The following is a 57,671-nucleotide window of genomic DNA, read 5'->3' as shown; positions in this document are numbered from 1 at the left end:
GGCCAAGGAGTTAAATAAGGTGATCGAAGAAACAGGATTGCTATTTTGCCTGACCCATACTTATACGGGATACCCCATGGTAAAAGAAGCCCGACAATTAGTAGCTAATGGCACCTTGGGAAATATCAGAAAGGTGTATGTAGAATACCCTCAGGGCTGGTTATGGAAAGACTTCTCGGAAGAAGAAAACAAACAGGCTGGCTGGAGAACTGACCCCAAGAGAAGTGGAGTAGCAGGATGTATGGGAGACATTGGTACCCATGCCATGAACTTAGCGGAATATGTAAGTGGACTTAAACTGGACAAGCTTTGTGCAGATTTAAACACCACCCTTCCGGGACGGGTCTTGGATGATGATGGAATAGTATTACTCAAATTTGACAATGGCGCTTCTGGCGTACTAATGGCAAGCCAGATCGCAACAGGAGCAGAAAACAACCTCAAAATCAGAATATACGGTGACAAGGCAGGTCTGGAATGGCAGCAAGAGGATGCCAATAGCCTCATCATTAGACACCCCGAGCAGCCTGACCAAATATATCGCGCAGGAGCCAATAATAGCTATCTTTCCTCCTATGCTTTGGCCAATAGCAGAACTCCTGCAGGACACCCAGAAGGATACCTTGAAGCATTTGCCAACCATTACAGAAATTTCGCTAGGACGCTTCTGGCCCAATCCAATGGACAGATACCTGAAAAAGAATGGCTTGACTTTCCTGGAACCGAAGATGGTCTAAGAGGAATGGCTTTTATAGAGCATGTAGTCAAAAGTGGACAATCCGAGCAAAAATGGACTAAATTTGAATTATAATGTTTTGGACAAAATCCTGTGATGAAGCATTTAGTCTTTTGAAGACAAAATGCTTCAGAAATGCTAAAAAATACTTCTAAAGAACTTAATTTGCAGGAACGACATTTGCTAAAACGATTAATGATATAAACTTATAAATACCTACCGTATGAAAACCATCAAAGGCCCTGCCTTATTTATAGCACAGTTTGCAGATGATAACGCCCCATTTAACAGCCTAAAAAGTATCAGCGAGTGGGCCAGCAGTATTGGATACAAAGCCATACAAATCCCTAGTTGGGATAGCAGGTTTATTGATCTGCAAAAGGCTGCTGAGGACCAGGCCTACGCTGATGAGATCAAGAGTACTGTTGAAAATGCGGGACTAGAGATTTCAGAACTGAGTACACACTTACAGGGACAACTGGTAGCAGTCAACCCCGCTTATAATGAATTATTTGATGCTTTTGCTCCTGAAGAACTAAAGGGAGACCTAGCCGGTAAATCTGCCTGGGCAAGTCAGCAACTAATGTATGCTGCCAGAGCATCCAAAAACCTTGGACTCACAGCCCATGCCACTTTTAGCGGTGCACTTATGTGGCACACCGTTTACCCTTGGCCGCAACGACCTGCAGGACTGGTAGAGGCTGGTTTTGAAGAACTGGCAAAAAGGTGGTTACCAATATTGGATGAATTTGATAAAAATGGTGTAGATTTATGCTATGAATTGCATCCCGGAGAAGATTTGCATGATGGAGTGACTTTCGAAATGTTCCTTGAAAAAGTAAATCACCATCCAAGAGCAAATATCCTTTACGATCCAAGTCACTTCCTTTTGCAATGCTTGGATTATGTGGAATTCATTGACTTCTATCATGACAGAATCAAAATGTTCCATGTCAAGGATGCTGAATTCAACCCAACCGGAAAACAAGGCGTCTACGGAGGTTATCAAAGTTGGATCAATAGGGCAGGCAGATTCCGTTCCCTTGGAGATGGGCAAGTCGACTTTAATGCCATTTTCAGTAAATTGTCCCAGTACGACTTTGACGGATGGGCAGTACTTGAGTGGGAATGCGCCATCAAGCACCCTGAAGCCGGTGCCATCGAAGGCGCTAAATTTATCAGTGAAAAGATCATCAGAGTAACAGAAAAAACCTTTGATGATTTTGCATCTGCCGGCACAGATGAAGCGCTGAACAAAAAAATATTAGGAATTTAATTACATACCAAATCAAACCTATAGAATCAATGAATATCAGCAAATTAGCTAGCGCAGGCGCAATAGCTCTTGCAGGATTTGCCTACGCATGTGGAGGTGGATCAGACACAAAAACAGAAACTACTTCCACTCCAGCTGCTACTGCACCTGAAAAGGAAATGAGTTTTGACGAAATGTACAAGGACAATCCTGCCTACCTTGAAGGACAGACGCTTGTTAAAGGATCTGATTGTATGAGCTGTCATATGGTTGAGCGAAAAATTGTAGGCCCTTCTTATAAGGATGTAGCAGCCAAGTATGAAAACACTGAAGAAAATATTGCTACCCTGGCCGAACACGTAGTCAAAGGAAACTCTGGCGTTTGGGGTGAGGTACCAATGCCTGCTCACCCCGGCCTGTCCGAAGATGATGCAAAAAAAATGGTGAAATACATTTTATTATTAAAAAAATAAACCCAATGAAGAGGGCTTAGTGCCCTCTTTTTTATCATTATCCCTATGAAAAAAACCTTATTATCCCTATCAGCCCTTGTTATGCTGGCCACTACCGCATGTGGATCTGGTCAGCATAACGAAAACACTTCCACCTCAGAAGAGGAAGTTAAAGCAGAAAGTACATCAGATAAAAGAGAAGGTGACTGGATCGTTCTCTTTGATGGCTCCAATACGGACAGCTGGAAAACTTATAATAAAGAAACCCTAGGTTCAGCCTGGAAAACAAAAGATGGTGTCTTATACCTAGACTCTTCTGAAAAGGAAGGCAGAGGAGACCTTGTAACCAAAGACGAATACAGCAATTTCCATCTTAAACTGGAATGGAAAATTTCTGATAATGGCAACTCCGGAATCATGTTTATGGTCCATGAAGAGGAGCAATTCAGACATCCTTATGTAACAGGACCTGAATACCAGTTATTGGATGATGAAGGCCACCCTGACGGCAAAAACCTAAAACACCGCACAGGAGATCTATACGACATGATCCAGGCAACTGAAGAAGCTTCCAATCCAGTAGGCGACTGGAATACCACTGAAATTATTGTCAATGACGGCAAACTGACCTTCAAACTGAATGGTGTAACTACCGTAGAAACCACCATGTGGGATGACAGCTGGAAAGCGCTTATCGCGGGAAGCAAATTCAAAAACGCAGAACATTTTGGTATTTACAAAAAAGGCAAAATCGCCCTCCAAGATCACGGGAACAATGTTTTCTTTAAAAACATCATGATCAAAGAGTTGTAATAATTAAGATCGATAAACTATGAAAAACTGGCATTTGCCGGCTTTTTTTATTTCCCTTGTCTATTTTCTGATCATTTAAAAAGAGGCTGTCTCAAAAGTAGATAGTTTAAAAGGCTAGTCGATTTCTCGGCTAGCCTTTCTTGTTTAACTCAAAAATGTTATTTTGAGGTGTGCAAAAACAAGACTTAAATGTAGCTTTTAAAGACTACAATCCCAACCAACTGATGTTTCTTCCTCCCAGTTTGGAGGAATTGATTCCCGTCCATCATCCAGGCCGTGTAGTTCACCAGATCATTGAGCGGATAGATCTGAGCGAGGTGTATGGTCGATACTCAGAGAACGGATCTAGCAGTTATCATCCCAAGCTGTTGTTAAAGGTGCTGGTTTATGGATATTTAGAGAACTGTTATTCTTCCCGCAAGCTTGAAAAAGCGGTCCGGGAGAATATTGTGTTCATGTGGCTTGCCGGAATGCAGCGTCCCGATCACCATACAATCAATCGGTTCCGTTCAGAACGTCTCCGAGATGTGATTGGTGATATTTTTGCCCAAGTGGTGCTGTTGCTGCATGAAGAAGGACTTTTGGACATCAAAGAAGTGTACACCGATGGGACCAAGATAGAAGCCAATGCCAACCGCTACACCTTTGTCTGGGGCAAGGCGATTAAAAAGAGCAAGGAACGGATCAGCTCCCAGCTTCAGGAACTTTGGAACTATGCCGGTTCGGTAGCCTCCGCTGAGTTGGGGACAGAAGAACCCGACTTTGTGAATCCGAGTGCAGAGAAAGTTTCCCGAACCATCGAAAAGATCAATCAGGCGCTGGAAGGGAAAGCCGTTGACAAGAAGGTGAAACAGAAGTTGGGTTATGCCCAAAAGAACTGGCCTGCCAAACTGGAAGAATATGCCCAGAAAGAGGAAGTACTGGCTGGACGGAACAGTTATTCCAAAACCGATCCGGATGCCACGTTCATGCGGATGAAGGAAGACCATATGAGAAATGGCCAGCTCAAACCTGCCTACAACCTTCAACTCAGCACCCATGGACGGTTCGTGGTCAACTATTCCCTGCATCCCAATCCCAATGATACCTTAACCCTGAAGCCTCATCTACAGCAGTACCATCAGCATTACGGATTCTACCCTTCCTGTTGTACAGCAGATGCTGGATACGGAAGTGAAGAGAACTATTGCTTTCTGGAGCAGAACCGGATCGAAGCTTACGTCAAGTACAACACCTTCCACAAAGAACTCCGTCAGGAATCCAAATCAAAGAAAGTCCATGGCTTGCTGGAAAACCTGTATTACGATCCACAGAAAGATCACTACATCTGTCCGATGGGACAGGCGATGAAACCCAGTGGGGAAAGTACCGGAAAAACCTCGACCGGTTTTGTCCAGCATTACCGGCACTATGCAGCCAAAAATTGCCAGGGGTGCCCACTGGCTGCTAGTTGTAGACCAGGGGCCGGTAACAAAACCCTCAGGGTAAACACCAGGTTACAGCAACAGAAGACAAGGGCAAAACAACGACTCACCTCTGAGCAGGGAGTCCAGAAACGAAGGCAACGGGCCACCGATGTGGAACCGGTATTTGCAGACTTCAAACACAACAAAGGGAGGGCAAGGTTTATGTTAAGAGGAGCCGAAAAAGTAGCAATTGAAACCGGATTGATTGCCATCGCCCACAACCTGGCAAAAATGGCCGGGTAAGAAGGAGCTGACGCCGTTTTTAAGTTCAAAAACCCTCTGATCCCCCAAGTTTAAACTGTCGCTTCAGAACAAAGAACCTAGAGCTGAATTGACCGTAAGTCAAAAAAAATAGAGGCCGATTAATGAAAATCGGCCTCTATTGGCTAAAATCGACTGTCCCACTTTTTTAACTCTTGTTTTGAGACAGCTCCTTTTACTATTTATGACTCGTCAACTAGTCATATCTTAAACACTTGCTGCTACCAGCTCCAAGATACCATTTAAGGTTTTACTTGGTCTCATAGCACTTGAAGTCTTTTCTTCATTTGGCTTATAATAACCTCCGATATCAACAGGACTTCCTTGTGCACCATTTAGCTCTGCAATGATCACTTCTTCTTTCTCCTCCATAGCTTTAGCTATCTTAGCGAAAACCTCTTTCAAGGCAGCATCTTGGTCCTGTGCAGCCAATGCTTCTGCCCAGTATAAAGCCAAATAGAAATGACTACCTCGATTGTCTAACTCATTCACCTTACGAGAAGGAGATTTACCATTTAACAAGAACTTAGTGGTGGCTTCATCCAAAGTCTTTCCAAGAACAATGGCCCTATCATTATTGAAGGTATTTCCAAGATGCTCCAAGGAAACAGCCAATGCCAAGAACTCACCCAAAGAATCCCATCTCAAGTGACCTTCCTCCACAAACTGCTGAACATGCTTAGGAGCAGAACCTCCAGCACCGGTCTCAAACAAACCTCCACCATTCATCAAAGGAACGATAGAAAGCATTTTGGCACTGGTACCCAATTCCAAAATAGGGAACAAATCAGTCAAATAATCCCTAAGAACATTTCCGGTTACAGAAATGGTATCTTTTCCTTCTTTGATTCTTTCCAAAGAGAAACGAGTCGCCTCCACAGGAGAGAGAATTTTGATTTCCAGTCCCTCAGTATTGTGCTCAGGAAGGTATTTATTTACTTTTTTGATCAACTCAGCATCATGCGCCCTATTGCTGTCCAACCAGAAAATAGCAGGTACACCTGTAGCTCTTGCGCGATTCACTGCCAATTTCACCCAGTCCTGGATTGGGGCATCTTTGGTCTGGCACATTCTCCAGATATCACCTTTTTCTACAGCATGCTCCATCAAGGTCTCCCCAGCAGCATTAAGTACTTTTACAGTACCTTCCGCAGGAATTTCAAAAGTCTTATCATGAGAGCCATATTCCTCAGCTTTCTGGGCCATCAAACCTACATTAGGCACACTTCCCATAGTAGTTGGATCAAAAGCACCATTTTTCTTACAAAAGTCAATGGTCTCATGATAAACACCTGCATAAGAACGGTCTGGAATAATTGCTTTTGTATCCTGCAAAGCATCATTTTTATTCCACATTTGACCAGAAGTCCTGATCATAGCTGGCATAGAAGCATCGATGATCACATCACTTGGCACATGAAGGTTGGTGATACCTTTATGAGAATTCACCATGGCTAAATCAGGTCCCTCGGCATAACAAGCCTCAATATCCGATTCGATTTCTTGACGTTTTTCGGCAGGAAGTTTATCCAAGGCACTGATCAAGTCTCCAAAACCATTGTTCACATCTACACCAACCTCTTCGATGGTTTCAGCATGCTTTTCAAATACTGGAGCGAAGAACACCTTAACAGCATGACCAAAGATGATAGGATCAGAAACCTTCATCATAGTTGCCTTCATGTGAAGTGAAAACAAAACCCCTTGCTTTTTCGCATCTTCTTTCTGTTCTGCAAGGAATTCAGCCAATTTCTTCACGCTCATTACAGAAGCGTCTATTACCTCACCTTCCTGAAGTTTCAACGCTTCCTTCAATACGGTTACTTCTCCATCTTTTCCTTCCAACTGGATTTTAATGGTGCCTTCGGCTGGCATGGTCAAGGACAGCTCACTACCATAAAAATCCCCCTCGGTCATACTGGCCACATGTGACTTAGAGTCTGCACTCCATGTACCCATACTATGAGGATTGTTTCTGGCGTATTGCTTCACTGCTTGAGGAGCTCTTCGATCAGAGTTCCCTTCTCTCAATACTGGGTTTACAGCACTCCCTTTAATTTTATCGTATTTGGCTTTGATACCTTTTTCTTCTTCGGTTTTTGGCTCATCAGGATAGTCAGGTAATGCATACCCTTGTGCCTGAAGTTCCTTGATCGCAGCCTTTAGCTGAGGAATGGAGGCACTGATGTTGGGAAGTTTTACAATATTAGCTTCTGGAGTCTTGGCAATTTCTCCCAATTCAGCCAAAGCATCACCTATACGCTGCTCTTCCTTCAAAAACTCCGGAAAATTAGCAATGATTCTTCCCGACAATGATATATCCCTTGTTTCCACTGCCACACCAGCTGAATCGGTAAAAGATTTGATAATCGGCAACAAAGAATAGGTTGCCAAAGCTGGCGCCTCATCGGTCAGCGTATAAAGGATCTTCGGTGTTTTTGTAGTGGTCATTTTATTAAAATTTGACACAGCAATGCGCAGTCCGAAACTGGCTTTGATGTATTGTAATGATTTATTAAATAATTTGGTTAAATGCCTGAGCACTCGAATTTGCCGCTAAATTACGCAAAATATCGCGTTTTCAAAGGTTTGACAGCGAATATGAACCCGCTTAAGACTATCCCATAGAAGCTGCCTGAAAGTATTAACAAAACTTCATTTCGATTTATTGGATATTCCACTTCTATTCCTCAATAATCCTCTTCCAACTAAAGATAAATAATATTTTAAACTATTAAATATTTAGTTATATTACGATAAACATTTTAATTATGAGACATTTACTTTTAGCTCTGTTAATCTGTCACTTACTATCCTGCGAGTCACATGTCACTCACAAAAGCATACCTATACAGCAAACAGATGTCAGCTATCCATTTAGTAAAATATTTAACGATATCAGACCTATAAAACTTGATGACCGTTCTATTCTGGGTAACATCGACAGACTTATCGTCACAGAGAAATCAATCATTATATTGGATTTTGACATGACGAAAACAATTAAAATTTTCGATATAACAACTGGCAAACTCATCGCCACTAAAAGTGATTTTGGAGAAGGAATTTTAGAAGGTAGCTATATAAATGATTTAGCCTTCCATAAAGACACCATCTATGCCTTAGACACTTACCAGAAAAAGCTTTTTCTGTTTGATCCATTCTTGAAAGACATTGGTGCTATCTCAATCTCACAACCATTTGAGGGCATAAGTATTCAAGGCAAAAGGATCATTGCTTATCTTAATAATTCCAATGGAGAAACAATCTATATATTAAATAAAAATGGAAAAACACTGTCCAAATGGATAACTAACGGCTCGGTGAGACCACACCTATCTGATGAAGATTATTTCATAAAAAATGACAGAAAATTGATCCACTACCATCCATTTATTGACACCCTATATTTGATTGAGAAAAATAAAATAAAAACTAGACACCTAGATTTTCATGGTCAATTTTATCCAATTGAAAAATATGGAAAATTGGATAATCCTTTGGAAAGGTTAAACTCCTTTAATTCATTCCAAGGGTACTCCAACTTGAGAAACGGCATTGAACTACCCTCTAATGAACTACTCTTTAATATAAGGTACCGCTTCGCCCAGCGATTTCTATTAATCGACTGGAAACACCAAAAGGGTTATCTACTTAAAGAATTACAGAACGATTTATTCCCTTCCCCATCAACGGTCAATTTTGCAGGAGCAAATGAAAATTTTGCATGGTATTACCATACTGCAGACGAACTTCAAAGATTCTATCAACTTAATCGAAATAAAATACCAGAGAAAGAACGATTATTTAATTCCAAGGACGAAATAAACCCAGTGGTATTTATAGCAACATTTAAAAAGTAAGCATAAAAAAATGGTCCAAAAACAAATTCCTGGACCATTCATATATTACAATATCAATAACTTTCCTTCTCATTCGGAAAATCATTGGATTTGACATCTTTAATATAGCCCTCAACAGCCTCAGTCATGATTCCTCGCAAATCGGCATACTGCCTAAGAAAACGCGGCTTAAACTCTTGGGTGATCCCCAACATATCATGCACGACCAATACCTGCCCATCCACATGTGGACCAGCTCCTATACCGATCACAGGAATGGAAACGGTCTCCGCTACTCGCTTGGCCAAAGCCGCAGGAATTTTCTCCAATACTATGGCAAAGCAACCGCATTCCTCTAAAACCTTGGCATCAGAAATCAGCTTTTCGGCTTCCTCCTCCTCTTTAGCACGCACCGTATAAGTCCCAAATTTATAAATAGACTGTGGGGTAAGTCCCAGATGCCCCATCACAGGTACTCCAGCACTTAAAATCCTCACCACCGACTCTTTTATTTCAGCCCCTCCCTCTACCTTTATAGCATGGGCTCCAGACTCCTTCATGATGCGAATGGTCGACCTAAGGGCCTCAGAAGAATTGCCCTGGTAGGAGCCAAAAGGAATGTCCACCACCACAAATGAGCGCTTAACAGCCCTTACCACCGAAGAAGCATGGTAAATCATCTGATCAAGTGTGATCGGAAGGGTAGTTTCATGCCCCGCCATTACATTGGAGGCGGAATCGCCCACTAAAATAATATCTATTCCCGCAGCATCTAAAATTCCTGCCATGGAAAAATCATATGCTGTCAACATGGAAATTTTCTCTCCACGATTTTTCATTTCCTGCAGCACATGAGTAGTTATTCTCTTAATATTCGAAGATTGATGGACAGACATAGCAGTGGGTTATTGTAAATAAACAGTCGAGCCTTCCTCGGAAAGGTTCACAACAATATTTTCGCTAAGCGTGGTAGCTAACTCATAACCAGTATAATCAGCAGCAATAGGAAAAAGCTTGTGACTTCTATTCACCAAAACCGCCACTTCTATTTTCTTGACCTCATATTTCAAAAACGGATCAATGGCATAGGTCAAAGTTCTCGCTGAATTAAGCACATCATCTACTACAATCAGGCACTTGTTTTTAAAATCAAGTTCTTCTGACAGCTGCACTGGAGGCTGCACTTTGGTAAATTTATCAATGGTAATCATCATCTTCTTCACCTCAATAGAAGAAATCTCTTTCACCTTATCAGCTAATACCCCTGCAAATACATAGCCCATTCCGGATATACCTGCAAAAATAATCTCTTCTTCCCCTACATTTCTCTCATATATCTCAAAAGCAATCCTGGTGATTTTCTGCTGGATCTGCTTGTGGTTCAATACCAATGTCTTGATTTCGCTCATGTTTGTTCCTTCAAACTGTTTGAAAGCTGAAAATTAGCTCAAATGCCAATGGATTCAAAGATTTGAATATGATAAAATCTCTGCCGATCACATCAATCCAAATTAAACGTATTTTACCACTGAACTAAATTTTATATTTATCAGCGATGAGAATCTTCCTCATGCATGATTTTCACGTAACTATCATAACGGTATGGATGGATATACCCTTCTTCCAATACTTCCAACACCTTACAGCCTGGTTCAGTAAGGTGCTTGCAGTTGTTATACTTGCATTGTCCAAGGTATTTTCTCATTTCCACAAAATAATGGGAGAGCTCCACTTCATCTATGTCCAATATCCCAAATTCCTTGATACCCGGAGTATCAATGAGATACCCGCCCCCTTTTACCGGAAACATTTCAGCAAAGGTGGTGGTATGAACACCTTTTGAGGTAAAATTAGAAATTTCCTTTGTAGACTGCTGTGCATCCGGAATCAATCTGTTCAATAAGGTGGATTTACCTACCCCGGAGTGACCGGAAAGCAAGGTGGTTTTCCCCTGAAGTTTGTCAAAAAAATCCCTTTGCAGTTCCTCATCTTTTAAAGCGGAAATCTCCAACACAGGGTATCCTAATGGCTCATATATTTCATGGATATCTTGTAAAAAAGCTTGATCCTTTGACTTAGAAACCAAATCCATTTTATTGACCACAATGGTCGTAGGAATCCTGAAACTTTCTGTACTGACAATAAACCGGTCAATAAACCCCAAAGAAGTCCGGGGCTGCCTCAATGTTACCACTAAAAACGCTTGATCGATATTGGAAGCCAGAATATGGGAGAAATTGGTCTTTCTGGTAGATTTCCTGATGATATAATTTTCACGCGGCAGTATTTCAGAAATTATTGCCGTTTCCTGATTTTCTTCCCTAGTCAAAGAAACATAATCCCCCACAGCTATTGGATTGGTCAACTTCAAATCATTTTGTTTGAATTTCCCCCTTAACCTGGCCTGAATATATTCACCATCCAGCGCCACGGTATACCAACTTCCCGTAGACCGAATTACCCTTCCTTTATTGTTCATTGTATGATTCTTTTCACACCATCGATGATTTTCTGGGCACTTCCCAGATTTTTCCTCACCAAAATATCTGCTGACTCTGCAGTTTTCTTATACACATTAGGCACTTCCAAAGCTACTATTATTTTCTCAAAAGCAGCCGCATCCTCCACTTCAAAACCACAGCCTGCTCCCTGACTGATTACTGCTTCAGGAAACTTGCTAACCCTTTTCAACTTCCCAAAAAGTACTGGAACCCTGAAAGCCAAAGGTTCCAAAATATTGTGCAAGCCCCTACCAAAAGCACCTCCCACATAAGCAATATGTGCAAATTGATACAGAGAAGACAGCATCCCCACATTGTCTATAAACAATACTTCTTGTTTATCATGGCGAACAGCTTCTTTAAGCGCTGAATACTTAATGCTTGATTTATTTATCGCCTTAGACCATGCTTGAATCATCGATTCATCTATATCATGTGGGGCAATGATATATTTATACTGATCATGCTTATTGATAAATGGGATAATCAAATCCATATCTTCTTGCCAAGCACTTCCCACTACAATAACCGGTGCTCCATCAACAAAACTTTCCACTTCCGGAAAAACTTTTGGATGTTCACAGATCGCCTGAACATTATCATAGCGTGTATCCCCGGCAATGGAAACCTGCTCTACACCAAACTTTCTCAGCAAATCTACAGTTTGCTGATTTTGGGTAAAAATATGGTCAAAAGACTTTAAAACCTTCCTAAAAAAACCACCATAAGATTGAAAATAAATTTGCTCCTTCCTCATGGAAGCCGAAAATAAAATCAGTGGAATCCCGCGCTTTTTAGCCGCTAAAATATAATTCGCCCATAAATCGTATTTCACAAAGAAAATCAACTCAGGTGCTACAATGTCCAAAAACTGTTGGACATTGGAATGAGTATCAAAGGGTAAATAGGTAATCAAATCTACATTGGGCTGAACTTTTTTTATCACATTATCATAGCCACTTGGACTAAAAAAAGTCACCAAGATGGCCTTATCCGCACATGCCTCTTTGAAAGCGGCTATGACAGGCTTAGCTTGCTCATACTCACCCAAAGATGCTACATGAAACCATACTAACTTACCTGAAAACCCAGCCCTAAAAGATTTGAGTTGATTGAAAACGCCTTCCCTTCCTTTTACTAATCTGGCCAACTTGGAATCTCCACTTTTAGTCAGTTGTAACATTCCCGACATCGCCCAAACAGAAAAATCATATAACACCTTCATGCCCAAAATTAACAAGATCAGAACAAACCACCTCTATTTTTCACCAAGAAAAAAGCCTCACAGTATTCCTGTAAGGCCCCATCATTATAATTATTGCTAATTCCTAATTCAATCCATCCATTCGATAATTTCCAGATTGAAACCAAAAAAACAATCATCGACACAGTTATCAGGCACATACCCACAGCTCTGCACAAGTCCATTGTCAAAGGCCGTAAAATAGATGGTATTTGTTTTAGGATCAACGGACAAATATTCTTCCTTACAAATATCATAAAGTTTATCCAAGGTAAGAGGGGCAGTTCCTTCCTCATTTACCCCTATTTCTTCTCCCTCCTCCACATAAAAGTCCACCAGTTCCTTTCCTCCTTCATTATCCACATTATAACTTTCAAACTCTCTTTTGGTGACGAAACCATCTTGGACAGTAATGGTGGTCAGTGAACTATAGCCTGTCCACGAGGAAGTACTTACCGTATAGCGGTATGACTCATTATTCTCGGACTTAAGGAGTCCCCATTTTTTCTCACTTCTCTCTAATTGGTTTTGGGTATCTTTTTGATCATCATTACAAGAAGAAAAGAATAGAGTAAGCAAGATTACGGCAGTATATTTAAAAGCATTCATATTGAAATAGTTTAGTTAAAAATAATATTCTCTGCCAAGACGGGACAAACTCAAAAATTGCGACAAAAAAAGCCCCGGAAATCTTACCGGGGCTTTCAATATTTCATTGAAGCTTCAATGATTAGTTTTTAGAAAGGTATTCAGATACACCTTCTTTAGTCGCTTTCATTGCTTCTTTTCCTTCTTCCCAGTTAGCAGGACAAACTTCTCCATACTTTTCTACGTGCTGAAGCGCATCCACCAATCTGATCATCTCATCGATGTTTCTTCCCAGAGGAAGATCGTTGATAGTTTCGTGTCTTACTACGCCTTCTTTGTCGATCAAGAAAGAACCTCTGAATGCTACTGGAGCACCTTCATAAGTAAGTTCACCTTCTTCGTTGTAATTCCACTCACCGGCCAAAACACCAAAGTTATGGGCAATGGTTTTAGCTGGATCAGCAACCAATGGATAAGTCACACCTTCAATACCACCGTTAGCTTTAGGAGTAGCTAACCATGCAAGGTGAGTTTCTTCTGTGTCGCAAGAAGCTCCTACAACCGCTACACCTCTTTTCTCGAACTCGGCCAATTTCTCTTGGAAAGCCAAGATCTCAGTAGGGCAAACAAAAGTGAAATCTTTTGGGTAAAAATAGAAGATAACTTCCTGCTTACCGATAAACTGCTCCAAAGAGAAGTTTTCAACGATTTCCTCTCCGTTAATCACTGCTGGTGCGCTAAATAAAGGGGCTTTTTTTCCTACTAATGACATACTTTTTAATTTTAATTGATTAGTTATGTTTAATTTATTTTCTATTTGTTGTGGCCTTTTAGAACCACTTCTATGTCTTCTACCTCAAAATCCTTGATTTTATTTTTCTCAAGAAACGCTTTAATCATCGCTTCTAATTCATGATTATAATAATCCCTGATTTCATTCGTCTCCTTATCATATAAATGACTATGTGCTTCCAATACTGCATCAAATCGCATGACACCATTGGTATCCATAAACTTCTGAATGATATTAGCATTGACAAAAGTCTCCAAAGTCTTATAGACCGTACCAAGCGAAATACTAGGATTATTTTCCTTGACCTGCTCATAAACCCATTCGGCAGTAGGATGATTATGTGCTTGCGAAACAGCTTCATATATCACCATGCGCTGATGGGTAAACTTCAGTCCACCACTTGAGATCTTATTTTTTACCGTTTCAATATTCATTCGGTATTAAGAATGATTCTTATCTAGTAATAGTTCCGCAAAACTATAAAAGATCTTTAATTTTTCAAAAATTATTTTTTTCAGGTACTTTTTACCCTAAAAGATTACTCTAAATTTCCTTACCTTTATCTTTTAAAACCACCATTATCAATGAAGAAAACATTACATTTTTGTTTAGTAGGCCTCATATTAGTGAGTTCCAAAGCTTTTGGACAGGGTGATGTAGATGTTGAGCAAATTCTCCGTGCAGGGGCGAAAGATCTGAATACCTATATGGGCTATTATGTAGAACCTGCCGCAAAAGGTTTTATATACAGCATGGGAAGTGGCTGGGCTCAAACTGCCAAACCTCATAGTACATTAGGCTTTGACATTAAATTTGGAGCAGGAGTAGCAGCCGTACCCAGCAAACACGAATCTTTCACCTTCGACCCCAACGAATACGATAAGCTTAGGATAGTCGGAGCCAGCGGCCCAGAAGAACTTCCAACCCTCTTTGGAGAAACCGAAACGGATGCCACTTTGGGAATCTATGAGGAAGGTGAATTAATTGCAGAAGTAGAAGTTCCTCCTGGATTAGATATCCCAGTAAAGTACGTACCTGCACCAACCATTCAGGCAGCATTGGGGCTTCCTGCAGGCTTTGAAATAATAGGAAGATTTATTCCTGAAATAAAAATAGATGATGCCAAAGTTTCACAATGGGGACTGGGCGTAAAACACGACATCAAACAACACATCCCTGGCTTCAACCTATTGCCTTTTGACCTATCCGGCTTGGTTGCCTACAATAATCTAAAAGCAAGCTATATCATTGATGAGACAGAAAATCAACATGGCAAAATGGATGTCGAATCTTGGACCTTCCAAGGCATCATCAGTAAAAAGCTATCCATTATTACCTTCTATGGCGCTTTTGGCTATAACACTGGCAAGTCTGCTTACAGCGTACTGGGAGACTATTATGTCGAAGGTGTATCTGAACCATTGACTGACCCTGTGGACCTGAAATATGAAGTAGCGGGAGCAATGGGCACCTTGGGAGCAAGATTTAAGTTTGGCCCAATATTCCTCAGTGGGGACTATACCTTCCAGGAATACAACACTATTAATGTAGGATTAGGAGTATCAATCAGATAATAATGATCAAAGTTTTATTCGTTTGCTTAGGAAATATTTGTAGGTCTCCTCTAGCGGAAGCCATCTTTAATCATCAAATCCAAAAATTGAATTTGCCACACAAATTCAAAAGTGACAGCTGCGGTACTTCTGATTACCATATTGGCGAGCTCCCTGATGAGCGAAGCCTTAAATGCGCCAACGATCATGGTATAAAAATTTCCCACAGAGGAAGGCAACTTTCCCATGTAGATATCCGTGATTTTGATTATATCATAGCCATGGACAAATCCAATAGGTCCAATATTTATAAATTAATGGACACTTACAGCCAAACTCACGACCAAATTCATCTCATGCGGGATTTCCAGCCCAATGCTGAATCCGACGAGGTTCCCGATCCTTACTATGGTGGTGAAGATGGATTTGAAAAAGTCTACCAAATCTTGGACGAATCCATCAAAGAATTAATTTCCCAACTACAAAAAGAACATCAAGTATATGCTTAGTAGGCAAAATTCTTTTTACAAAGAAGTCTTATATAATGCTATACATGAATCTACAAAAATAAACTCTGTCAGACTCATATCTGCAGGAACAATGAATCAAAGCGTACTTTTGGATACTGACAAGGGTGCGCTTTTTTTGAAATCAAACTATTTTGAATCTGCAAACATTTTTCACCAAGAACTGAAAGGACTTACCTTATTACACAAACACACTCCACTCCAAATCCCAAAGACTATAGGAGCAGGAAGAATAGACAACCAAAACTACCTGCTCATAGAATGGATCCCAGGAGGCTACCCTAATCCTCAATATTGGGAAACTTTGGGCCATGGACTAGCAGAACTGCACATGGCTACCTTCCCAAAATTTGGGTTTGATGAGGACAACTATATCGCCATACTCCCCCAAAACAATAAATACAGCAATAACTGGGCTCAGTTCTACGCCGAACAAAGACTGGAACCTATGCTGGGCAAAGCCTTCTATGACGGTTTGATCACTAAAGACTTTTACAAAAAGTCCCAAAAACTCTACCCAAAACTACCAGATCTGATCCCCAACGAAAAACCAGCATTACTTCATGGTGACTTATGGTCTGGGAACATCATTGTCAACCAACAAGGAGCCCCCTGCTTGATAGATCCTGCCGTTTATTATGGACACAGGGAAATCGACCTGGCTTTTTCAAAACTTTTCGGTGGATTCCAAAGCCGCTTTTATGAAGCCTACAATGACATCTTCCCCTTAGAACCCGACTTTGAAACCAGGGCCGACATCCATAATCTATATCCACTTTTAGTCCACCTCAACCTATTTGGTCAAAGCTACCTGCCTGGCATTAAAAAGGTACTCAAAAAATTCCTTTAACCCGGATTATGCATTAGCAATCGTAGTGAGGGCTGAAAATGCAAGAAAATCAGGCTGTTTGGAGACTGAGGCATAGCACCGCTATGGTGACGTCGAAAACAGCAGCAAAGCGACTGATTTTAAAGCATTTTCAGTCCGTAATAGATAAGCTAATGCATATTTCGGGTTTAAACATCGGGCTTGCACACCAGCTGTATAGTACTTCGTGTGGTCTGCTCTACCAATATCCCCTCTCGACCCAAAAACTGTTCTTTAGAAGCTTCATCGTAATTTTTAACCGTCAGCAATTGCAACCCCTCATTATACCTAATCTTAAAAGAATCTCCCATTTCCTCTAAAAGCTGTTCTACCTTAAATAACTCTTCATTGACACAAATAGAAATAGATATAGCAGAGGTCTGCAGCATATTTACCCCCAAACGTAACCTTTCCAGCTCCGCATAAACATGATGAATATGGGATTCATTAATAAAGGTATAATCAGTCACCTCAAAGGTCACTAACACCTGCCTGTCTTTCACCACAATAGTAGGAATAGTATGCCTTTCTTCAGGAAAATCCCCAATGATTGTCCCATTCCCTTCTGGATCAAGAAATGAGCGGACATTTAAAGGAATTTTTAAATTGGCCAATGGTTTAATGGTCTTTGGATGGATCACTGATGCCCCATAATAAGTCATTTCAGCAGCTTCCTTATAATCTATTCGGTCAAACTTGACCGTATCTGCGAAGCGCTTGGGATCCGCATTTAGAACCCCGGGGACATCCTTCCAAATAGTGACTGATTTGGCCTGTATACTATGAGCAATAATAGCAGCGGAAAAATCCGATCCTTCCCTACCCAATGTGGTCCACTTACCCGCAGGACTTGCTCCCAAGAACCCTTGAGTAATCACAGGAAATTTTTTCAACTTTTCCCCTAATTGCTTTGCACATTGCTTCGCCGTGAGTGACCAATCTATTTTGGCAGATCGAAAACTTTCATCTGTCGCGATTATTTCTTTGGCATCCTGCCAAACACAATACAAACCCATTGTACAGAGATATGCATGAATAATCTTACTGGACAAGATTTCTCCGTAACTCACTATACGATCATAATATTGGTCATAATTCTCCCTATTCAGTGGATGTTCCAAATCCCGCTCCAATTGCAAAAAAAGATTTTCCACAATAGAAAACACAGGGTTTTGTTCTTCAAAAAGCGCTGAGCATACTGCTAAATGGTTTTTTCTTAAAATTGCACAATTCGAATAATAATCATTTCCAGAAAATTTACACTTCAAAATCTCTTCCAAAGAATTTGTAGTCTTGCCCATCGCTGAAACAACTATCACCATTTTATTCTGCAATCGATTTAACAAAACAGTATGAAGGTTTTTAATCGCAGAAGCATCTTTAACAGAGGCTCCACCAAATTTATATACAATTGCTTTTGTCATAAAAATTTAAGTTGTATTTTTCAGTGGGTTATTCAATAAATTGTACTTTTCCAATAAACATGAAGACAAAACCATATCAACCAGACCACTCAGCATTGGGTTATTCAGTAGGGGTAACATTGGACCGTTTTATCAAAATCAAACAAGACGACTTCCCTTTTGCTTCAGGTGAACTATCTCAAATCCTCAGGGATATCGCCTTGGCTTCAAAGATAGTAAATCGTGAGATTAACAGGGCTGGACTCTCCAAAATAGGCGGAGCCTTTGGCAGCACCAATGTACAAGGCGAGGAACAGCAGAAACTAGATGTAATTGCCAATATCCGATTCACTAGGGCATTGACCAAAGGAGGTGAAGTATGTGCCATAGTTTCAGAAGAAGATGATGAGGTCATTGACCTACAAAACAGCCGAGGAAAATATGTGGTAGCCATGGATCCATTGGATGGCAGCTCGAATATAGACGTCAATATATCCATCGGAACCATCTTCTCTATTTACAGACGTGTCACGCCCATTGGCAGTCCGATTCAACCTGAGGACATCATGCAGCCCGGAAACAAACAAGTAGCAGCAGGCTATGTCCTTTACGGATCCTCCACCATGCTCGTCTACACCACTGGTAAGGGCGTAAATGGCTTCACTTACGAACAATCCTTGGGAGAATTTTTCTTGTCTCACCCCAATATGAAGGCTCCGGAAGACGGGAAAATTTACAGTATCAATGAAGGCCTTACCTCACAAATAAGCGAAGGTGACAAAAACTATATTGAATCGTGTAAAGTGAGAAATTTCAGTGCAAGGTATATAGGCAGTTTAGTCGCTGATTTTCACAGAAATCTACTGAAAGGAGGCATCTATATCTACCCTAAAACCAATAAAGCGCCTAAAGGCAAGCTAAGATTGCTGTATGAGGCCAATTCCCTGGCTTATATTGCCGAACAAGCTGGAGCTGCTGCCAGCAACGGCGAAAAAAGGATCTTGGATATATTGCCAACTGCCCTCCACGAAAGAACCCCTCTTTATATAGGCTCCAAAGCCATGGTAGAGGAAGCGCAGTTTTACCTCAATGAAAAACAACCTTCTCCTGTTCACAAATATTAAAACATTAAAAAACAATAGGTTTATTGATATCTCTTTCTGATTTCGATCTTCTGAATTTGGCGATTGACCAAAGCTTCACTCAGCTCTCTGCTCATTTGCTCTGGATTGGATTCATGGAGAATTTGTTTTAGACGTACTTCTCCCAAATCCACCCTGTAACAAATCTGAAGCAGTCGCTCAAAATCCCGATCCAATAACTGACGGACAACTGGCTCTAGCAACGCTATAAGCTCTTCTCTACTGATGGATTCATGAGGACTTGGTAGATCAAAATCCTTTTGCAGCAACTGAACACTTTCTAAGATATATTGATACTCCATAATAAAAAAGCTACCTAACGAGATAAGCAATCAACTCATTAGGTAGCTACATTTTTTCAATAAATTTTCTTATTAAGCTTCTTTTTTAGCTTCTTCACTTTCAGAGGCTTTTTCTTCTAATACCTCTGGAGCATGCTCACGAATAATCTTATACCAAGAAATCAATTTCTTGATATCAGAAGGGTAAACTCTTTCTTCATCAAATTCAGGAAGAATATGCTTCATAAAAGCCATGTACTCATCATTATCAGCTCCCTTGGCCAAGCCTGTGTCTCCAGCAAACTCCTTCTCAATAATCATCATTACATCTTGCAAAGGCTCAGATCCCTCCTCTGTCAGTGTGTAAATGGATATTTCACTAAGGATGGACACTCTATGGTTTGCTCCAACCACTAATTTAGATTTCTTGGCATCCATAGATTCCAAAATCACTCCACTTCTGCTCGGTTTAAGTACTTTATATAAGCCTGGTTTTCCGGCTACGGTAGCTATTTCATTAAATTCCATATCTCTTCTTTTTAATCAAGTTGCAAATATAGGATTTCACCTCAAAAGCTCAAGATGAATCATTGTTGTGCGTAAAATTCTTCACTTAACTCATCCATAAAATCGGAGAGTTCTTCCCTACCCACAGCTGTAGAAGAAGAAGTCACGAAATACAGAGGAGCCTCTTCAAATATAGCACTGGATGCTTTTAGGAATTTATTCACATTGCCTTTCACTTTGCTGACAGACAGTTTATCCGCTTTGGTGAATACCAAGACGATAGGCACATTATTCTGGGCACACCAAAGAATAAAGTCAAGATCTTTCTTCTGTGGATCAAGACGACTATCAATCAAAACAAAAGTGGCTTCCAGGTTTTCCCTGTTTGTAAGATAGCCTTTGATCATTTTTTCCCAGTCAGACTTAAGCGTTTTACTCACCTGGGCAAATCCATATCCTGGCAAATCCACTATATACCATTTATCATTGATCTCAAAATGATTGATCAGCTGGGTTTTACCAGGCTTTCCTGAAATCTTGGCCAGTCCCTTATTATTGGTCAACATATTAATTAAGGAGCTTTTGCCCACATTGGACCTCCCAATAAAAGCAAATTCAGGTTTATGATTAGATGGACACTTCCTATAGTCCGAATTACTGGTCAAAAATGTAGCCTTTTTAATCATTTTTCTTTCATTTTTTACAAAGGTAAGCCTTTCCTCTCAAAACCCTTGCACCAATTAATCTTTAACATTTTTCCATTGCTCATGTTTCCTTAGTAATATTGCGCATCTAAACAGTGAAACTCCATGTCAGTAGTACCCTACAAAAATCAAAATGATGGTAAAAAGGCTCAAGTAGCTAATATGTTCAATAATATCAGTAAGCGATATGATCTACTAAACCACGTTCTAAGCTTAGGAATTGATATTATTTGGCGAAAAACAGCCATTAAAATGCTCCAAAAAGACCAGCCTAAAATGATTTTGGACATTGCCACAGGTACTGGAGATTTTGCCATTGAGGCTTTGGCATTGAATCCTGACAAAGTCATCGGTGTAGATATTTCTGAAGGAATGCTTGCTGAGGGCAAGAAGAAAATCAAGAACAAGAAGCTGGACCACCTTATCGAATTACAAATGGGCGACTCTGAAAAGTTGCTTTTTGAAGATAATAAATTCGATGCTGTCATCGTTTCATTTGGCGTAAGGAACTTTGAAAACCTGGAAAAAGGTCTTGCTGATATGTACCGGGTGCTAAAACCTGGAGGAAAAACCGTCATTGTAGAATTTTCCAAACCAAAAAAGTTTCCTTTTAAACAAGCATATAATTTTTATTTCAAGTATATTCTACCGCAGATCGGCAAAGTGATTTCCAAAGACCAATCGGCTTATACCTATCTCCCTGAATCCGTTCAGGCTTTCCCAGATGGTGAAGACTTTCTGGCTGTATTAAAAAAAGTAGGCTTTACCCAGACAAAATGCAAACCGCTTACATTCGGCATCAGCTCAATTTACATTGGAGAAAAATAGGGTTTTCCCTATTTTTCATCATATTTTTGGCAGTTCAGGTTTTTGGACAACGTGCCACATATAGGCCTTTAAACAAATCTGGACAGGATGACCAATTTATGACCTACGGTTTTTTTCTAGCAGGTCACACTACTTCTCTTCGTCTTAAATACAGCGATGCCTATATGGATCCTAACCAAGGTCAATTTGGGCAAATCCAAAGTATAATGCCGGTTTTCTCTCCAGGGTTTTCTCTGGGCTTTTTATTGAAACTGAGACTTCATGATCAATTAAATTTCTTGGCCACTCCCAAAGTAGGTTTTTACGAATACCGCACAGATATCAACTACCTTGAAGATGATGAATTTGAGGAAACTGGTTTGGGGGTCAGAACAGAATCCTTGGTCACTGAAGCCACCATGATTGAGCTTCCACTTTTATTGAAATACAAATCCCAAAGGTTCAATAATACCAGAATGTTCTTTACAGGAGGTATCAACCCTATGTTCAGGACAAAATCACAAGATGAGGCCAACGCCGATCCACTGGTCATCAGCGGCAAGGATGTTGCCTTGGAAATGGGTATGGGCTTTGATTTTTATTTCAAATTTTTCAAATTTTCTCCTGAAATCAGGTTCTCTCATGGCTTGACAAATATTTATGAAGAAGCTGAAACCAATCCCGAGTTTGCAGGAGCCATCAAGGAGCTAAAGAGAAAATCCATCACCGTCTACCTTAACTTCCAATAGACCAACTCACTAGATCAAAATAAACTTGATTTCTTATCAGAAATTCAGGCTTGCTTTGTATATTGATAAAGTTCACTATTTCATTTAAACCTACTTTATCATGGCTACGAAAGAAAAATCCTCCTTTGAGGAAGTCGAAAATCTATTACAGGAAATTGGTCTCAAAATCGAGGAACTCATCAGCAAAGGCGCTGAAGTGAGCGGAGAAGCAAAGGTAGAAGTAGAAAAGAAAGTAAAAGAACTCAAAGAAGACAAAGCTTCCTTGGAAAAGGAATTCAATAAACGAAGACAGGAATTTGAAGAAAAATACGCTTCCCAGAAAAAGACCATTCAGCCAATGTTGGAAAAATCAAAAGAACATTTCAAAGCAGGCCTGAAGGAACTTTCCGCAGCCATTAAAACCCTATTCGATTGATAAGCGGCATCAAAATTGCCATAAGACAAGCTATCTTATTAGTAGCAATTTATTGTACAGGTGGAAATACCATTAGTGGCTATTTTTTATTTAATTTTGGACATGAATTACTTGTCAGTAGAAAATCTCTCCAAGGCTTATGGTGATAAGCCCCTTTTCAATAATATCTCATTCGGAATAGATCAAGGTCAAAAAGTCGCGCTTGTTGGGATCAATGGTGCCGGAAAATCCACCTTGATGAAAATAATCATGGGCCTTGAAGTAGCAGACGCGGGTGATATAGCTATCAATCAACAGGTCAAGCTAGCCTATGTTCATCAAAACCCCGTATTTGACGCAAACCTCAGTATTTACCAAACTGTTTTTTCTGATTCTTCCAACGAAACACTTCAGGTAATGGAAGCTTATCAAAAAGCCATGGTCAATGCCCAAGCCGGTAAAGACAATGTTGATGAACTCAACAATTTGATGGAAAAAATGGACGCTTTGCAGGCATGGGATTACGAATACCAAGTCAAAGAAGTACTGGGAAAATTAGGCCTTAATGACACCGACCTACCAGTAGGCAACCTTTCAGGTGGTCAAAGAAAAAGAGTAGCCCTGGCCAAAGCAATTTTGGAGAAGCCAGATTTACTCCTTTTGGATGAACCTACCAACCACTTGGATTTGGCCACCATAGAATGGTTGGAAGATTATCTTGCCAAAGCCAACCTTTCCATTTTCATGGTGACCCACGACAGGTATTTTCTGGAAAAAGTCACCAATGAAATCCTTGAATTGGACGCTGGTAAAATATTTCGCTACACAGGAAACTACAGCTATTTCCTGAACAAAAAGGCAGAAAGGAGGGAAATAGAAGCCACAGAACAAGAAAAAGCCAAAAGCCTCTATAAAAAGGAACTTGACTGGATCCGCAGGCAACCCAAAGCCAGGGGCACCAAAGCCAAATACCGTATCGATGCTTTTGAAGAAACCAAAGAAAAGGCCTTCCAGAAAAAAGAAGAACGGGAAATCGACCTACAGGTATCTTCCCAAAGACTAGGAAGCAAAATCATAGAAATCGAAAAACTTTCTAAAAGTTACGATGGACAAAAATTCATTGACAACTTCTCTTATACCTTCAAAAAAGGCGATAAAATAGGCATTGTCGGACCAAATGGTGCCGGAAAAACCACTTTCCTAAACTTGATTACGGGAATGCTTCAGCCGGACTCAGGGGAAATTGAAATTGGACAAACCACTGCTTTTGGCTATTATAGACAGGAGGAAGGTGCTTTTGACGAAGAAAAAAGACTTTTGGACATCGTCAAGGAGGTGGCTGAAGTAGTTACATTGGCAGGAGGCAGCACTATCACTGCTTCTCAATTTTTAAACAAATTCGGCTTTCCGCCAAAACAGCAACACACACCAATCGCTAAACTCAGTGGTGGGGAAAGACGTCGCCTGCAATTGCTGATGGTACTGATCAAAAACCCTAACTTCCTGATTCTCGATGAACCTACCAATGACCTGGATATCATGACATTGAATACTTTGGAAGAATTTTTAGATGGTTTTCCTGGCTGCCTGATCATTGTCTCCCATGATAGGTATTTTATGGACAGATTGGTAGACCATTTATTTGTATTCCAAGGAAAGGGACAGATCAAAGATTTCCCTGGTAATTACACTGATCTTAGAGAATGGGAAAAAGAACAAGAAGCCCTCGCTACTAGCCAAAAACAGCAAGAGAAAGAAAAGGCCATTCAAAAGCCAAAAGAGAGCAATAGTTCCAACCAAAAGGCTTCTTATAAACAAAAACAGGAATTCAAGCAGGTGCAAAAACAAATCGCAGAACTTGAAACACAAAAGTCTACCTTGGTGGAGAAGATCAACCAAGGCACTGAGGACCATGCAGCACTTTTGGAATGGTCCAATTCCATTCAGAACATCACCGAGGAATTGGAAGAATTGGAATTTAGATGGCTGGAATTGAGTGAACTTGATGACATTATGGACTAATATGAAAGAAACTGATTTTCTAATCATTGGGGCTGGGCAAAGTGGACTATCTGCTGCCCGCCACTTACAAAAAGCTGGCAAAGATTTCATTATCCTGGAAAAAGAGCAGGAAGTTGGAGATAACTGGAGAAATAGCTTCGAAACCATGAAGCTATTTACCCCAGCGGTTTTCTGTAGTCTCCCAGAACTACCTATGGCCTTATCGCCGACCAGTTTGCCCAATAAAAATCAGATTGCAGATTATTTTTCCAGATACGCTGCACACTTTGATTTCCCTTTGCATCCCAAAAATGAAGTTACTGAAATCACACAGGAGGGCAAGCGATTCCTCGTAGAATCTACCTTTGAGAAAATTACCACCAAAAATATCATCATTAGTCATGGATGTCTGCAAACCAAGTCCGTACCACAATGGGCAAAGAGCTTAAGCATTCCCTATATTCACAGTAATCAATATAGAAGTCCTGTATCTATAAAAGGCAAAAAAGTACTGGTAATTGGCTCGGGCAATACAGCTGCTCAGATTATAGCTGAACTAACCGCCTATTTTGAAGTCCATTGGTCCACTAATGAAAAACCTAAATTCAAGTCCTTGGACTCATTTGGTAAAAACAAATTCTTCTGGGACAAAAAATTCAATCGCTTAGAAAAACCACTCAGCGAGAAAAAAAGAAACAAAACAGCTCCAATTTATAATTTCAACGGTATTAAGAAAAAAGCTAAAAAAGCAATACTTCATCCAGAAATAATCGCAGCAGATGGGAACATAGTAACTTTTAAAAACCAACATAGCCAGGAGATTGACTTTGTGTTATTTGCAACGGGCAATGAAATCAATTTTGACTTCATCAATATTGATGGTTTCGAATATGACCTTGAAAAGCTAAAGGAAAACCAAGGGCTATCTATCATTGAAGGCATTTATTTCCTAGGCCTACCACATCAAAGATCAAGAAGCTCACACTTAATTTATGGATCGGCCAAAGATGCCGCTTTCATCATCTCCAGAGCAATTACCAAACAAAAAAATTAAAATTCCCCATCTTCATCTCCGCCTCCACTTTGACGGTCTCTTTCATTTCTTCTTTCCTTAAATCCACCAAACTTATAATTCAGAGAGAGCGTAACTATCCTAGTTTCTCTATTATAAACCCGGTCCTGAGAAAATCCTGGACCTTTGGTTTCAATTTTAAAGATCCTAGTATTAAAAACATCACTAAAGTTTAAACTTATAGTACCTTTCTTTTTCAACACGTCTCGACGAAAGCCAATGTTCATCCCCCAATAAGGTAGCAATTTACCTTGCAGCAAAACAATTGGACCTCGGTAATTACCTTGAACTTGCACATTGGCAACCTTGGGAATGATAATATTTGACAACAAACTGACGGTCCAGCTAAAATTGGAATTATTTGCTCCATCTTCCAAGTTATCTCCATTGATCTTGCTATGGAATAGATTACCTGTAAGGGTGGCATCTACCCAGTTCCCAAACTGAAACTGGTTGATCAACTCTAGCCCTGTACTACTTCGGTCATTTATATTTTCCCGGGTCTGGACAGTAACATTATTATCGTTTATTCGTGTGATCCTACTAATAATATCCGTCGAATAACGGTGATAAATGGTCGCATTCAGCAACCACCTTTCCCAAGCTTTCATATAGCCAAATTCATAGCTATTGGTATACTCTGGTTTCAGATAGGGATTCCCAGTTCGCACATTTAAAGGATCAGACACATAATATAAAGGCGCCAAATCCCAAATCCCTGGCCGAGATATCCTACGACTAAAGTTAATGGTCAATTCCTCCTCTTCCTGTAAAGAATAACTCAGGTAAACACTGGGAAAAAGATTGAAATAATCATTTACCACCTCTAAATCTTCTCTCTCCTGTACACCAAGGGTTCTGGTTGCCTCCCCTCTTAAACCAAGCTGATAACCAAAGTCCCCCATTTTATTTCTATAAATAAAATAAGCCGCATAGACATCCTCATTAAAAGTAAATTCATCACTTACGGTATCGTTCCTTACCAATTCAAATTCAGTATTTATATCACCCTGAAAAAATTCCTGTCCTCTATCCCAAGAGCCAAAAGTTCCTTTCAATCCCCCTTCAATTTTTGAAGTTTTACCTAGGGGCTTTTCATAGTCCATTTGGACAATATAGAGTTCGCTGGCCCTAGTCCTACCATTCAGTTGCTTTATCCATTTATGGGGCACCTCTTGCACTGCCTCATCATAAAATGTCTGTTCATAAGTATCCGTTTGATCCCTACTATCCTGTGCATAAGAGAAGCTCCCATAAAGCTTTTGGCCCAGTGTATCTATTTGCCAATTATAAGTGAATCCTGTTTCAAAATTATCTCCTTCTTCATCCTCAATGGCATCTCTAACCGACAAACTATCCAAGTCCCCCGCAGAATTGATACTCCTTTGGTTAAGGGTTTCTTCCTCCACTTCTTCATTGACATTAAACTGTGCATAAAAGCCCAGTACCTGTGTAGGGACAAGGTTCCAATCAAAGCCTCCCCTCATCAAATGGGATTTCTCCACCTCTTCATTATAGGAATCCTGGTCCAGTAAAGGGGAAGCATTGGACAGCTCATTATACCTTTTTTCATCACTTTTTCGGAATCTCCTCCTGTTTTGATAATTATAGGATGTAAAGAAGTTGATCTTTTCGGCACCATAATTTAATGTTAAGCCACCGGCATATTTATCCCTGGTTCCTACTGAGGTATTAACCTGCCCGTTTAATCCCTGAAAACTGTTTTTCTTCAAGACAATATTGATTATTCCTCCCACTCCTGCGGCATCATATCTAGAGGAGGGATTGGTGATCAATTCAACTTCTTTGATGCTATTGGCGGGAAATTGCGACAGGATGGCTTCTGTATTTTCCCCAGACAGGTTGGAGGGCCTGCCATTGATATAAATCAATACATTTCCACTGCCACGCATGCTTATACTTCCTTCTTCATCCACTTGAATAGAAGGCAAAGTTTCCAATAGCTCTGAGGCAGTGGCTCCCTCAGCTACAATGCTGTTTTCAACATTATATCTCCGCTTATCAATATCAGATTCAAACATGGATGTCACTCCCTCCACCAAAACCTCATCCAAATCGGATGTCTCAGACGCCAGTTTGATCAAGCCAAAATTCAGGTTTTTCTTATCACCAACACTAATGTTTTCATGATAACTTTTATAACCTATAAACCCCACACGAAAAATATAATCCCCTGAGGAAGCCTCAAATTCGAAATGCCCAGTCAAATCCGTCATTCCTCCGGTAACTACAGCGGAATCTACAGGATGAAGCAATGCGATATTCGCAAATTCCAATGCTTTTCCACTTTGTTCATCTTGCACCTTTCCCCTGAGTAGGCTGGACTGACCTAATGAAGGAAAGCCAATAAATAAAAATGCACAAATGAATAAAAAGAAATAAAGGCCTTTCATGAGACGAATATGCTGATTGTTAAAAACAAGCTTGTGCTATTCATTCTTCGGGTTAAAGCAAAGTTCCCGAGATGCTCCTAAAACAACTCCTATTTTACTTTAACTCAATAACTTAAACACTTGTTTCACCACTCATCAAAAAGGCTATGTATGATGGGATAATTCAGTAAACTCAATTATACATTTTCCAAGGTATGCAAAATCAGCTTTTCCATCACTTTGTCTGCATCTTCTACAAATTCCCGAGTGATCCTATTGGCAACAATGGCATTCAGGCTAAGTACTTCATGGCCCAGCATTTTCCCCATGGCATAATAACCAGCAGTTTCCATTTCAAAATTGGTCAATTGGACGCCTCCAGCAACTACTTTTGAGAGCCTCTCAATGATATCTGGAATAGCTGGCTTCAACCGAACTTCCCGCCCTTGAGGCCCAAAGAAACCTGGACAGGTTACTGTATTGCCCTCTATTACCTCTCCTTTGCACAATTTCCCCATCAAGGCACCTGAGCCTTTGAAACAGTATGGCCTAAATTGAAGACCAAGGGCCTTTTGAACTGCTTCAGCTATGGCCAACTCTTTGGAACTATAGGCGGCATTGTAATACTGCATCAAGGTATCCAGGCCTATCCCATAATCAGTAGCCAAAAGTGCCCCCGCAGGAATATCCTTTCTCATGCTTCCCGATGTACCTACCCTGATAATTTCCAAAGAACTGTGCTTGGGTTTTAATTTTCGAGTTTGCAGATCAATATTGACCAGAGCATCCAACTCTGTCATAAAGATTTCAATATTGTCCGTCCCCATGCCAGTGCTCATCACTGTCAGCCTCTTCCCTTTATAAGTACCTGTATGAGTGACAAATTCTCTTTTGGAAACTTTCAGCTCTACTTCATCAAAGTATTGGGTGATTTTAGACACACGCTCTGGATCTCCTACTGTAATAACAGTTGAAGCCAGAAATTCTGGCTTCAAGTTGAGATGGTAGATGCTACCATCTGGATTAATGATAAGTTCTGATGAAGGGATAACCTTAGTCATGGAGAATAGATTTTATTTTATCCTTATTCGGCTTTCTTTGCAATCCTTTATAAGGGTTATAGCCATTGGTATTTTTCTGGTAATATCCCGTCCCATTATATTCTCTCTTTTCGGGATGTGCTTTACACTCATCGGAGCAAGCCCCTTCATACTTCCACCCACATTCCTCACAGATCGGCACATGGATATTACATTCAGGATTGGCACAATTGACCATTCTGTCAGAAGGTGTTCCACAACAATGGCATTTTGAGATCACCGTTGGATTCACCTTGTTGACATCTACTGCTAGTCGGTTATCGAACACATAACATTTCCCTTCAAAATCCTCTCCGCCAGCTTCCATACCATATTTGATAATTCCACCGTGTAACTGGTAAACATCCTCAAAACCTTGATCCAACAAATAAGCGCTGGCTTTTTCACATTTGATGCCGCCAGTACAATAGGTCAATACTTTTTTGCCTTTTAAATGCTCAAGCTCCTTCACCTTTTCTGGAAAATCCCTGAAATTATCAATATCAAGGGTCAATGCATTCTTGAAGTGCCCTAATTCATGTTCATAGTTGGAACGCACATCCAAGATCACTACATCTTCCTGATCTTTTAATTTCTTAAACTCTTCCGGCTCCAGGTGCTTACCTGTTTTCTCCAGTGGATTAATATGCCTTAGGCTAGAGTGAACAATTTCAGGTTTCACACGGACATGGATCTTTGCGAAGGCATGACGGTCAAAATCATCAACTTTAAAGTCTGTCTTAGCAAACCTAGGATCAGACTTTACATAGGCCATGTATTTCTCACAGTCCTCCTTAAGGCCAGAAACCGTTCCATTCAGACCTTCTGACGAAATAATGATTCTCCCCCTGATATTGTTTTCAATACAGAATAGGTGATGCTCTTCCCTGTATGCCTCAGCATCTTTGATCTCTGCATAGCAATAATACAGAAGTACACTGTAATTTGAATTTTCCATAACTTTTGCCCTGATTCCAGCAGGGTGTTCTGGTTTTTTTATGATAATTAAATATAATAATCTAAGCCTTAATAGGAGCTGCAGGATTCCCAAAAACTGTACTTTCTTCTTCTACATCTGCCACCACAACCGATCCAGCGCCAATTCTGGCATTTCCACCAATTTTCACCCCAGATACTACAGTTACTCCAGAACCAATAAAAGCACCTTTTCCAATACTCACACCTGAATTAATTACTGCACCAGCGCCTATTTGGACAAAGTCTTCTGCTGTCACCTTATGATCTATAATAGCCCCAGAATGAATGATACAGTGGCTACCGAGTTTAGCCCCTGCTCCGATATTTACCTTTGCATTGATGAAATTCCCGTGGCCAATGCTAGCATCAGTAGAAATATAGGATGTTTTATGGATCGCATTGATAGGCTGAACCTTTCTGCGCTCATTCAATAACTTCACCAAAAACTGACGGTATTTATTATCATCCACAGCCACAAAAGCCTCACATTTCTTACCTACCAACTTTAAGTAACCATCGTCCTCAGGATCTCCCAATACCGGCACTACATTTATTTCTGTGCCATGCATTTCTTTATCCTCATCTAGGAAGCCATACACAACCACCTCATTGCTATTAAAGATTTCCAATGCGGGATGTGCGATTCCCTTTGCACCTAAAATGATTACCGGTTTTTCCATATCTATTTTTGGTTTAGTGCGCAAAATTACGCCAAAATCCCAAGCTAACCAAAATTCATTAATCACTTGCACTGAGCAAGTTTTGCCCCACCTTACAATTCAGGCACTTCTTTTGACTACAGTAAGCATGATGCAAACCTATCATGCCCTGGCTATCAAATGCATTCAAAGGCCTCCATCCCTCTACTATAAAGTCGGAAATAATATGGTTTTCTTCTGGCGGGATCTCTTGTAAAAGATCGAAACAACGCGCCCTCCACCTTTCATCATCCAAATATTTACCATAAGAAAACCAAAGTGGTACCAGATAGTTAATCGCCAATAAATGAATTGTCCTTTTGCTCAAAACCCTATTTTGGTGTTTTTTGCATTCCTTTCCAGGGAAATAGTGATATTCCCAATACGTAGAGGTGCCTCCAGAGAAGATTCCCTGCAAGGCCGAAACGCTATCAACTTCCTGAGTAATCAGGGAAAATAAATTCGGGCTTTGGGATAAAACGGTGGCCAACTGAGCTATTCTAACTGGAGGGTAGTTACTGGGACGAACCCGCATGAATTTCCATTCAGTAGGATAAACTGGTTCGGGCAATGAATATTTTCTATGATAAAAACCATGTTCTTTTTGGGCAAAGGCCGAATACTCATCCAGCTGATCTCCCGTTAGAAACCCTGCCTGTCCCATCAAAACAGCTTCTAAAACACCTCTTTTTCCTGAATGCTTTTTCAATACTTTATAAGGTACTGAATGGGCCAGTTTAAGCATTGGGACATTGTTCACCTTGAAGCCAAAACAATAAAACAGCCAGCGATAGGCCACTTCCTCCCAATCTCCCGCTGTGGAAATTATTTCTTGGTCCACCAACTTGCTTTTTTCTTCCAGTCTTTCCACCAAGGCTTTTTCTAAAGCGGAAAACTTGATAATCTCATTAATGCCTGGTAAAAATTCATGACACAGAATAGGATTCCTTGCTGACACCAGTCGCTCATAATTCCTTAAAACACTTAAAAACACCTTACCCTTTAGTTCCAAAGTAGGAATCAGTGTTCCGTCTGCTCTTTTTACCTCTGTATCATGTTCCCATACTACATGCAATATCACGGAATCGTAATGATGATCCCTGTCATGTGCATGCTGGTACCAATCTGAAGATTTTAAATGAACCTCCACATTGCCATGATGCTCCAACTGACCAATGCTCAAATGTGATTCCCTGAAATCAGGCCCCTCATGAAAATTATAATAGCCAATTTTCTTGACCTCCAAGCTCACGCCATGGCAGGTCCTCAAATCACGTTTATCAAAATACTGGTACTTCCATATTGCATGGATAAAATTCTCTTTAAAATTCATCTGCATAAAAAATTAAAGCCAAAAAAAACACAACCAACTGTACAACAGCAGGAAACATAATTTAAAAGTATTTATTGAAAACTAAAAATCAAGATGGCTTCACTAAAAAATAAAAGCCTGTCTTCTAATTAGAAACAGGCCATTAGGTTCTTTCTATGGTCAATTATTCGATCGCCCCAGATTATTTACAATACTGGTCCAATAATTGGGACATTTCTACTTGTAGTGCTCTTGCTGCTGTCCCAGCTTTCGCACCAAAATCCTCACCACCTGAAGCATAAATAATTCCTCGAGATGAATTAACCAACAAGCCACATTCTTTGTTCATCCCATATTGGGCCACTTCCTGAAGGCTTCCGCCTTGGGCACCTACACCTGGCACCAAGAAAAAATGATCAGGGGCATATTTTCTCACTTCTGCTATTTTCTCACCTCTAGTTGCTCCCACCACATACATTAAATTTTCATCACTACCCCATTCCTGGCTTTTTTCCAAAACCTGTTGAAATAACGGCTTTCCCCCTTCCGTCTCCAAAACTTGAAAATCCTTGCTTCCTTCATTTGAAGTCAGTGCCAAGAGAATCACCCACTTTCCTCCGAACTCCAAAAAAGGACTTACACTATCTTTTCCCATATATGGAGCGACAGTAACAGCATCAAAATTCATCTGTTCAAAAAAAGCCTTGGCGTACAATTTAGAGGTATTGCCTATATCTCCACGCTTGGCGTCAGAAATAGTAAAAATATCCTTAGGAATATATTCCAAGGTTCTCTGGAGGCTTTCCCAGCCCTTTGGCCCCAATGCCTCATAAAAAGCGATATTAGGTTTATAAGCCACTGCATAATCCGCTGTATGATCAATGATCTGTTTGTTGAACTCGAATATCGGATCTTTTTCCTTTAGTAAGTGTGAAGGGATTTTGGCAAGATCTGTATCTAACCCTACACACAGAAAAGAAGATTTACCTTGAATTTGCTTAAAGAGGCTTTGTTTGTCCATTTTTCAATTGTTTTGGCAAAAATAAAAAAAATAGCACGCACTAAACTTAAATTCGTTTAGTATCTGTGCTATTCTTATTTTTTCGTTCTAAAAAAGGGAACTTAACGCAGATCTATTACCTCTACATCAACATGAGCAGAAACATCAAAGGCAAAAAACGAATTCTTCAAATCCACATTCGTTTTCACATTTTTGAATTGATATTTGAAGCTTCCCCCATCTGCATCAGAAACTTCCCAGCCCATCAAATCCTTGTTCGCTTTGTCCACATACAAGATAATGGTACTAAACTGGGCATTTTGATTCTCAGCAGTAAGTTTGATTCTCTGAACCAATTTACCGCTTAGCTTTTCATCGCCGATAAGGACATAATCATAACCTTTTTTATAGAGGTTATAAATGCTCGAAGGAGTCAATTCATCAGGATCATCACTGACTGTATTGATGGTTACTTCCTTATAATCCCCTGTCTTGATATAAGTCCAGACGGTTTCACCATTATTGTATATCTCCTGATCATCCAAGACCAGCTTATATCTATTTCCTTTGACCGCGACTTCTCCAGTACTGGACTGACTGGCACCGTCAATATCATTATAATAATAATATTCAAAAGTAGCTTGAACGCCACTCAATGACTGATATCTTTCACTTACTTGATCAAGAACCAATTTGGCTTTGGGATCTTTTTGCCCCCAAACTAGCCCTTGAAAACCTATAATGAGTACTGTAAATAATAATATTCTCTTCAACATAATTAACCTTCTATTTTAGGCTTTTATAGCATTTTAGAGGTTACTCAATAACTGTTCCAAACTAACTTCATCCTGCACCAAGACCTCTCGGGCTTTACTTCCCTCAAAAGGCCCTACCACTCCCGCTGCCTCTAGCTGATCAATAATCCTTCCTGCACGGTTATAGCCTAGTTTAAGTTTTCTCTGGATCAATGAAGTACTTCCCTGTTGGTGCAATACAATCAACTTAGCTGCATCCTCAAATAGCGGATCTCTATCGGAAAGATCCACATCTCCGACACTGCTATCTCCATCCTCTCCTTCAAATTCCGGCAAGATATACGCATCACTGTATCCTCGCTGCTCACCAATCCATTCACAGACTGCTTCCACCTCTGGCGTATCCAAAAAGGCACATTGTATACGGATTACATCTGATCCTTGCGAAAGCAACATATCTCCCATTCCTATCAGCTGTTCTGCACCGCCGGCATCCAAAATGGTCCTACTGTCAACTTTTGAAGTAACCCTAAAGGAAAGCCTCGCGGGGAAATTGGCCTTAATAATACCGGTAATTACATTTACTGATGGTCGCTGAGTCGCTACCACCAAATGAATACCAATGGCCCTTGCCAACTGAGCTAATCTAGCAATAGGTGCTTCGATTTCCTTACCTGCCGTCATCATCAAATCTGCCAACTCATCTATGACCAACACTATATAAGGCATGAATTTGTGCCCTTTATCAGGATTGAGCTTTCTGGCCACAAATTTTGCATTGTATTCTTTCAGATTTCTACAGCCAGCATCCTTCAAAAGATCATATCGATTGTCCATCTCGATACATAGTGAATTCAGCGTATAGATCACTTTTTTGGTATCCGTAATAATAGCATCTTCCGCATTCGGCAATTTAGCCAAGAAGTGCCGCTCGATTTTATTGAAAAGCGTAAGTTCCACCTTTTTGGGATCCACCAAAACAAACTTAAGCTGAGCAGGATGTTTCTTATAAACCAATGAAGCCAAAATAACATTCAAGCCTACAGATTTACCTTGCCCCGTTGCACCGGCCATCAAAAGGTGGGGCATCTTGGCCAGATCCACGACGAAGACCTCATTGGAAATGGTTTTACCCAAGGCAACAGGAAGATCCTTATCGCTCTTCATGAACTTCTCGGTTCCTAAAACAGACCTTGCAGCTACTAACTCCCGATTCTTATTAGGTACCTCAATACCGATGGTGCCTTTTCCTGGAATCGGTGCAATGATCCTAATCCCTAATGCAGCCAAACTCAAGGCAATGTCATCTTCTAAGTTCTTGATCTTGGATATCTTCACTCCCGGATCAGGCACAATCTCATACAAAGTAACTGTGGGACCAATGGTCGCTTTGATTTCCTGAATTCCAATTTTGAAATTCACCAAAGTCTCTACGATCTTATTTTTATTTTCTTCCAGCTCTTGCCTGGACACTGTCACTTTTTGCTGATCATACTCATTGAGCAGATCTATATTGGGATACTGGTAAGAAGCTAAATCCAAAGTAGGGTCATACGGATCCAAATTTTCTACTTCACTTACAGTCTTTTCTTCCTTGGCCGCCTTCTCTACCGTAAACTTCTTTTCATCTTCTCTTTCATCCTCCACCATTTCCTCACTGACCAGATCCTGCCCTTCAATATTAAATGCAGGCTCTGGGGAATTTGGTTTATTCTTGGCAGGTTTTTCATTTTTGATGGTCCAACTTTGCCCATCGTCCTCCTCTTCTTCCAACTCGGAATCAGTAAGATCCTCACTTTTTCCTTCTTGCATATCTTCGGGAGTTGTCCTTGCTACTGTCGGAGTCCTTTCAGCTGGAGAAGTTGCAACGGCTAAATCAGCATCCATTTGGCTATCATTACTTTCACTTTTCCCATCTCCCTGTAACCATTCAATATGAGTAATATTAAAGAAAAACACGACAAAAATCAGCAAGGAACCAAATATCAAAATAAAGGTTCCCCAGCCCAAAAACTCATCTGAAAGCACCGCCATCTCATATCCAAACCCTCCACTTAGAAATTGAAGGTAATTAAAGCCATCAAGGATATGTACCACATAACCTAACAACAAACCAATCCAAAAAATAAAAAACAGCCCAAAAGCACTGTATTGGGTAAGAGGGATCAATGTCTTCTTAAAAGCCCATTTAAAGCCCAATATAAACAGGAACGGAGGCAGCAAAAATGCCGCCAGACCAAACCACCTGAATATCAGCCAATGTGAAATCCAGGCACCAGCATATCCCAACCAATTCCTTGCTTCAGCTGCATTTTCCCTAAAAGACCCCCCTTCTTCACTTACACTAGTGACCACGCTTTGATCCGAAGGTCCAGTGAATAAGTAACCTAAAAATGCAAAAAACAAAAACGCACCAACCATCATAAACAAAATACCGAAGGATAAAGCTATTTTTTTATCCTTAAAGGCATCTATGGAAAAATTAAAAGATCGTTTCTTCTTTTTGGCTTTTTCTTTCTTCCTGAAGGTATTTGATTTATATGTATTTGAAGCCATAATTCTTCAATGATCCACTTTTAATGAACAATAAGATAATTGTAATCTTGAAATATAGAAAATATCAGCGGCTGTAATACTTTTTTAAGCCTTTTTTAATTCTCTTCATGAGCGCTGGACCTTCATATATCATACCAGAATACACTTGTACTAAACTTGCGCCAGCCTCTAGCTTTTCTATGGCATCCTCTGGGCTGAAAATACCTCCCACACCAATGATAGGAAATGAATGATTGGACTTTTCCGCCAAATATTTAATCACTTCTGTGCTTCTTTTGCCCAAAATCTTTCCACTCACACCTCCAGCTCCAATGGCCTCCACTTTTTCCTGTGAAGTCTTCAGTTGACTCCTATCAATCGTGGTATTGGTCGCGATTACCCCATCTATCTTGCTTTCTTGAACAATTGTAATGATATCATCAAGCTGGCCATTTGTAAGATCAGGGGCAATTTTTAGCAGAATTGGTTTAGGATGATCCATTTTATCGTTTTCAGCCTTTATAGACATCAGAAGCTTTTTAAGCGGTTCTTTTTCCTGCAAATCCCTAAGATTTGGGGTATTTGGGGAACTCACATTGACCACAAAATAATCCACATAGGGATGAAGTGCCTTAAGGCAAATCAGGTAATCATCCTCGGCTTTATCATTTGGAGTCACCTTATTCTTTCCTATATTCCCTCCGATCAACACCTTGGACTTTCTGTTTTTCAGCCTGCTTATGGCTCCTTCCACGCCCCCATTATTGAAGCCCATTCTATTTACCAGCGATTCATCTTCAGGTAGGCGAAAAAGTCTTGGTTGTGGATTTCCATCCTGAGCCTTTGGGGTTAAAGTTCCTATTTCAATAAAGCCAAAACCCAACATGGACATTTCGTCAATTAACTTGGCGTCTTTGTCAAATCCAGCTGCTAGCCCCACTGGGTTTTTAAATTTCAAGCCAAACACCTCTTTTTCCAATGATGGATCTTCAAAATAAAACATGCGCTTGATAATCCCTTTAAAAAGAGGCAAATTGAAAGTCAACTTGGTCATAGAAAAGGTGAAATGGTGGGCATCTTCAGCCCCCTTTCTAAAAAGAAAGGGCTTCATTAAGGATTTATACACAGACATCATGAATTAATTTAACCGCTAAATTAATTGAATTCAATGAAAGCTGCACCTTATTTAAGAAGAGATCGGCAAATATTTCACCCCATGCATTCTAAAGGCTTTTATATCAAGTTTTAGCCTTCCCGTATCCCTAAAAATATAATATAAGGCAGAATGCCCCCAACTTTATAAAAAAACATCGCCCCCTAGGATCAGAAGGAGGCGATGAGATTACAGGGTTAATTAATCCACTTTTTCAATCTATATTAGTTTGCAAATGATACTTTTTCAACTTGGTTTTTTACTGGTTCCAGTGAATTCAAATATTTGTAAATGGCTCTCAAATCAGTACTGTCCATCCCGGCATACATTACCCAAGGCATAATGGTCTGAAATTCGCCCTGTTTTACGGCCATATTCTGGAAGGGTGCTGTATTGTACTTTTTGAAAAGTGCCACAAAAGTATCTTCGGTAAGATTTCCTATACCAGTCTCATCAGCGGTCAAGTTTGCAGAGCGGACCACCGTACCATCAGGAAAAGGAAACTCCCTTCCTCCTCCCAAACGTGGGCCTGTATATGCCCCATTCTCAAAATTGGTGTGACAATCAGCGCAAGCTCCTGCTGTCACTAAATATTCTCCATACTTTACCAAGTCTTCCTTGGGAGGCATTGGCTTCAGTGATGCTGCCTGGGGAATGGTATTCAATATCAAATTCATCGGAAAATCAGCCTTTGAGGAAGGCAATTCATTCTCCACAGGGGCTAATGTCCGGATATAGGCAATAACCGATTTTATATCTTCAGGATCCATTTTCCCATAACTTTGGTAGGGCATAACAGGAAAAATGGGGTCACCATCCTTCTTTACCCCTGTAGTTATTAGTCTAAAAAGCTCTCCATCTGTCCAGTCCCCTATTCCTGCCGGTGTTATATTAGGGGCAATAAAAACTCCCGGAAACCCCATAGAATGGTCAAACCTATCTCCCCCCGCTCCTAATGTATTGGGTTTTGGCGGGCCTGAGAATAAGGAAAAGTCCCTTTGCGCATGACAATCCATACACAACATGACATGATGAGCCAAATATTCCCCTCGAGCAATTTGATCGGCAGTTCCAGCAATTACTATTTCTTCAGGATCAGCCACATTGGGCAAGCCAAAGCCCACATAGGCTATCCCTACACCAATGACAACTATACATGCAGATAGGACGTAAAGAACAATCTTAAAAAACCTTTTCATATGCTGTTTGTTTACAAAATATGATAAAATATACATAAAATTAATTTACATACAAAAAAATACATTTTAAACACATTCTTCAGCCATATACTGAATCACTGCAATCCAGAAACCAGCAATAGCCTCCTTTCTAATTTCATTCTTAATCCTGCTATTCTGGTAATATTGCAGCCATGACGCCAATAAAATATTAAAAGTGAATCCAGATAACCATTTGATATAAACATCAACTTCTGAAAGCTTCCAGCTATTAGAGCAAGGAATTAAAATCCCCTTCCCCATTTCCTCCTTCGAATATCCATAAGTAAAACTGAAAATCACAACTATTCTAAAATAGACATACATATTATTGTATGAAACACATTTTTTTCATTTTTTTCTAACTAAAACCTTCTTCTATTTGAACACGAAACACCCAGCTATCCTTTGGTCTCAAAAAAATGGTTTTAAACCCTTCAGGGCAAACATTTCACATTTACAACAAACCCTTCGTTTCACTAACAAAACATTTCACACTCTTAAAAACAAGAAAAATAAGAAGTGTTTTGAAACTAAAAAACGGATATTATTTTATGTTTCGTAACTTATTCCTTATATTCAAAACCATAAAGATTAGTTAATGAAAGAACCTAATACTTACAAAAGACTGGAATTGTCGTAAGAATAGGATCAAAAATCAATCCAAGCTATCCAATAGTAACACCTAAACAACCTAGCACTATGGTATCTTAACCCGATGTTTTAATACGTGGCTTATGCTATTTTCTCAGTCAGAATTGAACCTATTTAATAAAACAACTAGGCTATTCTTTTTTTAATTGATTCACTTTTTAACAGTGTCATGGAGTGATTCAACTTAAAAAATCTGAAAAACAGAAAGCGGTCAATCCTATATAAAAGCAGCACGGATTAAGGTTTACTGAGAATAGAACAAAATGTTGTTATTCTTTATTTGAAAAATTTTAACAAAACTAAGACGACTAAACAATGTTAAAAACTCTACTAAGTTTTTTATTTATCATTTGCCTGAGCGGACTTGTTTCTGCCCAGACAATTTCAGTAAGCGGGACTGTCATCGATGCCGAGTCCCAGGAACCTATTCCAGGTGTTAATATTCTGGTAAAAGGTTCTACAAAAGGTATGGTTACCGACATCGATGGAAATTTTAAGATTGGCGTTGAGCAAGGTAAGACGTTAATATTTTCATTCATTGGTTACAAACCTCAAGAAAGGACAGTAAACAATGACCAAACCTTGAATATTTCTTTGGAAGCGGAAGAATCCGAACTCGAAGAATTCGTAGTAGTAGGTTACCAGTCCGTTATCAAAAGAGACGTAACCAGTGCCACGACCAGTATCAAAAGTGACCAGTTGGAAGACATTCCTGTGACTAACGTGGCTTCCCTAATAGGAACCCAAGGCACGGGTATCCAAACCGTCAACGTCAGTGGTGCTGCTGGTGCCAGAGGAGCCCTCATCATCAGAGGTAATGCCACTGTATCCGGAGGACTTGATGGAGGCGATAGATTTACAGCATTCAGTACTCCGCTATATGTAGTAGATGGTGTACAAACCTCACTTGAAGACCTTGCCGGCTATGGAGTTTCCAATACTGACTACCTGGCATCATTAAACCCAAATGACATAGAGAGTATAGACATTCTCAAGGATGCTTCTGCAGCCGCTATTTATGGTTCCCGTGGTGCAAACGGGGTTATCATCATCAAAACCAAGAGAGGAGCTGCTCTTGACAAACCACAATTTGATTTCACTACAAGTATAGGTTTTCAACCTATTCCTCAACAGGTTCCCATGCTTGTGGGGGCTGCTGAAAGAAGGGAAAAAATGGGAATGTTGGAAAAATGGTGGGATCATGACTTCTTGCTTTCCAACAATGTACCGATCATGTTAACAGACAGCCTTAACCCCGCATTCAACAACAATGTGGATTATCAAGGCCTGTTTTATCAAAAAGGTGTCTCTCAACGCTATAATTTAAGTATGAGAGGAGGAAGTGAATCATCCAACTACCGCATCTCTCTAGGTTATAATGATGACAAAGGCGTAATCAAAGCTACAGGCTTTAAAAGGTATACGCTTAATGCCAACCTTAACTCTAAGGTTGGGAAAAAGTTCAACAACCAGTTTATCATCAATTCTTCCATTACAGAAAACCAAACTGGACAAGGGAACCCAGGAGGAGGATCATTCAACTTGGACAACAGTCTTCCTACCAGTCCAAACAACCTGAATTCTTCGCTGTTTTATTTGCCACAAGCAAAAATTCTTTCCTTGCAGGGTGAGCTAAATGATAAATTAAACACAGACGAACAAACAAAGGTTACCTTCTCTAACTTTGCTCAGTTCAAGGTCACCAAGGACATAAGGCTCAATTCTCAATTGACCTATCAGTTTGATTTCAATAAGAAGAACTTCTATGAACCTTCTTCTATCAGGCCAAACGGAGACGGTTATGCTGCTTATTCTTTGTACACCAGAAAGAACAATGCCTCAGACCTGTACCTAGATTACCTCAAAAACTTTGGAGATCATGAAATCATCGCCATTGCAGGTAACCGTATTGACTACAACAAATACGAAGACATGGGCATCAATGCGGTTGGATTTGGTAGTGACGCCATCCAAGTTATCAACAGCAGATATGAGAAAGACAATATCGGAGGCTTCACTGATATCAGTGAAAACGCCCTCGTTTCTTTCTATGGCCGATTTAACTATAAATTCAAAAACAAGTATTTGGTCAGCGTAAATTATAGTAGGGACGCCTCTTCACGTTTCGGTGAAGATTCCCGTTGGGCCAACTTTGGATCAGCATCTATCGGTTGGGTATTCTCTGACGAGTCTTTTGTTCAGGAGATGGTCGGTGACATCCTTGACTTTGGTAAACTACGGGCCAGCTGGGGTATCAACGGTAAGCAGTTTAGTAACAACTACCTACGCTACGGCGCATATGATCTTGGCTACGGTGGACTTTCTGCTGGATACGGCTCTAATCAAATGAGCGTATCATCCTATGGAGGCATCACAGGCGTGGTACCCAATTACAACGCTATCGGAAATGACAAACTTTCTTGGGAGCAATCCAGACAATGGAACTTTGGTTTTGACCTTGCCTTTCTCAACCAACGTTTAAACATCACTTTTGATGCTTATAACAAAAACACCGACAGACTGTTTTTTGACATTGAATTCCCATCTTACTCTGGGTACAACAATGCCAAAGCCAATGTCGCAGGCGTGCTGAACTATGGATGGGAAGGACAGATTCGCTATGACCTACTTCCACGAGCGAGTGATTGGAAGATAGAATTGACTGCAGGTTTTGCAAGAAACCAAAACTTTGTCAGCGCATTGCCAAACGGAAACAGAGACTATTTGCTGGGAAGTTATGGTTATGTAGTGGGTAGACCACTCAACTTGTACTATGTATTCGTGAATGATTATATCATTGACAATTTGGAACAACTTCCTGTAAACCCTTATACAGGTGAACCTCTTACAGGAAAGTCCGCTTGGGCTTCCATCAGACCAGGGCTTCCAATCTGGGAGGATATTAACGGCGATTACTTATTAGATGAAGCAGGAGACCAGATCATGTCTCTGGATTATTCTCCAGTTCCTGATATCCAAGGAAACTTCAATATCAACATGAGATACAAGGGTTGGTACCTTCAAGCCTATAGCCAGTTCTCATTTGGTGCAGACATCAAGAACACTGTTCTAAACAGCTATATGGACAGATATGACAGAGGAGGAGATGGATGGGCCACTTCAGGGCTAGCAGACCTTAGCGAATACAGCTTCTGGGAACAGCCTGGTGATGGTGCTGCAGGCGTACGCTTCCCTGCCTTATTCCCTGCCGGTGGAGGAGAAAGTCCTTTCTATGCATTCAGAGGTAACCAAACTCTTTGGATCGAAAACGGTGATTATTGGAAAATAACCAACGCTTCTGTAGGCTACAATTTCAATAAGAACACCTTCATCGACAAAATGGGGCTAGACAGACTGAGAGTTTATTTCTCTGTACTAAACCCTTATCAGTGGCAAAGATCGAAAAGCATAGTAGATGCTTCTATGGTTGATGCAAGAGGTCACGTTTTAGGCAATGGTTATCCTCAGGCAAAAACGTTCTCCTTTGGTCTAAATGCAAGATTCTAAAAACCAACACCATGAGAAAACTAGGAAAATTAAACATATTTATAGCAACAATTATTTCAATTGTTTTTTTCGGCTGTTCAGACCTTCTTGATCGGGAACCTGTTAGTATCACCCATCCTGATGTCTACTGGAGCTCTCAAAGTGAAGCTGAGCAAGCTTTGGCAGGATCATACGCTTTATTCAAATATGCGATGACCTACCAAGCAAACTTTCTACACTGGGGTGAATTTCCAGGAAAAACCTTTATGGACAGTAAATTCTGGATCACCAACTATATCGAGGGAAATGGCAATTATGTTTTACCCTACAGGGAAAATACTCAGGAGTGGAAGTTCTTCTATAGAGCAGCCAACTGGGCATTTACGATTGAACAGTATGTAGAAGGAATGCCAGAGGAGCTTTTCAATACTCCTCAGGAAAAAAACAGAATTTTGGGTGAAGCTGCATTCGTAAGAGCCTTATCCTACTTCTATATGACCAGAGTATGGGGAGAAATTCCGATCGTACACGAATCCATCGAGAGTTCAGATCAGCTGATCACTGAAGACGGATATATCGTAGAAGTTGCTAGATCAGAAGAAAAAGAAGTGCTAGAGTATATCCTAGAAACCACTGAAAAATCAATTGGTCTTTTGGAATATGCCAGCCCTGGTTCTAACAATTGGGCGATCACTGCCAATAAAGCCAGTGCAGAAGCACTTAAGGCCCATGTTCTTCTTTGGTATGCCAGCAGGGAAGGGGGCAATAATGAGCTCATCCAACAAAGTATAGATGCCGCCACTTCTGTAATCAATAATAGCAATACTAGCCTTATTGATTATGTTGCGGAAGGCCAAGAAGGTTTTGAAAAAATGATCAAAGGCCAATCTAAAACCGGTCTTTTTGAAATCAACATCAATGCCAGTATGGATGAGTCTTTCAGGTTGGCAAAAGGTGGCGGAAACCATACAGGCATGACCTTGGATCAGCCTATATTAGACGGAAACAATGGTGCTGGCCCACAAGGCAATCCTGACTTCTACGGCTTTGAATTCATGATCGAACCAGAAAGAGAAAATGATGTAAGAAAAGAGTTGTTCTTTAATGAATTTGATAGAATGGGCGCCAGAACCTTCCCGCTCAAATATTCATTAAGCTCTGATGATCCTGCATCTGAAGATCCTTACGCAGTTTTCTCAGAATCTAACATTCTTATCTTCAGACTTGCGGACATATACCTATTGAGAGCCGAGGCCTATACGAAACTAGGAGAATATTCAGCAGCAATAGACGACCTCAACCTGATCCGAAGCAAAGCGGGTGTGCCAGATTATTCGGGAACACTTGATCAAAGCGGTCTTATCAAAGCTATTTTTGATGAAAGAGCCATTGAATTGGTAGCAGAGGCACACGTAGCTTATGACCGTATCAGAATGGATTATTTTGAAGGCGTTTCTTGGATGAACAGCGACAGAAAAGCCAAAAGCGGGCAATTCTGGCCAGTTTCCAAAGATGTAATTCTGAGGAATCCTTCAATAGTTCAAACTGAATATTGGCAAGGACGTTTGTAATCACCCTTTAAAATAAAGAATAATGAAAAAATATATTTATATCCTAGCTATATCACTTGGCTTCATTTCATGTATTGATGATGATTATCTGGTAGATGGAGGAGTCAGCAGCCCTTACGTAGGCACTGATACTTATACCTTCCTGCAGTCGCATTCACAATTGGACACGCTTGCGTTATTGATCGAAAGAGCAGGGCTAATCGACGAGGTAAATGGAGAAAACACCCTTTTTGCTCCTAATAATCTTTCTATCCAAAAATATGTGGATGCCGTTTTGGCTGACATGAGAGAAGACGACGCTGAGGCAGAATACACCGTAAATGACATACCCGTGGACACTTTACAAAAATATATGGGAGGTTATATCTTTCCTGGAAAAATCACCAGAGAAGATATGAGCAACCAAGGAGAAATCATGACGGCATTAAATGGTGAGCAGAAAAGAATTTCCTTAGAACCAAGGGAAGAATACACGAACCAATTGAGTAGCTTTCCTGAGTATGTGTTTTTCACCTATAAAAAGGGTGAGGAATGGGACGAATGGGACAACATCACAGATGACGACGTAATAATAGTCAGGACATCTAATTTATTGTCTACGAGCGGAGTAATACATGTATTACAAGGAACCCATACCCTGTTTAATTATGAAAGAGAGTAAATCATTATTCTACAAAAACACTTTGAAAATGAAAAAAGCATTATTTCAAATACTAGCGTTATCATTTTTGGGCGTGGTCTCTTGTACCCCTCCTGAAGTAGGTTATCTAAGCGACAACGTTCACGCTACACAAGACACTATAAGTGTCGATAGAGGGACCTTTGCTGTTTCTGCACGTCCAGCCATAGAAAACTCCACCGCACCATTGAAATGGGAAATTGTGGGTTTTACAGACTTGGACGGCAATCCAAACAACGAATTATTGGAAACCCATGAGATCCGAATTTGGAAAGAATCCTTTAACGGTGATACAGACACTACTTTAGCTCTTGCGGAAGCAAAATTGGAGCTTTCGGAAGAACCATCCATTATGATAAACGAAGTCAGTGGGGAATTTGCATTCACGCAAGCTACCAAGTTTGTTCAAAATGATCTATTCAAGGCAGACGTACAGGTTTCCAATATCAAAGGAGAAAAATTACTTCAGGATTTCACTATCATTAAATTGAAGCCTTTTCTAGCGGTAGAGTTTCCTACCGAAATGAGGTCTAGATTATTATTTGATTCAGATGAAGGTAGCTCCATAGCCCATACAGGAGTGATTACAGGATCTAGCGATGAGAATATCCCTAGTGTACTTGATGGAACCAATCCTTACTTTTCTGTTCAGAAAATAAGTAATGAACCTGCTAACTCTGTAAAGGTAGATATGATCATTCAAGACAGCTATGGCAATGCTGTAGATACTGACGAAATCACCTTTTACCCAAGCGGATCATCCTATCTTCAAAACTACCACGACAATTCTGTAGAAACTGTTGAAGGAGATAAGAAGACTTCTTTCTTCCTGCCTGCTCCTCCCTTCCCACAATTCGGGAGAAACTACAGTGGCAACAGCACTTATTTGATGTACTACCTTTCCAAAGGAAGTGCCTTTGTGGTAGATACAGAGGCTTATGAAGCTGACAAAGGCCCCAAAACAGCTGCAGAATGGGATGAGTTTTGGGCACCATACAGGGATCCTGAAACTGGCAAAATCAGAAACCACGCCTACATCAGATGGGGGGTTAAAATAAATGATACGGGTACCTGGGAATTGAAAATGAAAATCCCTTATACCAAATTGGATGAATAGTATTGATCTTTTCAATTGAGCATAAAAACCAGCCATTCTTGAAGTTTGGCTGGTTTTTTTCTTTTCAGTCTTTCCGTATTTTATTTCCTTGGATGAAACTCGGTCAGTACCTGCCTTAAATATTCCCTGTCCAAATGGGTATAAATTTCTGTCGTAGTAATACTTTCATGCCCTAGCATTTCTTGCACAGCCCTTAGATCTGCCCCCCCCTCTATCAAATGAGTGGCAAAGCTATGTCTAAAAGTATGTGGACTAACCTTTTTTTGAATCCCTACTTCAGCCACAATCTTTTTGATCATCAAAAACACCATTACCCTGGTTAGCTTTTTCCCCCGCCGATTCAGGAACACATATTCCTCATGACCTGCCGCTATTTTTTGGTGACGACGAATTTCTTTCATATAAATTTGAAGGTATTTTAATGCATCTCTGCCAACAGGCACTAGTCGCTCCTTATTCCCTTTTCCAATAACCCTTAAAAAGCCAATATCCGTGTAAACATTAGATAGCTTTAGTTCTATAAGTTCCGACACACGTAGCCCACTACTATAAAGCACCTCTAACATCGCCCTATTTCGGTGACCTTCTCCTTCTCCCAATTTGATCCCTTCCAAAATTTGACTGATTTCTTGATAGCTCAAGGTATCTGGCAATTTCCTTCCCAACTTAGGCGTCTCTAATAATACAGAAGGATCTTCAAAAATAATATCCTCATACATCAAGAATTTAAAAAATGCCTTTATTCCTGAAATCACCCTTGCCTGGGTATATGCTGAAACTTCCAAAGAGGCCAAGTCATGTACAAATGATCTTAAATGTACCAGCTGCACTCCTTGCAACTGCAAACCAGGATAATATTCATTAAAATGCTGGGTCAATCTTTTGATATCATGCTGATAGGCAATAATTGAATTTTGGCTCAGAGAGCGCTCTATCTTTAAATAATAGACAAACTGCTTGATATATTTCTCCCAATAGCCCTCCATAGACAAATATTTTGTATCAAAGATAAAATTTAAGCTGGGCTTTTTTGTCCAAATCAATCAGCATATCCTTAACTTTGCCCAATATTTGGATCTAAAAGCTAAAAACCATTTTATATTTTGAAAATACTGATAATAAACGGCCCAAACTTAAACCTTTTAGGCAAGAGAGAACCGGAAATTTATGGAAGCCAATCTTTTGAAGAATACTTCGAACAACTCAAAAGTACCTTCCCAGAAGTGGAATTATCCTATTACCAAAGCAATATTGAAGGAGAACTGGTGGATAAGATCCACGAAGTAGGGTTCAGTTATGATGGCGTATTGCTTAATGCGGGAGCCTATACCCATACTTCTGTGGCCATATCTGATGCCATTGCAGGCGTGACCACTCCTGTCCTCGAAATTCATATTTCCAATATTTACAAAAGAGAAGAATTTCGTCATAAAAGCATTATTTCCAAAGAATGTATAGGCATGATTTCTGGTCTAGGATTAAAAGGCTATGAATTAGGCATCCAGTATTTTCTTCAATCTTAACAAACCTCCCAAACCGATGATCACATTTTCACCAGGACCTTCTAAGGTCTATGACAAAGTAGCAGAATACTTACAGGATGCTTTCAATCAAGGCATCTTAAGCGCCAATCACCGTAGTGCTACATTTATGAACCTTTATCAGGAAACTGAAACTTTAATAAAAGAAAAGCTTCATGTTCCTGAGGATTATAAATTGCTTTTCACCTCTAGTGCGACAGAAAACTGGGAGATCCTTGCCCAGTCAATTGTGGAGCGTGCCAGTTTTCATATATATTCAGGTTCATTTGGAAAAAAATGGTTGAGCTTTGCTTCCCATTTAAATCCAGAAACGGAATCCTTAAAATTGGATACGGAAACAGAACTGGATGTAGCTTCTTTGGATATTGACGAGAAATTCGACCTAATCGCTATTACCCAAAACGAGACATCGAACGCCACAGAAGTGAGCAATGAATTGATTGCTGAGCTAGGACAAAAATACCCCAGTAAAATGATTGCGGTGGATACTACTTCTTCCATGGCGGGAATTGAATTGGATTTCTCATTGGCAGATATTTGGTATGCTTCTGTACAAAAATGCTTTGGACTTCCTGCTGGATTAGGACTATTGATCCTCTCCCCTAAGGCCATTGAAAAATGTCATCGTAAAGGAGAAGTTGGAAGATATAATTCTTTAAGCTTCATGTTGGAAAATGCTTCAAATTACCAGACGCATTATACTCCAAATGTTTTGGGTATTTATTTGCTAAAAAGAAGCTTGGAGGACAGACCAGAAATCCAGGAGACTGATCAATTACTTAGAGCAAGAATGAGACAACTGGAGAACACCATTGCTCAATCTGAAAAGCTCATGATGCTCGTTCAAAATCCGAAAACCAGAAGTAAGACTGTAATGGGAATTTCAGGTAAGGAAGAATTCATCAAGGAAATCAAGGCCGCAGCAGAAAAGGCAGGAATGCAAATGGGCAGCGGTTATGGACCTTTAAAGCCTACCAGCTTTAGAATAGCCAATTTCCCTGCCATCAGCGATGACGAATTTGATAAATTAATCAAATTCCTAAAAGAATATTAATCTAAAATTTGAGATTATTCAAAATTTTAATTTTACTTTTGCGGAAAAATTTAAACAATGTTTGATTTCAAAGAAATTCTATCGGTGACACTGATCTTGTTTTCAGTAATTGATATTTTGGGTTCCATCCCCATTATTATCAACCTACGCCGAAAATCGGGGCACATTCAGTCTGAAAAAGCGACCATTGTGGCAGGTATCCTTATGGTCCTTTTTCTACTGTTGGGCAAAAACATCCTCAATCTTTTCGGAATTGGGGTAGATGATTTTGCCATCGCAGGAGCACTGATCATTTTTGCACTGGGTGCGGAAATGATCTTGGGTATTGAAATTTTCAAACCCGATCCAGAAGCAGATGCTTCCAGTACTTCCATTGTCCCTATTGCTTTTCCTTTGATTGCTGGGGCTGGAACGATGACCACTATTTTGACCCTGAAGTCAGAATTTGCGCAGACCAATATTGCGATAGGTATTTTGATCAATTTGGTGATCGTCTATATCGTATTAAAGAGTACCAATTGGCTGGAAAAAAAGCTGGGCAAAACCGGCTTGGATGTACTGAGGAGGATTTTCGGTATCATTCTCTTATCCATTGCTATCAAAATATTCAAAACAAACTTATTTGAGGCACTGTAATCGACAGTTTATATTTAACGAATTAAAAATGTCAGCTAGAAATAGCTGACATTTTTAATACTTTTGAACATGATTTTAATTTACACTGACGGAGCAGCTAAGGGAAATCCTGGAAACGGGGGCTATGGCACCATTTTGAAATTTAAACAGCATGAAAAGGAGCTTTCTGAAGGATTTCGATTGACGACCAATAATCGAATGGAGCTGCTAGCAGTAATCAAGGGGCTTGAAGCCATCAAAGTAGAAGGAATCCCAGTAAAAGTCTACTCAGACAGTAAATATGTAGTGGATGCCATTACCAAAGGTTGGATATGGACTTGGCAAAAGAAGGGGTTCAAAGACAAAAAAAACGTAGACCTTTGGAAGCGTTATATCCCATTGCATAATAAATACAAGCCCCAATTTCAATGGGTGAAAGGTCATGCAGGCCACCCTGAAAATGAGCGATGTGATCAGTTAGCCGTAGATGCCGCAGAATCGAAAAACCTATTGATCGACGAAGTTTACGAACAGGAAAACAAATTGAACTAATTATAATGGCCAATAATTATTTCCAATTTAAACAGTTTACCATTTTTCAAGACCAATGCGCCATGAAGGTAAGCACCGATGCAGCGGTTTTGGGAGCATTGGCCAGCCAAGATCAACCTGAAAATATCCTAGACATTGGTACAGGCACTGGTGTCATCGCTTTGATGATGGCACAACGATTTGAAAAAGCCCAAATTAAGGCATTGGAAATTGATAGCAAGGCATTTACCCAAGCCAGCGAAAATATAGCCCAAAGCCCTTGGGCTGATCAGGTAAAAATAGAAAAGGGTTCCTTCCAAAATTTTTCAAAGAGCTGTTCTGAAAAATTCGATTTAATCGTCAGCAACCCTCCTTATTACACTAACCATAACAAATCCAAAGACAAACAACGCAACCTAGCCCTTCACAATGATGAATTACCCTTTGGCGATTTGATCAAGGGAGTCCTTAAATTACTGGAACCCAACAAGGGGAAATTCTGGGTAATCCTCCCTCCAAATCAAATGAAAGAACTGGAGAAAATCGCCAATTTTTTCGAACTATATTCCAATGCATTTTATGAACTGAGAGATCGGCCAAGTACAAAGGTGCTAAGACAAATCAAATCATTTTCATTTAGTAAACTGACTATTCCTGAGCCAACCTCCATATGCATTAAAGATGAGGATTTCAGCTACAGTCAAGCATATAAGCATTTATTAAAGGATTTTTTGACAATTTTTTAAATTTATGAAGCATACCATACCTCTTCTCTGAAAACAATTCCTCTTTCGGCCAATTTGTTTAAAATAGGTAAATAGATTTCTTTTTTGATGGGCAGGTGCAAGCCTTTCAGTTTAATTTCTCCTTGTAAAAACATATCCACTGCGATGCCTAACGGTAACCCCACTGTTTTTGCCATAGCGGTATAGGTTCTGTTTTCCCCTTTGATCACCAAGCTTGAATGAATATGCTTTTTGACTTCTTGGACAGTAATTGACTCAAATTGGTGCTGCATCACCACCATATCATGATCATTCTCTTGCATGGCCCACTTTTTCTCTAAAATCACTTGAAGGATTGCTGCAGGACTCCCCTCTAATAAGGGCAAAGGTTCATTACTAAAAAGTCCCAGCCATTCTAATTTACATAAAATCTCATCATCCACCCATGGAAGTAAGGTCTGCAGTTTTTCTTCCACTTTTTGAACAGGGTCAAATGGCAAGAAGGCATTAAAAAATGTCCTCATGGTAAAATCTTCTGGAAGCTCGACAGTAAACGTATTATCCGTCATTCCCAACTGGACCAGTACATCCCAGCTTTTACAAAAACCAGCTCTTCTTAGCGTCCCCCTAATTATCGTTGGGATATCCTCCAGGCCATACACTCCTCTATAACCTAAGGAATCCCTGTTGGCATAACCATCAAACTCTCCTACATCATCAAAACGCACTTTATCCGTTCTTCTAAAAAGCATATGATAGGGCACAAATTTATATTTCCCGTTTCGGATAAATCTGGAGACTCCCTGCCCTGCCAATACGACATTTCTTGGATTCCAAGTAAATTTATATTTCCATGGATTATCATTCTCACTCTCAGGAGAAAGTACTCCACCACAGTACGATTTAAAAAGGACAATTGAACTCCCCGCAGCTTTTTCCGAATCAATTATCTTCATGGCAGACATATGATCAATCCCAGGGTCCAAACCACATTCATTCAGAAAGAATAATCCCTTTTCAGCAACTTCATTTCCCAATGCACGCATCTCCTCAGATTCATAGGAAGCTGAGAAGAAATGTTTCCCAAGCGCAAGACAATCCCTTGCCACTAAGGGATGTAAAAAGGCCGGGAGCATAGAAACAACTACATCCGCCCTTACAATGGCCAATCGTCTATCAGCCTGATTCTCAACTTCCATTTGAATAGCCTCAGCATTTTCTCTGGACTGAAGCATCTTTTCAGCCAATTCGACTCTTGCATCTGCGAGGATTAGGTAATAGTCCTTTATAAAACCTTGTTCCAATAAATAATCCACCAATACATGGGAGGACTTTCCTGCGCCAATAACTAAAATCGTTTTCATTTTGCTAAAATTCTGGATTCTTCCAAGATGCCAAATAATTTCATATTGAAGAAATTTATTCTTTCAAATCCTCCAACTAAAGGTTAAATTATGTATCCATTTATCGCACAATTACAATCCTTCCATTACAATGGCTAAAAAAATAGCACAAAATATCTGCTTACATATCCTTGAACAAGGAGAGCTGGACAAGGACGAAATGGATTTGATGGCAATGGCTAAAAAATCCCTGCAAAACGCTTATGCGCCTTATTCTCAATTTGCTGTTGGAGCAGCCTTACTCTTAGAAAGTGGAGAAATGCTTTCCGCAAACAACCAGGAAAACGCGGCCTTTCCTGTAGGGATATGTGCAGAGCGCGTTTTACTATCATATGCCAATGCCAATTATCCCAACCAAGCGCCGCTAAAAATTGCCTTAGCAGCTAAGGCTTTAGGAAGTAAAAATTATTCCTCCATTTCTCCTTGTGGACTTTGTCGACAGACAATCAATGAATATGAGTTAAAATTCAATCAGGAGATTGCCATCTATATGCTAAACCCTTCAGGAGAAATATTCAAAGCTGATAATATCAGTCAGTTACTCCCTTTTAAATTCAATAATTTCAAATGAACCAAATGTACCAGGAAGTCAGTTTTAACAGCAAAGCTTCTTACCTCACTTCACATGAGCCCACAGGCTATGAAACAGAAATTTGGATAGTACTTCATGGGTATGGTCAGCTGGCTCCCTTCTTTTAAGAAAGTTTGAAACCATATTTAGCAAAAACCGACTGATCATAGCACCCGAAGCGATGAATCATACCTACTTAAAAGGTTTTTCTGGGAGAGTAGGTGCAAACTGGATGACTAAACACCAAAGGGAACTGGCCATAGAAAACAACAATCGATTTTTAAATGCTGTCTTAGATAAAATACTAAAAGATTTCAAAAAAATGCCCCCGATCAATATCCTAGGATTCTCTCAAGGAAGCACCACTTCCACCAGATGGGCCGCACAACTGACTATTCCTGTTAATAAATTAGTGCTTTGGGGAGGCGGATTCGCCCATGACTTAGACCTCAGTCAGGTTCATAATACCTTGATCCACACCCCAATATTATTGGTCTGGGGCAAACAGGACCCTTCCTCAATGAAGAACGGATCAATGAGCAGAAAACACTATTGAAAAAGATAAAACTCAAAAAAGAAAAAATCTCCTACAACGGAGGACATGATATATATCCGGCCGTATTGAGGGAGATTTTATGATTCAATAATAAGGATTAATCAAGAGGGTATCCTTTGGCTGCCCACCAAATACCACCATACAGGTGATTAAGAAAGTCCGGATCCTCATAAGCAGCTTCTACGTGCCCTAATCCAGTATAAAAAACCCTTCCTCCATCATATTCATGATACCAAGCGATGGGGTGAACATCACCCATCCCCATCTTTTTACCATTTCTACTTCCAACATCATAAGTACTTTCATCCAACTGCAATAAAACATTTACATCATCATTGAAGTTTTGATATTCATATAACTCATCTGTCCACAACCAATATTTATTGCCCAGGTGATATGTAGATGGATGATTAGAGTCCATCACTTTAATCCTTACTGTTTGCTGAGCTGGATGGTGTTTAAACTGTCCTCCTATCATTTTGGTATACCATTCCCAATCATACTCCGTATCAGTAGCACTGTGGATCCCTACTACACCTTTACCACTTTGGACAAATTTTATAAATGCTGCCTTTTGCTCGTCATTTAAAATATTACCTGTTGTACTTGCCAAAATAATCAAATCATATTTTGCTAAAGATTCATCAGTAAAAACTGCTGCATCTTCCGTAGTGTAAACACTGAACACCCTTTTCTGGGCCATGTCCTTAATTGCCTTAACCGCATTTGGTATAGACTGATGTCTAAACCCCTGTGTCTTGCTAAACACCAAAGCTCTGAACTGTCCTTGGGCAAAAGAACTGCTGACACTTACAAATAAAATAAAACTCAACATTAATAAGGCCTTATACAGCCCCTTACTTTTTAATAGGTTCATTGCATGAATTTATTGTTACTAAAATATATTAAGGTACTATTTCAAATTTAGATTTTGCTTCATCCAAGCTAAAGGCATTAAAATGCCACCATTCCGAACCAATACCAGTAAATCCACCCTTTTTCATCGCTTGGCGAAGAACACGTCTTCTTTCAATATGATCTGTATTAATTTTTCCCGCTGCCAACATTTCAGCTTCACGATCCGGATATGCCGGATAGCCAAAAAAATCATAATGCGTTCCTAAATCCAACGCCTCACCTGTCGCCCTATAAGCAAGAGTAAGATCAATGGCCACACCATAGTTATGTAAGCTACCTTTTTGCGGATTGGCCACATACAAAGGCTTAATGCTGTCTGGTTTGTCCAAATTATCCCATAGGATTTGCTGAACCGATCTAGGCCTTACACCATCATATATCAAAAAAATCAATTCAGGATAATTAGCCTTCAAATAATCCAATGAAAGCTTTAGCTTCTCCACCGTTTCCTTTTGTAAATAACAGTTAGTCAATGCGCCATAAACATCCCTACCGAAAAAATTATCAGTAGTACTATACTTCAATTCCACCAACACCTCTGGCAATACACTTTTAACATTAACCAGTCCCGCATCTATAAGTCCTTGCTCAAAATCACTTATAGAATCAGCTTTGGATTCATCAGCTATAACAATAGTTTTGTTCTCTCCCTCAAGAAAGTATTCAGCGCCACTGCCTTCCCCATTACCTCCAGGCTTACAGCTAAAAGCCCCCCATAAAAATCCTAGAACAAAAAATCTATACAACATGAACATACTATTTCCTATATACCGTATTACTATTTGCTTGCCCCCCAGCCAACACAGTAATATCAGTCATCACTACATGATTAGGCCTAGTAACGGCAAACCTTACAATATCTGCTATATCATGAGCCTTCAAAGGTTCAAATCCTTCATAAACTTTTTTAGCCTTTTCCTCATCACCTTTAAATCTCACCTTTGAAAATTCCGTTTCCACAAGACCAGGATGTATCCCTGTTACTTTTATACCATGCTGTGTCAAATCTAACCTCATCCCATTTGTAATGGCATCGACCGCATGTTTGGAAGCACAGTATACATTACCGTTAGGATACACTTCTTTTGCAGCAATGGAACCGATATTAACAATATGCCCTGCCCTTCTTTCTTTCATCAAAGGCATAATTTGTTTCGAAACATACAATAGTCCTTTTACATTAATATCCATCATCGCATCCCAATCATCGATACTTCCCTTATCTATCGGGTCTAGTCCATGTGCATTACCTGCGTTATTAATTAGTACGTCTATCTCTTTCCAATCATCATCCAATGCCCCTATGGCAGCTTCTACTGCTTCCCTATCACTCACATCAAAAACCAAATAGTGATACGCGACATTTTTTGCCAATTCACTTTTCAATTCCTTAAGACGGTTTTCTCTTCTACCAGTAGCTATAATACTATAACCTTCTTTGGATAAACTAATGGCACAAGCTTTACCGATTCCGGAGGTCGCTCCAGTAATCAATGCTATTCTACTCATAATAAAATGTAATACGTTTAAGAGGTAATTTAAAAAAGAATCTGTTTAGAACAGGTAGAAAAAACAAAAATCTAAAGCCGTTTTTATAACTATTGAAAAAAGGCGCATATAGTATTAACTGATACAACTAAACCAGCGATATTTAAATTACTCCTTCCATAAAGCCCTGTATAATTATTGAAAGGACGAGGGCATAAAAAAAGGCCACTTTGACATTTCTGTAAAAGGGGCCTGATAGGTGAGGGCGGCGACCTACTCTCCCGGGTGTAACCCCAGTACCATCGGCGCGACAGGGCTTAACTTCTCTGTTCGGGATGGGAAGAGGTGGATCCCCTGCGCCGTACCGCCCAAATTCTTCTGGCTAGGTCGCCTAAGTTCTTGCTATTTATGTTTTTAAAGTACCAATGACTACTTAAAGATAATACAACATTTCCACAGGTAAGCTTTCGGGCTATTAGTACTGCTCAGCTATGCCGTCTCCGGCTTTACACCTGCAGCCTATCAACGTCATCGTCTATGACAACCCTGTACGGAAACCTCATCTCGAGGTGGGTTTCGCACTTAGATGCTTTCAGCGCTTATCCCTTCCGGACGTAGCTACCCGGCAGTGCAGTTGGCACCACAACCGGTACACCAGCGGTCCGTCCAACCCGGTCCTCTCGTACTAAGGTCAGATCCTCTCAAGTTTCCCACGCCCGCAACAGATAGGGACCGAACTGTCTCACGACGTTCTGAACCCAGCTCGCGTGCCACTTTAATGGGCGAACAGCCCAACCCTTGGGACCTTCTCCAGCCCCAGGATGTGACGAGCCGACATCGAGGTGCCAAACCTCCCCGTCGATATGAGCTCTTGGGGGAGATCAGCCTGTTATCCCCAGAGTACCTTTTATCCTTTGAGCGACGGCCCTTCCATACGGTACCGCCGGATCACTATACCCGTGTTTCCACCCTGCTCGGCTTGTCGGCCTCGCAGTCAAGCTCCCTTATGCTATTGCACTCCGCGCACGGTTACCAAGCGTGCTGAGGGAACCTTTGGAAGCCTCCGTTACTCTTTTGGAGGCGACCACCCCAGTCAAACTACCCACCAAACAATGTCTCCCTTGTACAGGGATTAGACACCAAGCAAACAAAGGGCCGTATTTCAACAGTGGCTCCAAAACGCCTGGCGACGCCCCTTCATAGCCTCCGGCCTATCCTACACATCGTTTACCCAATGCCAATGTTAAGCTGCAGTAAAGGTTCATGGGGTCTTTCCGTCCCGTTGCGGGTACGCGGCATCTTCACCGCGACTACAATTTCACCGAGCTCATGGCCGAGACAGTGCCCAGATCGTTACACCATTCGTGCAGGTCGGAACTTACCCGACAAGGAATTTCGCTACCTTAGGACCGTTATAGTTACGGCCGCCGTTTACCGGGGCTTCAGTTCAGCGCTTCTCTTACGATAACGCCCCCCCTTAACCTTCCGGCACCGGGCAGGTGTCAGGCCTTATACTTTGTGTTGCCACTTCGCAAAGCCATGTGTTTTTGATAAACAGTCGCCTGGGCCTTTTCACTGCGGCCTCTCATCTTGCGATGAGTAGGCGCCCCTTCTCCCGAAGTTACAGGGCCATTTTGCCGAGTTCCTTAGCCATGATTCACTCGAGCACCTCAGGATTCTCTCC

Annotated in this window: 53 protein-coding genes and 2 rRNA genes (2 of these 55 only partly in view); 26 read left to right on the top strand and 29 right to left on the bottom strand. The window is 40.4% G+C overall.

The genetic code is table 11. The features are described from left to right. From KZP23_RS09365 to KZP23_RS09345, 5 genes are all read left to right on the top strand, one after another. Window positions 1–811, top strand: partial view of a Gfo/Idh/MocA family protein gene (locus KZP23_RS09365; RefSeq protein WP_226335984.1) — the 3' portion only. Its footprint begins 356 nt before the window's first position; the window shows 811 of its 1,167 coding nt (coding positions 357–1,167); its start codon lies beyond the left edge, outside the window; the stop codon is at window positions 809–811. A gap of 148 nt (window positions 812–959) precedes the next feature. After that, window positions 960–2,012, top strand: coding sequence for a sugar phosphate isomerase/epimerase family protein (locus KZP23_RS09360; RefSeq protein ID WP_226335983.1), 1,053 nt, complete (start codon window positions 960–962; stop codon window positions 2,010–2,012). A 29-nt stretch (window positions 2,013–2,041) separates the two neighbouring features. Then, a complete protein-coding gene (locus tag KZP23_RS09355) occupies window positions 2,042–2,464 on the top strand; it encodes a c-type cytochrome (protein ID WP_226335982.1) in 423 nt (140 codons plus the stop codon). A gap of 45 nt (window positions 2,465–2,509) precedes the next feature. After that, a complete protein-coding gene (locus tag KZP23_RS09350; RefSeq protein ID WP_226335981.1) occupies window positions 2,510–3,256 on the top strand; it encodes a 3-keto-disaccharide hydrolase in 747 nt (248 codons plus the stop codon). 170 nt (window positions 3,257–3,426) lie between these two features. Beyond that, window positions 3,427–4,965 carry an IS1182 family transposase gene (locus tag KZP23_RS09345; RefSeq protein WP_226335980.1) on the top strand — a complete coding sequence of 513 codons (1,539 nt, stop codon included), beginning with the start codon at window positions 3,427–3,429 and terminating at the stop codon, window positions 4,963–4,965. A 225-nt stretch (window positions 4,966–5,190) separates the two neighbouring features. Here the strand turns inward: KZP23_RS09345 and KZP23_RS09340 are convergent, their stop codons facing one another. Beyond that, a complete protein-coding gene (locus tag KZP23_RS09340) occupies window positions 5,191–7,434 on the bottom strand; it encodes an NADP-dependent isocitrate dehydrogenase (protein ID WP_226335979.1) in 2,244 nt (747 codons plus the stop codon). A 320-nt stretch (window positions 7,435–7,754) separates the two neighbouring features. On the opposite strand from KZP23_RS09340, the gene KZP23_RS09335 reads away from it, so the two are divergent. Beyond that, window positions 7,755–8,846, top strand: a complete 1,092-nt coding sequence (locus tag KZP23_RS09335; protein ID WP_226335978.1) for a 6-bladed beta-propeller — start codon at window positions 7,755–7,757, stop codon at window positions 8,844–8,846. 53 nt (window positions 8,847–8,899) lie between these two features. Here KZP23_RS09335 and panB read toward each other — a convergent pair whose 3' ends face one another. The 7 genes from panB to KZP23_RS09300 form a co-directional block, all read right to left on the bottom strand. Next, the gene (gene panB, locus KZP23_RS09330) at window positions 8,900–9,721 is read right to left on the bottom strand and encodes a 3-methyl-2-oxobutanoate hydroxymethyltransferase (protein ID WP_226335977.1); all 822 of its coding nucleotides are present in this window, start codon (window positions 9,719–9,721) and stop codon (window positions 8,900–8,902) included. A gap of 9 nt (window positions 9,722–9,730) precedes the next feature. After that, window positions 9,731–10,234 carry a phosphoribosyltransferase family protein gene (locus KZP23_RS09325; protein ID WP_226335976.1) on the bottom strand — a complete coding sequence of 168 codons (504 nt, stop codon included), beginning with the start codon at window positions 10,232–10,234 and terminating at the stop codon, window positions 9,731–9,733. Between the two features lie 140 nt (window positions 10,235–10,374). Continuing rightward, the gene (gene rsgA, locus KZP23_RS09320; RefSeq protein WP_226335975.1) at window positions 10,375–11,304 is read right to left on the bottom strand and encodes a ribosome small subunit-dependent GTPase A; all 930 of its coding nucleotides are present in this window, start codon (window positions 11,302–11,304) and stop codon (window positions 10,375–10,377) included. After that, on the bottom strand, window positions 11,301–12,551 hold the full coding sequence (locus tag KZP23_RS09315; protein WP_226335974.1) for a 3-deoxy-D-manno-octulosonic acid transferase: 1,251 nt from the start codon (window positions 12,549–12,551) through the stop codon (window positions 11,301–11,303). The genes rsgA and KZP23_RS09315 overlap by 4 nt, the downstream gene beginning before the upstream one ends. Window positions 12,552–12,659: 108 nt before the next feature. Next, entirely contained in the window at window positions 12,660–13,178 is a 519-nt protein-coding gene (locus KZP23_RS09310) for a hypothetical protein (protein ID WP_226335973.1), read from the bottom strand. Window positions 13,179–13,299: 121 nt separating this feature from the next. Continuing rightward, window positions 13,300–13,929 carry a peroxiredoxin gene (locus KZP23_RS09305; RefSeq protein ID WP_226335972.1) on the bottom strand — a complete coding sequence of 210 codons (630 nt, stop codon included), beginning with the start codon at window positions 13,927–13,929 and terminating at the stop codon, window positions 13,300–13,302. A 41-nt stretch (window positions 13,930–13,970) separates the two neighbouring features. Beyond that, the gene (locus tag KZP23_RS09300) at window positions 13,971–14,384 is read right to left on the bottom strand and encodes a Fur family transcriptional regulator (RefSeq protein WP_226335971.1); all 414 of its coding nucleotides are present in this window, start codon (window positions 14,382–14,384) and stop codon (window positions 13,971–13,973) included. A gap of 150 nt (window positions 14,385–14,534) precedes the next feature. Here KZP23_RS09300 and KZP23_RS09295 point away from each other — a divergent pair, with 150 nt between their 5' ends. The 3 genes from KZP23_RS09295 to KZP23_RS09285 are packed head-to-tail and all read left to right on the top strand — an operon-like array spanning window position 14,535 to window position 16,880. After that, window positions 14,535–15,524: a DUF6588 family protein gene (locus KZP23_RS09295; protein WP_226335970.1), complete on the top strand. Its 990-nt coding sequence runs from the start codon at window positions 14,535–14,537 to the stop codon at window positions 15,522–15,524. A 2-nt stretch (window positions 15,525–15,526) separates the two neighbouring features. Further along, a complete protein-coding gene (locus KZP23_RS09290) occupies window positions 15,527–16,012 on the top strand; it encodes a low molecular weight protein-tyrosine-phosphatase (RefSeq protein WP_226335969.1) in 486 nt (161 codons plus the stop codon). Further along, entirely contained in the window at window positions 16,005–16,880 is an 876-nt protein-coding gene (locus tag KZP23_RS09285) for a fructosamine kinase family protein (protein ID WP_226335968.1), read from the top strand. Before KZP23_RS09290 ends, KZP23_RS09285 begins: the two co-directional genes overlap by 8 nt. 167 nt (window positions 16,881–17,047) lie before the next feature. On the opposite strand, the gene KZP23_RS09280 is transcribed toward KZP23_RS09285, so the two are convergent. After that, window positions 17,048–18,322 (bottom strand): aspartate kinase, encoded by a 1,275-nt coding sequence (locus KZP23_RS09280; RefSeq protein WP_226335967.1) that lies wholly within the window; start codon window positions 18,320–18,322, stop codon window positions 17,048–17,050. A 59-nt stretch (window positions 18,323–18,381) separates the two neighbouring features. On the opposite strand from KZP23_RS09280, the gene fbp reads away from it, so the two are divergent. Next, the gene (fbp, locus tag KZP23_RS09275) at window positions 18,382–19,425 is read left to right on the top strand and encodes a class 1 fructose-bisphosphatase (RefSeq protein ID WP_226335966.1); all 1,044 of its coding nucleotides are present in this window, start codon (window positions 18,382–18,384) and stop codon (window positions 19,423–19,425) included. A 20-nt stretch (window positions 19,426–19,445) separates the two neighbouring features. Here the strand turns inward: fbp and KZP23_RS09270 are convergent, their stop codons facing one another. The 3 genes from KZP23_RS09270 to yihA all read right to left on the bottom strand — a co-directional run bounded on the left by KZP23_RS09270 (window position 19,446) and on the right by yihA (window position 20,917). Beyond that, a complete protein-coding gene (locus tag KZP23_RS09270; RefSeq protein WP_226335965.1) occupies window positions 19,446–19,745 on the bottom strand; it encodes a hypothetical protein in 300 nt (99 codons plus the stop codon). Between the two features lie 72 nt (window positions 19,746–19,817). Beyond that, window positions 19,818–20,252 (bottom strand): DUF5606 family protein, encoded by a 435-nt coding sequence (locus KZP23_RS09265; protein ID WP_226335964.1) that lies wholly within the window; start codon window positions 20,250–20,252, stop codon window positions 19,818–19,820. 59 nt (window positions 20,253–20,311) lie between these two features. Beyond that, entirely contained in the window at window positions 20,312–20,917 is a 606-nt protein-coding gene (gene yihA / locus KZP23_RS09260) for a ribosome biogenesis GTP-binding protein YihA/YsxC (protein WP_226335963.1), read from the bottom strand. Between the two features lie 123 nt (window positions 20,918–21,040). On the opposite strand from yihA, the gene ubiE reads away from it, so the two are divergent. The 5 genes from ubiE (at window position 21,041) to KZP23_RS09235 (ending at window position 25,940) form a co-directional block, all read left to right on the top strand. Then, window positions 21,041–21,763, top strand: a complete 723-nt coding sequence (gene ubiE / locus KZP23_RS09255; protein WP_226335962.1) for a bifunctional demethylmenaquinone methyltransferase/2-methoxy-6-polyprenyl-1,4-benzoquinol methylase UbiE — start codon at window positions 21,041–21,043, stop codon at window positions 21,761–21,763. Continuing rightward, window positions 21,712–22,491: a type IX secretion/gliding motility protein PorT/SprT gene (gene porT / locus KZP23_RS09250; RefSeq protein WP_226335961.1), complete on the top strand. Its 780-nt coding sequence runs from the start codon at window positions 21,712–21,714 to the stop codon at window positions 22,489–22,491. The genes ubiE and porT overlap by 52 nt, the downstream gene beginning before the upstream one ends. 100 nt (window positions 22,492–22,591) lie before the next feature. After that, window positions 22,592–22,906, top strand: coding sequence for a hypothetical protein (locus tag KZP23_RS09245; protein ID WP_226335960.1), 315 nt, complete (start codon window positions 22,592–22,594; stop codon window positions 22,904–22,906). A gap of 102 nt (window positions 22,907–23,008) precedes the next feature. Continuing rightward, window positions 23,009–24,907, top strand: a complete 1,899-nt coding sequence (locus tag KZP23_RS09240) for an ABC-F family ATP-binding cassette domain-containing protein (RefSeq protein ID WP_226335959.1) — start codon at window positions 23,009–23,011, stop codon at window positions 24,905–24,907. 1 nt (window position 24,908) lies between these two features. Further along, a complete protein-coding gene (locus KZP23_RS09235) occupies window positions 24,909–25,940 on the top strand; it encodes a flavin-containing monooxygenase (RefSeq protein ID WP_226335958.1) in 1,032 nt (343 codons plus the stop codon). Here KZP23_RS09235 and KZP23_RS09230 read toward each other — a convergent pair. From KZP23_RS09230 to KZP23_RS09185, 10 genes are all read right to left on the bottom strand, one after another. Further along, window positions 25,937–28,372 (bottom strand): TonB-dependent receptor domain-containing protein, encoded by a 2,436-nt coding sequence (locus KZP23_RS09230; RefSeq protein ID WP_226335957.1) that lies wholly within the window; start codon window positions 28,370–28,372, stop codon window positions 25,937–25,939. The two genes, KZP23_RS09235 and KZP23_RS09230, sit on opposite strands and share 4 nt — an antisense overlap. A gap of 176 nt (window positions 28,373–28,548) precedes the next feature. After that, complete coding sequence (locus tag KZP23_RS09225; protein ID WP_226335956.1) at window positions 28,549–29,412, bottom strand: nucleoside phosphorylase; 864 nt, start codon at window positions 29,410–29,412, stop codon at window positions 28,549–28,551. After that, complete coding sequence (trhO, locus tag KZP23_RS09220) at window positions 29,405–30,388, bottom strand: oxygen-dependent tRNA uridine(34) hydroxylase TrhO (protein ID WP_226335955.1); 984 nt, start codon at window positions 30,386–30,388, stop codon at window positions 29,405–29,407. The genes KZP23_RS09225 and trhO overlap by 8 nt, the downstream gene beginning before the upstream one ends. Window positions 30,389–30,449: 61 nt before the next feature. Beyond that, on the bottom strand, window positions 30,450–31,088 hold the full coding sequence (locus tag KZP23_RS09215) for an acetyltransferase (protein ID WP_226335954.1): 639 nt from the start codon (window positions 31,086–31,088) through the stop codon (window positions 30,450–30,452). Between the two features lie 58 nt (window positions 31,089–31,146). After that, complete coding sequence (locus KZP23_RS09210; protein ID WP_226335953.1) at window positions 31,147–32,439, bottom strand: DUF2851 family protein; 1,293 nt, start codon at window positions 32,437–32,439, stop codon at window positions 31,147–31,149. Window positions 32,440–32,620: 181 nt separating this feature from the next. Then, entirely contained in the window at window positions 32,621–33,439 is an 819-nt protein-coding gene (pyrF, locus tag KZP23_RS09205) for an orotidine-5'-phosphate decarboxylase (protein WP_226335952.1), read from the bottom strand. A 101-nt stretch (window positions 33,440–33,540) separates the two neighbouring features. Further along, complete coding sequence (locus tag KZP23_RS09200; protein WP_226335951.1) at window positions 33,541–34,194, bottom strand: LolA family protein; 654 nt, start codon at window positions 34,192–34,194, stop codon at window positions 33,541–33,543. A gap of 33 nt (window positions 34,195–34,227) precedes the next feature. Continuing rightward, window positions 34,228–36,729, bottom strand: a complete 2,502-nt coding sequence (locus KZP23_RS09195; protein ID WP_226335950.1) for an FtsK/SpoIIIE family DNA translocase — start codon at window positions 36,727–36,729, stop codon at window positions 34,228–34,230. Window positions 36,730–36,793: 64 nt separating this feature from the next. Further along, complete coding sequence (locus KZP23_RS09190) at window positions 36,794–37,834, bottom strand: quinone-dependent dihydroorotate dehydrogenase (RefSeq protein ID WP_226335949.1); 1,041 nt, start codon at window positions 37,832–37,834, stop codon at window positions 36,794–36,796. Window positions 37,835–38,085: 251 nt separating this feature from the next. Then, window positions 38,086–39,060 (bottom strand): c-type cytochrome, encoded by a 975-nt coding sequence (locus tag KZP23_RS09185; protein WP_226335948.1) that lies wholly within the window; start codon window positions 39,058–39,060, stop codon window positions 38,086–38,088. 987 nt (window positions 39,061–40,047) lie between these two features. On the opposite strand from KZP23_RS09185, the gene KZP23_RS09180 reads away from it, so the two are divergent. Genes KZP23_RS09180 through KZP23_RS09165 form a run of 4 tightly spaced genes read left to right on the top strand, consistent with a single transcriptional unit; the run spans window position 40,048 to window position 46,585 of the window. Then, window positions 40,048–43,239: a SusC/RagA family TonB-linked outer membrane protein gene (locus tag KZP23_RS09180; RefSeq protein WP_226335947.1), complete on the top strand. Its 3,192-nt coding sequence runs from the start codon at window positions 40,048–40,050 to the stop codon at window positions 43,237–43,239. Between the two features lie 11 nt (window positions 43,240–43,250). Continuing rightward, window positions 43,251–44,789 (top strand): RagB/SusD family nutrient uptake outer membrane protein, encoded by a 1,539-nt coding sequence (locus KZP23_RS09175; protein ID WP_226335946.1) that lies wholly within the window; start codon window positions 43,251–43,253, stop codon window positions 44,787–44,789. Between the two features lie 22 nt (window positions 44,790–44,811). Continuing rightward, the gene (locus tag KZP23_RS09170) at window positions 44,812–45,450 is read left to right on the top strand and encodes a fasciclin domain-containing protein (RefSeq protein WP_226335945.1); all 639 of its coding nucleotides are present in this window, start codon (window positions 44,812–44,814) and stop codon (window positions 45,448–45,450) included. A 28-nt stretch (window positions 45,451–45,478) separates the two neighbouring features. Next, window positions 45,479–46,585 carry a DUF5007 domain-containing protein gene (locus KZP23_RS09165; protein ID WP_226335944.1) on the top strand — a complete coding sequence of 369 codons (1,107 nt, stop codon included), beginning with the start codon at window positions 45,479–45,481 and terminating at the stop codon, window positions 46,583–46,585. 80 nt (window positions 46,586–46,665) lie between these two features. On the opposite strand, the gene xerD is transcribed toward KZP23_RS09165, so the two are convergent. After that, complete coding sequence (gene xerD / locus KZP23_RS09160; RefSeq protein ID WP_226335943.1) at window positions 46,666–47,571, bottom strand: site-specific tyrosine recombinase XerD; 906 nt, start codon at window positions 47,569–47,571, stop codon at window positions 46,666–46,668. A gap of 117 nt (window positions 47,572–47,688) precedes the next feature. Here xerD and aroQ point away from each other — a divergent pair, with 117 nt between their 5' ends. From aroQ to KZP23_RS09135, 5 genes are all read left to right on the top strand, one after another. Then, the gene (gene aroQ, locus KZP23_RS09155; protein WP_226335942.1) at window positions 47,689–48,108 is read left to right on the top strand and encodes a type II 3-dehydroquinate dehydratase; all 420 of its coding nucleotides are present in this window, start codon (window positions 47,689–47,691) and stop codon (window positions 48,106–48,108) included. A gap of 16 nt (window positions 48,109–48,124) precedes the next feature. After that, window positions 48,125–49,180, top strand: a complete 1,056-nt coding sequence (locus KZP23_RS09150) for an aminotransferase class V-fold PLP-dependent enzyme (RefSeq protein WP_226335941.1) — start codon at window positions 48,125–48,127, stop codon at window positions 49,178–49,180. A 57-nt stretch (window positions 49,181–49,237) separates the two neighbouring features. Beyond that, a complete protein-coding gene (locus KZP23_RS09145) occupies window positions 49,238–49,816 on the top strand; it encodes a MarC family protein (RefSeq protein ID WP_226335940.1) in 579 nt (192 codons plus the stop codon). Window positions 49,817–49,885: 69 nt separating this feature from the next. After that, window positions 49,886–50,347 carry a ribonuclease HI gene (rnhA, locus tag KZP23_RS09140; protein ID WP_226335939.1) on the top strand — a complete coding sequence of 154 codons (462 nt, stop codon included), beginning with the start codon at window positions 49,886–49,888 and terminating at the stop codon, window positions 50,345–50,347. A 5-nt stretch (window positions 50,348–50,352) separates the two neighbouring features. Then, window positions 50,353–51,072: a tRNA1(Val) (adenine(37)-N6)-methyltransferase gene (locus tag KZP23_RS09135; RefSeq protein WP_226335938.1), complete on the top strand. Its 720-nt coding sequence runs from the start codon at window positions 50,353–50,355 to the stop codon at window positions 51,070–51,072. A gap of 2 nt (window positions 51,073–51,074) precedes the next feature. Here the strand turns inward: KZP23_RS09135 and KZP23_RS09130 are convergent, their stop codons facing one another. Further along, on the bottom strand, window positions 51,075–52,415 hold the full coding sequence (locus KZP23_RS09130; protein ID WP_226335937.1) for a saccharopine dehydrogenase C-terminal domain-containing protein: 1,341 nt from the start codon (window positions 52,413–52,415) through the stop codon (window positions 51,075–51,077). Window positions 52,416–52,545: 130 nt separating this feature from the next. Between KZP23_RS09130 and KZP23_RS09125 the strand changes: the two genes are divergently transcribed. Further along, entirely contained in the window at window positions 52,546–53,025 is a 480-nt protein-coding gene (locus KZP23_RS09125) for a cytidine deaminase (protein WP_226335936.1), read from the top strand. A gap of 82 nt (window positions 53,026–53,107) precedes the next feature. Continuing rightward, window positions 53,108–53,581: an alpha/beta hydrolase gene (locus KZP23_RS09120; protein WP_226335935.1), complete on the top strand. Its 474-nt coding sequence runs from the start codon at window positions 53,108–53,110 to the stop codon at window positions 53,579–53,581. 97 nt (window positions 53,582–53,678) lie between these two features. Here KZP23_RS09120 and KZP23_RS09115 read toward each other — a convergent pair whose 3' ends face one another. From KZP23_RS09115 to KZP23_RS09095, 5 genes are all read right to left on the bottom strand, one after another. Further along, entirely contained in the window at window positions 53,679–54,458 is a 780-nt protein-coding gene (locus tag KZP23_RS09115) for a ThuA domain-containing protein (RefSeq protein ID WP_226335934.1), read from the bottom strand. Window positions 54,459–54,486: 28 nt separating this feature from the next. Then, the gene (locus KZP23_RS09110; RefSeq protein ID WP_226335933.1) at window positions 54,487–55,248 is read right to left on the bottom strand and encodes a M15 family metallopeptidase; all 762 of its coding nucleotides are present in this window, start codon (window positions 55,246–55,248) and stop codon (window positions 54,487–54,489) included. Between the two features lie 7 nt (window positions 55,249–55,255). Beyond that, on the bottom strand, window positions 55,256–56,008 hold the full coding sequence (locus KZP23_RS09105) for an SDR family NAD(P)-dependent oxidoreductase (protein WP_226335932.1): 753 nt from the start codon (window positions 56,006–56,008) through the stop codon (window positions 55,256–55,258). A 239-nt stretch (window positions 56,009–56,247) separates the two neighbouring features. After that, window positions 56,248–56,359, bottom strand: a 5S ribosomal RNA gene (gene rrf / locus KZP23_RS09100). A gap of 83 nt (window positions 56,360–56,442) precedes the next feature. Continuing rightward, window positions 56,443–57,671: ribosomal RNA gene (locus tag KZP23_RS09095) — 23S ribosomal RNA — on the bottom strand; it runs 1,648 nt beyond the window's last position.

This window comes from Echinicola marina, from assembly GCF_020463795.1.
Lineage (GTDB): Bacteria > Bacteroidota > Bacteroidia > Cytophagales > Cyclobacteriaceae > Echinicola > Echinicola marina.
This window is presented reverse-complemented; position numbering and strand designations above follow the sequence as displayed.

Coding starts and splice junctions, on each gene's coding strand:
- KZP23_RS09115 (WP_226335934.1), bottom strand. CDS start 54,458: ATGAACCTATTAAAAAGTAAGGGGCTGTATAAGGCCTTATTAATGTTG.
- KZP23_RS09195 (WP_226335950.1), bottom strand. CDS start 36,729: ATGGCTTCAAATACATATAAATCAAATACCTTCAGGAAGAAAGAAAAA.
- pyrF (WP_226335952.1), bottom strand. CDS start 33,439: ATGGACAAACAAAGCCTCTTTAAGCAAATTCAAGGTAAATCTTCTTTT.
- ubiE (WP_226335962.1), top strand. CDS start 21,041: ATGTCAGTAGTACCCTACAAAAATCAAAATGATGGTAAAAAGGCTCAA.
- KZP23_RS09200 (WP_226335951.1), bottom strand. CDS start 34,194: ATGTTGAAGAGAATATTATTATTTACAGTACTCATTATAGGTTTTCAA.
- panB (WP_226335977.1), bottom strand. CDS start 9,721: ATGTCTGTCCATCAATCTTCGAATATTAAGAGAATAACTACTCATGTG.
- KZP23_RS09245 (WP_226335960.1), top strand. CDS start 22,592: ATGGCTACGAAAGAAAAATCCTCCTTTGAGGAAGTCGAAAATCTATTA.
- KZP23_RS09225 (WP_226335956.1), bottom strand. CDS start 29,412: ATGACTAAGGTTATCCCTTCATCAGAACTTATCATTAATCCAGATGGT.
- KZP23_RS09280 (WP_226335967.1), bottom strand. CDS start 18,322: ATGACAAAAGCAATTGTATATAAATTTGGTGGAGCCTCTGTTAAAGAT.
- KZP23_RS09265 (WP_226335964.1), bottom strand. CDS start 20,252: ATGGAATTTAATGAAATAGCTACCGTAGCCGGAAAACCAGGCTTATAT.
- KZP23_RS09185 (WP_226335948.1), bottom strand. CDS start 39,060: ATGAAAAGGTTTTTTAAGATTGTTCTTTACGTCCTATCTGCATGTATA.
- KZP23_RS09235 (WP_226335958.1), top strand. CDS start 24,909: ATGAAAGAAACTGATTTTCTAATCATTGGGGCTGGGCAAAGTGGACTA.
- KZP23_RS09210 (WP_226335953.1), bottom strand. CDS start 32,439: ATGAATTTTAAAGAGAATTTTATCCATGCAATATGGAAGTACCAGTAT.
- KZP23_RS09170 (WP_226335945.1), top strand. CDS start 44,812: ATGAAAAAATATATTTATATCCTAGCTATATCACTTGGCTTCATTTCA.
- KZP23_RS09165 (WP_226335944.1), top strand. CDS start 45,479: ATGAAAAAAGCATTATTTCAAATACTAGCGTTATCATTTTTGGGCGTG.
- KZP23_RS09180 (WP_226335947.1), top strand. CDS start 40,048: ATGTTAAAAACTCTACTAAGTTTTTTATTTATCATTTGCCTGAGCGGA.
- trhO (WP_226335955.1), bottom strand. CDS start 30,388: ATGGAAAATTCAAATTACAGTGTACTTCTGTATTATTGCTATGCAGAG.
- KZP23_RS09150 (WP_226335941.1), top strand. CDS start 48,125: ATGATCACATTTTCACCAGGACCTTCTAAGGTCTATGACAAAGTAGCA.
- xerD (WP_226335943.1), bottom strand. CDS start 47,571: ATGGAGGGCTATTGGGAGAAATATATCAAGCAGTTTGTCTATTATTTA.
- KZP23_RS09340 (WP_226335979.1), bottom strand. CDS start 7,434: ATGACCACTACAAAAACACCGAAGATCCTTTATACGCTGACCGATGAG.
- rsgA (WP_226335975.1), bottom strand. CDS start 11,304: ATGAACAATAAAGGAAGGGTAATTCGGTCTACGGGAAGTTGGTATACC.
- KZP23_RS09360 (WP_226335983.1), top strand. CDS start 960: ATGAAAACCATCAAAGGCCCTGCCTTATTTATAGCACAGTTTGCAGAT.
- KZP23_RS09290 (WP_226335969.1), top strand. CDS start 15,527: ATGATCAAAGTTTTATTCGTTTGCTTAGGAAATATTTGTAGGTCTCCT.
- KZP23_RS09105 (WP_226335932.1), bottom strand. CDS start 56,008: ATGAGTAGAATAGCATTGATTACTGGAGCGACCTCCGGAATCGGTAAA.
- KZP23_RS09230 (WP_226335957.1), bottom strand. CDS start 28,372: ATGAAAGGCCTTTATTTCTTTTTATTCATTTGTGCATTTTTATTTATT.
- KZP23_RS09325 (WP_226335976.1), bottom strand. CDS start 10,234: ATGAGCGAAATCAAGACATTGGTATTGAACCACAAGCAGATCCAGCAG.
- KZP23_RS09305 (WP_226335972.1), bottom strand. CDS start 13,929: ATGTCATTAGTAGGAAAAAAAGCCCCTTTATTTAGCGCACCAGCAGTG.
- KZP23_RS09270 (WP_226335965.1), bottom strand. CDS start 19,745: ATGGAGTATCAATATATCTTAGAAAGTGTTCAGTTGCTGCAAAAGGAT.
- yihA (WP_226335963.1), bottom strand. CDS start 20,917: ATGATTAAAAAGGCTACATTTTTGACCAGTAATTCGGACTATAGGAAG.
- KZP23_RS09300 (WP_226335971.1), bottom strand. CDS start 14,384: ATGAATATTGAAACGGTAAAAAATAAGATCTCAAGTGGTGGACTGAAG.
- KZP23_RS09135 (WP_226335938.1), top strand. CDS start 50,353: ATGGCCAATAATTATTTCCAATTTAAACAGTTTACCATTTTTCAAGAC.
- rnhA (WP_226335939.1), top strand. CDS start 49,886: ATGATTTTAATTTACACTGACGGAGCAGCTAAGGGAAATCCTGGAAAC.
- KZP23_RS09175 (WP_226335946.1), top strand. CDS start 43,251: ATGAGAAAACTAGGAAAATTAAACATATTTATAGCAACAATTATTTCA.
- KZP23_RS09145 (WP_226335940.1), top strand. CDS start 49,238: ATGTTTGATTTCAAAGAAATTCTATCGGTGACACTGATCTTGTTTTCA.
- porT (WP_226335961.1), top strand. CDS start 21,712: ATGCAAACCGCTTACATTCGGCATCAGCTCAATTTACATTGGAGAAAA.
- KZP23_RS09240 (WP_226335959.1), top strand. CDS start 23,009: ATGAATTACTTGTCAGTAGAAAATCTCTCCAAGGCTTATGGTGATAAG.
- KZP23_RS09285 (WP_226335968.1), top strand. CDS start 16,005: ATGCTTAGTAGGCAAAATTCTTTTTACAAAGAAGTCTTATATAATGCT.
- KZP23_RS09295 (WP_226335970.1), top strand. CDS start 14,535: ATGAAGAAAACATTACATTTTTGTTTAGTAGGCCTCATATTAGTGAGT.
- KZP23_RS09350 (WP_226335981.1), top strand. CDS start 2,510: ATGAAAAAAACCTTATTATCCCTATCAGCCCTTGTTATGCTGGCCACT.
- KZP23_RS09215 (WP_226335954.1), bottom strand. CDS start 31,088: ATGGAAAAACCGGTAATCATTTTAGGTGCAAAGGGAATCGCACATCCC.
- KZP23_RS09310 (WP_226335973.1), bottom strand. CDS start 13,178: ATGAATGCTTTTAAATATACTGCCGTAATCTTGCTTACTCTATTCTTT.
- fbp (WP_226335966.1), top strand. CDS start 18,382: ATGAAGACAAAACCATATCAACCAGACCACTCAGCATTGGGTTATTCA.
- KZP23_RS09335 (WP_226335978.1), top strand. CDS start 7,755: ATGAGACATTTACTTTTAGCTCTGTTAATCTGTCACTTACTATCCTGC.
- KZP23_RS09315 (WP_226335974.1), bottom strand. CDS start 12,551: ATGAAGGTGTTATATGATTTTTCTGTTTGGGCGATGTCGGGAATGTTA.
- KZP23_RS09110 (WP_226335933.1), bottom strand. CDS start 55,248: ATGTTGTATAGATTTTTTGTTCTAGGATTTTTATGGGGGGCTTTTAGC.
- KZP23_RS09130 (WP_226335937.1), bottom strand. CDS start 52,415: ATGAAAACGATTTTAGTTATTGGCGCAGGAAAGTCCTCCCATGTATTG.
- KZP23_RS09125 (WP_226335936.1), top strand. CDS start 52,546: ATGGCTAAAAAAATAGCACAAAATATCTGCTTACATATCCTTGAACAA.
- KZP23_RS09355 (WP_226335982.1), top strand. CDS start 2,042: ATGAATATCAGCAAATTAGCTAGCGCAGGCGCAATAGCTCTTGCAGGA.